This window comes from Mesorhizobium sp. WSM4845 (assembly GCF_055811455.1).
Window position 1 is genome coordinate 313,411 of sequence record NZ_JBVVQA010000003.1, and the last position, 42,018, is coordinate 355,428.

Here is a 42,018-nt window from a genome sequence, read left to right on the forward strand (position 1 = left end):
CCAAAGGTTCGCGCCGGGTCAAGACAATGCGCATTCGATCAAACTGTCACAATAGGTGCCTGCGGGCGGCCTCAGCCTCCCGTTGCACCGTGTTTCGGCAATGGAAGCAAAAGAGGAACTCTCCGAAGTATGCGAGGCGGCAGGATCGATCCTCGGGGAAATCGATAAACGAAAAATGGGGAGTACCCCGGCCCGCACTGCGCTCGTTGACGCGTGAAGCTTGGTCTGCCCTATGGGCAGCCCTGGTCGGTTCCTGCCGGCGCATGTTCCGGCCCACCTCACGACACCGCCGCGAAGGCCCGGATCCGGCGCCTGACCAGGGGTTCATAGATGGCCATCAGCCGATTGAAGTTTGCTTCGGGCGTGTACTGCTCCTGATAGGCGGCATAGGCCCGGCCTGCCACTTCCTCCAAGGCAGATCGGTTTGAAAGCGCCCAGCGCACACGATCGGCCAACGCGCCGGCATTGCCGACAGGAACGACAAGGCCGGTGACGTCTGGCTCCACGACCCCTTTGATCCACGGCAGATCCGAGCAGATGACCGGCAGCCGGCTTGCGAAGGCCTCGATGACTGTCATGGGAAACAATTCATACCCTTTCGACGGAAAGAGCAGGAATGCTGCAGCATGCATCTCTTTCAGCACCGTCTCGCGCGACTGACGCCCGAGATATTCCACGCGCTCGCACGCAGATTGCTCGACAAGCGGGGCCAACGGCCCGTCGCCGATGATCCGCAGCGGATAGTCGATCTCCTTCCACGCCTCGAGCAGCGTGGCCACTCCCTTGTGGTGCTCATCCAGTCGTCCGACGAACAGCCCTCCATTGCGACGAAGGTCACCGAAGATCGGCGGCCTGGCAACAGCGTTGGGCTTGACGACGATGCGTTCGGCCGGCAGGCCGCCTTCCACAAGCTTGCGCCTGGCCCAGTCGGTGAGGGCAATGAATCGCTCGACCTTGCGGGACCAGGTGCCGACTCTCTTGTGAAACTCGACCATTGCGGCAAGGGCGAGCGTGCCCGCCAGGGAATTCCTGTAGACCTTCTTCGGAACAGTCCACCAGCAGGCGTGGCGGAGACTTCGCTCCCGAAGCCTCTCATCGGGATAAAGCAAGGAACTGGGACAGAGGATCCTGAAATTGTGCAAGGTCATTACTGATGGCACGCCGGCCTCGCGGCACGCATCCAGGATGGAGGGGCTCAGGAGAGGAAAGAAATTGTGGATATGGACGACATCCGGTGAAAATTCCGCCAATTTTCGGGACAGTGCCCGCCGTGAATGAGAGTTGTAGACAACCCCCAGGGCGGTAGAAATCTTCCGCGCGACCCGCACGATATCGTCATTCGTGGCGGAGAACAGCTCGACCTCGACCCCATTCTGCTTGAGGCACGCGAGCTCCTCCCGAACCACGCTGTCCTCTCCGGCCCTTATCTGGTAGAAATTATGAACCATTAAGACGCGCATCGCAGTCCGCCCCGTCCGAATCTCAATTCGGCATCCCGGACGCCCGTGGCGACGACGCGACGGCTCCGGAAAAGTCGACCTTTGGCAGAACGACCTCCACAACGTCGCCGGGCGCAAGCCCGAGATCTTCGCTGCCGGGGAGCGTCTCGGCGCCCTGCTCTCGCTTTCTATGGACCGTTATCTCGGGCCGACCCGCGGCTATCAGCAAGGTGGATTGCGCTTGACCTGTAAGCGCCAGCTTCTGCGCGGTACCCTCAAGACGCGCCGAGATCTGGGCCAGATTCATATAGGCCTCCTGTAGCTCTCCCAAGGCCGCGATTTGTCGTTCACTGTCGATCTTGTTCATCTGTCTGACATATTCGCCGCGCTGGCGCTCGATGTTCGATGCCTGGACGATCGTATCGAGCAGTTGGGTTGATGACATAAGCACCGCTCGACGGGCTTCAGATAGGCGCGTGGTCGGCGCCAGGCCCTTCTGAAACAGCGTCCTGACGCTCTCGTAATCGTCGGCGTCGGCCTGGCTTCCCTCTTCGTCCTTCTTCTTCTTTTCAGACAGGAGGCCCAGTTGCAGGTTAGTCTCCTCGACAGCACGTCGCAGAAGCTCCTTGTCCTTTTCACTGTCTGACAAACGAGCTTCGATATGCGCTGTTGCCGTTTGCTTCAATCGTTCGGCGAGCGCCTCAGGCACCGGCACGTTTTTGACATGTTCGACTTCTTCGCCGAGTTCTGTGCGAAGGCGCCAGATGCGAGCCTGTTCCGTTGCGAATTGCGCCCATAGGGCTTTGTACTCGGAACGGAAATCGGCCGCTTCCATGAGCGGATTGGCGATGCGAACCTGGGCAGCGCTGTAGCCCCCCGCAACCGCCACGGCCTGTCGGACGGTCATACCCGGCCGGAAGATGTACTCTCCCGGCTTGGCCACATCACCATTAACATAGATGGGCCGGTATTCGGCAAGCGAAACGAAGACCTGGTCGGTCTGGATCAGGTGCGTTACTTCACGGCCGTCCGCGGTCCCCCGCTGATACTGCTTGCTGGCGAGACTGCCAGCGATTATTTCCTGCGCTTGTTGAATGGAAAGGCCGCTGACTTGAACCGCTCCAACCAGCGCCAAGTTCACTTCGCCGTCCACTCCGATCAGCAATCGCTGCCTGAAATCCGGAATACCAGGGACCGATACTTCCAGCGTGTCTCCGGGCTGTAGCGTGTAGTCGGCAAGTGCCGCTGTCGGAATCAGAGCGATGGCGCCAGCGAACGAGGCGAGGCGGGTCGAAGCCATGGTCATCGACAGCGCCGACAACAAGGATCTCAACAGCTTCATGGGTTCCCCCAACGGGTTGCCCCCGTATCTCTACGGGCGACTTAGCACGGGTTTCTCCGGCGCGGGCGAACCTGCGCAGTGGATGGCTCTATGCTACCAGAGGAGCCATAGCCGAGGCCGAGGCAAAATGGCTGGCTCGCTGGCTCTTTCGAGGCACTCCTCATGGAAGCGGCACGGCGCCGCCGCAAGAGCGGGCACATCAGCGGACGGCTCTCCTGCTCCTGCCGCGCCAAAATCGGTACAAAGCGATCCCCTTCTACCGAGACCGATAGCCCGCCGATGTCGGGTGGGCCGCATCCATGTTCCGTCAGATGTATGAACAAGCGCAATGCTGAGTTCGACCCGGTTCAACTGGAGGGGGTTCGACAGCCAAGGCCGGAACGCTGGCGCGAAGTGCAATCAAATAGCCGTATGAGAAACCAACTCCCACAATCTGTACAGGGCTCTCCAGGACTGGATTGACGAACATGGCGAGGAAAATCGTGATGAAGACTGTGGACGCATGATTGCGAACACCGCGTGGCAGTCGATTTGGCGGGAAGGCCACCAAAATGGCAGACACGATTAAAATGAAACCAATGACCCCCGTCCGCAATATGGCTTGAAAGAACGAATTGTGAATTCCGGTCGAGAGTATCTCAAGCATTTTGGCGTGCGTAATATTCCTGGTGTCGGGAAGAAAGGTAATATCCTCGAACCCGGGAAACTCATATCGCCATCGGACCGATTCCTTCCCAAATCCGATGCCAAATCCGTATGTATCCGCAAGGGATGCGAGTGCGTCCGAAATGAACTCGAGTCGGATCCCGGAGTTCGGGTCCAGAGCAAAGGTTTGAGGTATAAAGTTCAGCCCGACGGCATAGGCCGAAGTCAGTGCGGTCGCCAGAGCTGCGGCCATCAACCGGCCGGGCACGCCAATTAGGATGACGATCATCGTGGCCGCGAGCACCTTGAACTGAGCCAAGGGGCTGGCGAGGGCTATTCCCAATAAGAGCAAAATGCCGCCGTATCGGCGCCAGTCGTTCGTCAGAAAAATACCGCCTGCAATGAAAAACATGGCAATGACCATGTTATTGATCAGCGAACCATAAAGAATCGGTATCGTGGCTTGCGGAGATGCGCCCTGATATTGCACGTCCTGCTGAAACATCACCGCCGGCGCGACAACGAGAGATAGGAACAGGAAAACGGGTGCACCAAAAAAAGCATTGCCGCTCATCAGCCTGCGGCGGAAATAAGCCTTGGATGCCCATGCGACGGCGAAGAATCCTACAATCGGGACGATTTGCCTTATGACTGCTTCTTGAAGGAAGTGAACCTGCCAGGAATCCGGCATCAGCCCGTATCTGGACAGCAGGGCAATGAAGAGGCAGAAGGCGGTGTAGACCGCCAGCAGACGAGGCGGCACCGTCTGCCGCAGCACGGCATAGGCCAGACAGACACCGACCGGGATCACTACGAAGAAAGGGCCAAGCAGGCGCAGGGATATTGCGAGGGCGCAGGCCAGCCAAATGCCGGAGAGAAAGAGGGTGTAGTCGAGCACGTCAGGGGAATGGCTGCAAACGAGGTCGACCGGCTCTGAACCCTTCCTGCGTGACAATGTCGCTGGCGAGGTCATGACCTGTGTCACCGGTTAGGACTGAAAGCCTTCACGAGCCAGATTGGTCCGCGTGGGTTCCCGCGATCAGTGCGGCGGCGCACGGCGAAGGATGGCGCACGGTTGATCCTGGTCAAAATTACTGCCGAGAGTTTCTCTCTAGGGATGATGCGCAGGATTCCTTCGAGATGGTCCGCGAAAGTGAGGCGTGCCTTTAGCACCAGGAGGACCTCGCTGAGGACGCCCATGGCCGCTTCCAGATCAGCGGTGCGGTCGGTGCTGTGAAAATCAACCACTATACAACTGTATTCTTGCTGCAGATGCTGGAGTGCAGCGGAGATCGAGAGCGAGGCATTCAAGTCGGAGATTGACCCCGTGGGCCTGAGAACCAGAACTTCCAGCCCTTCCTGATCCGCGGGAATGGTGGCAAACGCCCTGGCGAGCTTGCGACCTGGCTCCGCGTTCAGCATTGGCTGGTCCATTGATGGCTTTTGCCAATTGGCATCAACGAGCAGTGTCTTTTGCCCGGTCGCCGCAATGACCCTTGCGAGATGAACCGCCACCGTGGAGCTTCCGGACTTGCCGAGGGGTGAAGCAACGCCGATTACAAATCCGCCTTGGCGGCCCTGAACTCCGCGCATCCGGGTGGCAATCTTGCTCACTTGGCGGCCCTGAACTCCGCGCATCCGGGTGGCAATCTTGCTCAGCGAGCTGTGAAGCTCGGGAGCGTCCTTTGAGTAGACGGGCTGCAAAGACTGCTCGCATGGCCACACGACATTCCACCTGCGGCGGGGAATTCTGGGGATCCCTACAATCCGATCGAGGCCGGTCGACCTGTGCACATCCTCGACCGTCATCAGGCGGTGGTTCATTGCCTGCCTGATCAATGCATGACCAACGCCGGCAATCCCACCGGCCATAGCGGAGAGCGCTACCATCAGGACCGTTGGCGGCCAACTGCGTTGGCGAGGCGGTTCGGCCGCGGTGATGACCCTTGCGCTCGGGATCAGCGACGAGGCGCTAAAATCGGAGTGGGTCCGCTGCAGAAGGGCATTGTAAAGCGAGCGATAAACCTCGGCCGCGCTCTGCTGCTCGCGGAAAAGGACTCTTGCCCTCTCCGCAGATTCAGGGTCCGATGGGAGTTTCTTCGGTGATTCGGTCACAAAAGCCTTTTCCCGAAGTTCCGCCAGCCGCTTGTGCAGATCAGATGTTTCTTCCGCGCGAGCCGCCTGCCGGCGTTCGCGCTGACTTCCGATGTAACCGCCGGCGATCGCGTTCGCGAGCATGGCCGAGAACTGAGGATCGGAAGAGGTGACCCCGATCTCGACGGCGCGGGAGGAACCCAGCTGATGAACGGAAAACGCGCGCCTCACAAGGACCATCGCCTCATGCCGAATATTTGGCTCCGCCGTCGGCAGTTCGGTGCCGAAGAGAGACGCCAACTGGCTCCGCACATAGCTGGAGATCCGCGCGCGCAAGCTGTCATCCATCACAAACTCTTCGTCTTCCGCTAAGCCAGTGTGGTCAACAACGCGTCCGACGACCTCGTCCGACTGAATGACCTGTATCTGGCTCTCTACATAGACCCGCTCATCTGCCTCAGCTTCGCCCGGTTGCGAAGCGGGCGGAGATGAAAGGAGGATTGTCGCATAGGCGGTGTAATATCCAGGCGAAAGGACCGCATATGCGCCGCCGATACCAAGGCTCACAACTATCCAGAGGAGGCAAAGGCGCCAACTGCTTCGAACAAATCTCAAGATGTCTTTCGCGGTCAGCTCGTCGCGATCCTTGGGGGGGATCGGCTGATGAGGAGACCCCGACGGCTGAAGGACAAAGTGATCAGTGGCGAACATACTATGCTCTCCTACGACCGGAAACGATCGGCGTCGTGCTCCAACGGCGCGGATTGGGACGCCGGCGGACATCCTGGCACCCGGCCTGCGTCGCAAGCCGCCGCCGTGCGAAGGGCGGCCGCTCCGCCAATGAGGAAGAAGCCGGCTGAAACCACCAGCACGACGACTTCCTTCGCCACCAGCGCATAAACAATGGCTTGCTCCGCCATGACGAAAGACAAAAAATATGTGGCCACCAGGAATACTAGCAGACCGGATACGTTAAGGACGGCCCATTCATTTTCATAGCCGTAACTAAACATGAATATATTTGCTGTGAATGTATTTATGTTCATCAGCAATGGTATAATGGCCATTGCGCGCACGATAGGTATCGCCCCTAAAAATTCATCTCCGAAGAGGATCAATATTATATATGGGGCAACAAAGAACATTCCAATACTCATCGCCGTTCCGCCTGCTACGGTGAATAGTGATATCCTTATCAGTCGTATCCCGGCAGCCGGGTCGACATGAGCGTAGTATGAAACCCTCGGTATGAAGGTATCCATAAGCAACTTGAAAAATACCCGCGCGGCTAATAGGAATTTTTCGGCGACAGAATATTGTCCGGCTGCGACATAACCTTCGAAATGCCCGACAAGGGCGACGGGGAGGGTGAAGAGGGCAGTCTCCACGGCTAAGAAGAGGAATCCCCTCCAGCCGTTGCGTAGCTGCATTCCAATCGTCGAAAGCGTCACGGACCTGAAGCCGCCGAACCCGATCGGAAGGATGAAAGGTAAGCAGATGACGCCACTGACGACGGGAACTGCGCTCTGGATGGCAACGGCGAGCGCGACCTGGTCAGGTGATGCGACCATGGCGACGAAGCAGACGAGCGCCAGAACGCGAGCAACAACCACCGCGACGGCCGCCTGCCAGGCGCGTTCCAGGCCGACGAAGAGCCAGGCCGGAAAAATAATGCTGCCGGCGGCCGAGAGCATCGCGCACAGGAATGTCGGCCTACTGAGCGCCAGGACGTCGCCGGCCAGCACAAGGCCAACCAGGCATACGGCAACGAACAGCACTGCCTTGGTGGCCATGACCTGAGCAACGAGTGACGCGATCTCCGCCGGCTCGTAACGAAGGGAAGCAACCCTGCGCTGCGCGGTCCAATGAAATCCATAGGCTACGACGGAGGCAGCGAGTTGACCGATGGCGAGCGCATACGCGTACTGCCCGAAACTCATGGGTCCGAGGACGCGCCCGGCATAGGGCAAGATGATCAGCGGCTGCAGGACGTCGGTGACATGCAGGACAGCCAGACTGGCGGCCTGTTTGCTCAGAGTCATGGTAGCCTCCAGTCAGGTGCCTGTCGAGGCAATGCAAACCACACCGTCCAGATATGGGCAGCGCCGCCTCCCAGCAGCAGCGCCGAAGAACAGCCGCCCGTGAAGGAGTTGGCGCAGATCAGCAATACGGCGGTCCGAGCGTGTTCACTGGTTCGGCCTCCCTCTAACCGTCACGAAGTCTGTGCCTGGGAAGCAGCAACGCCTGCAGCAAAGCCAGGATGAACAGGCTGTTCGTCACGAGATACCTGCTCGCCAGGCGGCGGGGATCCTGGAGGAGCCGGTGCAGCCATTCCAGCCCGCTCTTCTGCATCCATTGCGGCGCCCGCTTGACGTCTCCGGCGTGGAAATCGAAAGCTGCTCCTACCCCCAACATGACCGCATTGATCCGGCCGCGATGCGCCTGCATCCAGCTTTCCTGCTTGGGACATCCGAGTCCCACCCACACGATCCTCGCACCGGACTGATTGATCATTCTGACCACTGCCTCATCTTCCTCGGCCGACAGAGGGCGGCGCGGAGGTGAGTAAGAGCCCACGATGTTTATGCCGGCAAACTCGGTTCGAATGCACCCTCCCAGACGCTGGAGGGTGCCCGGGCTGCCGCCGTACAGGAACATTGCCGTGCCGAGTTCCGATGCCCTCCGGCAACAAATCCACATCAGGTCCGGTCCGCTGATGCGCGGCTGATCCGCGTGTCCCTGCCGCCTCAGCATCCAGGCCACCGGCGCTCCATCCGGCGCGACAAGGTCGGCGCTATCCATCGCTTCGGCATGGGCGCGATTGCGGCGGGCGGTGACGACACTGTGGACATTGCACAGGAAAACCGTTCGGCTCTCCCGCCGTAGGGCCCAGTCGAAGACACTGTTGACTGCCTGCGCCAAACCCAGGGCGTGCACGGGTACCCCAAGCACTTGCTCGCGCAACTGTCCCTGATCGATCGCGTGTCCCTGATCAATCGCGAGACCTGTCATGCCACACCCTCGATTGCTGCTATAGGTGAGCCATCATCACAGCGTGCGAGCACTTCGAGTTCAATTGCTATTCCGAACGGGAAGCTGGCGGGCGGCGCGCTCACCGGAGGTAGCCAAAAGGAATATCCCTTGTTCTCTCCGTGGTGCCGAAAGAGCGCATGAAATGCGCAGCCCGTCGCGCCGTCGAGCAGGAGGTAAAGCCCCATCACCGCGGGTTTGCCTACGGCATTGTTGTCAGGCGACACTGTGACGATCTTGACGCCGATATGGCCGCCTGCCGGCCGCAACGGAGAGAACAAGGGATATTCCTTTTAGGTACGTCCGATGGGCGCCGCCCACCAGCTTCCCGTTCGGAATAGCAATTGAACTCGAAGTGCTCGCACGCTGTGATGATGGCTCACCTATTGCAGCAATCGAGGTGACAGAGCTCGCGATCGATCAGGGAGTGGTGGGATGTTGCAAATGTTCGCGGATGATGCCCTCTGGTTGCAGCCTAAGGATTTCACGCAGGATTATCTGGCATCGCTGTGCATCGCATTGGCGCAGATCGATACGGATGCCGTGCAGGAGGCGATACAGATGCTGCGCGCCGTACGCGATGCGGGCGGCACAGTCTTCGTCGCCGGCAACGGCGGCAGCGCAGCGACCGCCTCCCACTGGGTCAATGACCTCGGTAAGGCCACGAAGCGCTCGGGAAGGCAGCCAATCCGGGTCATGGGCCTGACAGACAACGTCTCCTGGATGACGGCGCTCGGCAATGACGAAGGCTACGAGCGTATCTTTGCCGGCCAGATGGAGAACTTCGCCAAGCCGGGTGACGTGCTCATAGTGATTTCAGCCAGCGGGAACTCGCTTAATCTCGTGCGGGCAGTCGAACTCGCTCGCGAAAGGAAGGTAGCCACGATCGGCATTGTCGGTTTTGACGGCGGCACGCTTAAAGAGCTCGTCGATCAGCCAGTATGGGTGCGGTCTGAAAAAGGCACCTACGAACTCGTCGAGGACGCCCACGCCGCGATCTGTCATGCCATCACGCGATACCTCGTCGCCGACCGACCGGAGCGCGGTCAATGAATATTGTCCTGCCGAGCTCTCCCTGCCTGCAAAACGCAGATGTCGAGGGCCGCACCTACAGCCGGCCGCGCCAAGCGGTCATCCTGGCCGGCGGGCGTGGCACGCGCATGCGGCCGATCACACTCGACCGCCCGAAACCAATGGTGCCGGTGCTCGGCCGCCCTTTTTTGGAATACCAGATCGAACAGCTGCGGCAGGAGGGGTTCGAAAGGGTTCTTCTTCTACTCGGGTATTTGCCCCATGTGGTGATGGACCACTTCGGCGACGGCAGCAGGTTGGGCCTCAGTATCGAATATGCCGTCACCCGTCCCGACGACCTCACCAGCAGCCGGGTATCAAATGCCCGTCACCTCATAGATCCCTGCTTCCTGCTGCTGTATTGTGACAATTACTGGCCGATGCGCATGGAGCGGCTGTGGCAACGCTTCTGTGCGGCCGGCAAGCCTGGAATGATCACCGTCTACAGCAACAAGGACGGCTATTCACGCGGCAGCGTGATCCTTGATGCGGACGACAATGTGACCGTCTTCGACCGGCTCCGCACCACGCCCGGGCTGCAGGGAGTCGAGATCAGCTATGCCATACTGACCGATCTCGCACTCGAACTCCTGCCCGACGAGGACACCCTCTTCGAGGAGGCCATCTACACCCCGCTCGCGACGCAGCATCGCCTCGCCGGCTTCGTGAGCGAGCACCGCTATTACAGCGTGGGCTCGATCGAGCGTCTACCCGCGACGGAGCGCTTTATGAGGCGCGAAAAAACCATGCTCGTAGATAGGGACGGCGTACTCAACTGCAGACCGCCACGGGCTCAATATGTGTGTTCATGGGACCAGTGGGAGTGGGTTCCGGGTGCAAAGCAGGCGTTGGCCCTTCTGAACGAGGCCGGCTACCGCATAGTCGTCATCTCGAACCAGGCAGGGATAGCGCGCGGAGCGATGACCGCCGCTGATCTCGAGGCGCTTCACCAGCGCATGTGCGCCGAGTCCGAAGCCGTCGGCGGCAAGATCGCGGAGATCTACCACTGCCCACACGGCTGGGACGACGGCTGCGACTGCCGCAAGCCCAAACCCGGCATGCTGTATCAGGCACAGCGCGACTTTGATCTCGACCTCACACGCACACTCTTTGTCGGCGATGACGATCGTGACCGTCAAGCGGCCGAAGCCGCGGACTGCCTATATGCGCAAGTAAGCGAGCAATGCTCGCTTCTGGACCTCACCCGTGAACTCCTTTCGAAAGCGGAGCAGGGCAGACATGAATGAACCAACACGCGTTCTCGTCACCGGACACAATGGATATCTCGGTTCTGTCATGGTGCCCGTGTTGCAGAGGGCGGGCTATGAGGTGGTCGGGCTGGACATGGGATATTTTCATGCGTGCACCCTGGGAGCCGACAATACCAGTGTGCCCGAGATCACAAAGGATCTGCGCGCCATCGAACCCCCGGATCTCCAGGGCTTTGACGCGGTGATCCATCTGGCGGCACTCTCGAACGACCCGATCGGAAATCTCAACGCGGATTGGACGAGGCAGATCAATGCGCAAGGGACAGTTCGTCTGGCCACGATGGCCAAGGCGGCCGGCATCCGGCGGTTCCTATTTTCCTCCTCCTGCATCATGTATGGCATGTCGAAAGCCGCCGTCGTCGACGAAACCGCCCCGCTGGCGCCGCAGACAGAGTACGCAAGATCGAAGGCTGCTGCCGAAGAAGCGCTGCGCGCGCTGGCGGACGACCGGTTCTCGCCCGTCTATTGCCGCAACGGCACCGTTTATGGTCTCTCGCCGCGAATGCGCTTCGACACCGTGCTGAACAATTTCATGGGCAGCGCCTTCACAACTGGACGTGTCGAAGTCCATAGCGATGGCACGCCATGGCGGCCCGTGGTTCATGTCCAGGATGTCGCGCGCTATTTCAAATTGATGCTGGAGGCGCCGCTACAGGACATCCACAATGAGGCGTTCAACATGGGTGTTGAAAGCCTCAATCTTCAGGTGCGCGAGATAGCAGAGATCGCCGTTGAGGCCGTCCCCGGCGCGCAGCTCACAATGACACCGAAGCCGGGCGCGGACCAAAGGACCTACAAGGCGGACTTCAGCAAGTTCTCACGGAGTTTCCCGGATTTCGAGTTTCAGTCGACGGCGCGAAAGGGAGCGCAGGAGCTTTATGAGGCGTTCCGCTCGATCGCACTTAGATTTGAAGACTTTACCGACAAGCGCTTCACGCGGCTGCGCTGGCTCGATCATTTGCTCAAGGCGGGGATGCTCGATGATCAGCTGCGCTGGCGAAACGCACAGCCGCGTGTTGCCTAATTTTCATTCCGTTGATTTTCGTGAGGGCAAAATATGGAACAGCTAGACGATACCAAAGCCGTGGGGCGCCGCTCAGGACTGGACCTTCCGACCATCATCGACCGCGCTGCACAGCGTCTACCGTCTCTCGTCCTGACGCGCACTCCTTTGCGCGTCAGTTTTGCTGGCGGCGGTACCGACCTGCCCGATTTCTACAATCTCGATTGCGGCGCGGTCTTCAGCGCGGCAGTGGACAAGTACATCTATGTCACCGTCAAGCGTCACAGCGAGATCTTTAATGAACCCATCCGCTTGAACTATTCACAGACAGAGCAGGTAAACACCATTGGGGAGATCAAGAACAACATCGCTCGCGAATGCCTGCATTTCCTGGAGATCGAACCGCCGATTTACATCTCGACGGTCGGAGACATGCCGGCCTCGACGGGCATGGGGGGGTCGAGCTCGTTCACGGTGGGACTGCTCAACGCCCTGCATGCATTCCGGGGAGAACGTGTCACCCCTGGCCAACTCGCCGAAGAGGCATGTCACATCGAGATGCACATCCTCAAGGAGCCGATTGGCAAGCAGGACCAGTATGCCGCCGCGTTCGGGGGCATGAACCTGTTCCGCTTCCAGCCTGGCGGCGCGGTAACGGTCGAGCCGCAGCGGGTGCGCAATGGCGCCGTCGAACATCTCTTCAGCAACCTGATGATGTTCTGGACATCGCATCAGCGACCGGCCAGTTCCGTGCTGGCAGAGCAGAAGGCGAACACGTCAAGCAATCTCGATACGCTCAGGCGGATGCGGGACGATGCCTTCATGCTTCAGGAGATCTTTTCGGAGCCCATCATCGACATAGAACGCTTCGGTGCCGTCCTTCACGCAGGGTGGGAGATGAAGCGGAGTTTGGCGTCCCGCGTGAGTAACGCGGCGATCAATGGCCACTACGACCTCGCCAGGGACGCAGGTGCGGAAGGCGGCAAGCTGTGCGGCGCCGGCGGCGGCGGGTTCCTTATGTTCGCGGTCAAGCCGGAACGCCGGGAAAGCGTAAGACGCGCACTTTCACACCTAGCCTATGTGCCTATCGGCTATGAAGTCCACGGCTCGCGGCTCTTGCATCCGGCGCAAGTCTAATGCCGTCCCGCGATCGCACAAGCGGATCGCCGGCGCGAGCAACCATCAGGAGAGCGTCGGAGATGCGACCCGACGTAACACTCATTTGATCAATGGATCTACGATGGTTTTCACAAAGACCGATATTCCCGGCGCCACCCTGGTGGAACTGCAGAAATTCGAAGATGAGCGGGGCTTTTTCGCTCGCGGCTGGTGTTCGCGGGAATTTGCCGAGCAGGGACTTCCGGATCATGTCGTGCAGATGAATATTTCATACAACAGGCACAAGCATACACTGCGCGGCTTCCACTACCAGCTGGCTCCCCATGGCGAGGACAAGATGCTTCGCTGCATCCGGGGCAGTCTGTACGACGTGCTGATCGACCTGCGGCCCGAGTCGCCCACCTATAAGCAGCACCTCACTGTGGAACTTTCCGCGGCGAACCAACGGATGCTGGTGATACCGAAGGGCTGCGCGAACGCCTTTCTCACCATTGAGGACCACACCGAGGCCACGTATCTCGTCTCCGAATTCTATGCACCGGCAGCCGAACGCGGTGTTCGTTGGAACGATTCTGCTTTCGCCGTGAAGTGGCCAGTGGGTGAGCCGGCGGTGATCTCAGATAAGGACCGAACTTGGCCGGACTACGCCGAATGACCTTTCTCGGCGACGAACTTGCGGGAGCGCTACAGAGGAGACGCAAATGTTCATCGTCGACCGGGCGTTGGAGTTGCTCCAGGCTGAGGGGCGTCCAATTCGCGTGGGTATGGTGGGGGCCGGTTTCATGGCCCGAGGCATCGCGATGCAGATGCTGCGATATGTTCCGGGCATGGAACTCGTAGCCATTTCCAACAGACACGTGGAAAAGGCGCGAGAGGCCTATGCCGCTGCAGGCGCGGACGATGTGACGGAGGTGACCAGCACCAAAGCGCTTGAGGATCTCGTGGCCCGCGGCCGCCGCGCGATCACGGCGGACCCGATGCACATTTGCGACGCCGAAGGCATCGACATCGTCGTCGAGGCGACGGGCGCGGTCGAGTTCGCTGCCCACGTCACAATGCAGGCGATCCGGCACGGCAAGCATGTCGCCCTGATGAATGCCGAACTCGACGGCACGATCGGCCCAATCCTGAAAGTGTATGCCGACCAGGCAGGCGTGGTCCTCACCAATGTGGAGGGGGATCAGCCGGGCGTCATCATGAACCTCTACCGTTGGGTCAGGGGCCTGGGCATACGTCCCGTGCTTTGCGGGAACATCAAGGGCCTGCACGATCCCTACCGAAATCCGACGACCCAGGAGGGATTTGCCAAGAAGTGGGGGATGAAGGCCCCGATGGTCACCTCCTTCGCGGACGGCACGAAGATCTCATTCGAGAACGCCATCGTCGCCAACGCCACAGGCATGCTGGTTGCCAAGCGCGGCATGTACGGGCCTGTGGTCGAGCCCGGGACCCCGATCCAGGAGGCGGTCGGCTGGTATCCGCTCAATCAGCTCCTCGAGGGGCCGGGGATAGTTGATTATTGTGTCGGCGCCATGCCCAACCCTGGCGTCTTCGTTCTTGGCACCACAGAGAATGCCGTCGAGAAACACTATCTGTCACTCTACAAGATGGGCCCCGGGCCGCTCTACTGCTTCTATTGGCCTTATCATCTATGTCATTTCGAGGTGCCCTTCACAGTGGCGAGGGCCGCGATCTTCCGCGATGCTGCGATTGCGCCCCTGGGCGCACCAACCGTTGACGTGGTGGCCGCCGCCAAGCGGGACCTTAGTGCCGGAGAGATCCTCGATGGCCTCGGACATTACATGACCTATGGCCTCTGCGAGAACGCGCGGACGGTGCACGCCGAGCGGCTGGTGCCGATCGGGCTCGCCGAGGGCTGCCGACTGCTGCGCGACGTCAAGCGCGACGAGGTGCTCGGCTATGACGACATCGAGCTTCCGATAGGGCGGCTGTGCGACGCGCTGCGCCGGGCGCAGGATCTTGTCTTCTTCCGCACCTCTGCCGCGTCACCGCAGCGCGAGGTTCTTACAACCTCTTAGTTAGCGGGATGTTCCGCAGACCGAGCCCGAGGAGGTTCGAGATGGCCGAACCGATGGCGCGAACGCTATCCGACTTTCATTACCTGAAGCATGCCGCCGCGCTCGCGGCGGGCGGCTACGTCCGACGAGGCTAGCCAAGCAGAAGGGGACGCACGGGAAGTAGCTGTGACGGGCATTGAGCGGTGGGATTACCTCCGTTTGGTGGCGTGCCTCCCACAATGACACTCTGGTCGAACAAAGCGCTTTCGCCTTTCATTTGAGGAGTGCGGGGGCGGACCGTAGGTCGACGGCGCCACCACAGCCCTCAACGATTGGATGGGACACGATGACAGATCGCATTGCGCTCATTACTGGTGTGACCGGTCAGGACGGTGCCTACCTTGCCAGACTGCTGCTGGAGAAAGGCTATACTGTCCACGGACTGAAACGCAGATCCTCCTCCTTCAATACCGAACGCATCGACGACATCTACGTCGATCCGCACGAACCGGACGCACGCTTCTTTCTCCACTACGCCGACCTGACCGATGCGACCAATCTCATTCGTATCATTCAGGAGACGCGCCCTACCGAAATCTACAATCTTGCGGCCCAAAGCCATGTCCAGGTAAGCTTCGAGACGCCGGAATATACCGGCAACGCCGATGCCCTTGGCACACTCAGGCTGCTTGAAGCCATACGCATCCTGAAGATGGAAGAGCGGGTGCGCTTTTATCAAGCGTCAACCTCCGAGCTGTTCGGCAAAGTCCAGGAGGTGCCCCAGACGGAGAAAACGCCGTTCTACCCGCGCTCTCCCTATGCGGCGGCCAAACTCTATGCCTATTGGATCACGATCAATTACCGTGAAGCGTACGGAATGTTCGCTTCCAATGGCATACTGTTTAATCATGAAGGCCCCACGCGCGGCGAGACGTTTGTGACCCGCAAGATCACACGTGCGGTTGCAGGTATCGAGCGAGGCTTTCAGTCCACCCTCTATCTTGGAAATCTGGACGCGAAACGCGACTGGGGGCATGCTCGCGACTATGTGGAGGGCATGTGGCGGATTCTTCTGCACGCCGAGCCTGACGACTTCGTCCTCGCCACGGGCGAAATCCATTCGGTGCGCGAGTTCGTGGAACGTGCCTTTCGGGCAATCGGCCGTGTCATCGTCTGGGAAGGTAAGGGGGTGGACGAGATCGGCCGGGATGGCAAGACAGGAGAGATCCTCGTCCGAGTCGACCCACGCCATTTCCGTCCGACGGACGTCGATCTCCTGATGGGAAATCCGGCGAAAGCCCGCTCAAAGCTCGGCTGGTCGCCTAAGACGACGTTCAGCGACCTCGTGGCGGAAATGGTGACCGCCGATCTGAAACGTCTGGAGCGAGAGAGCTGGCACATGGACAGTAGCGTCTAGAGAGGGCCAGCGGTCATGGACTACACTTATCGGCTCGACGCAAAACGGATATTCGTGGCTGGCCACCGCGGCATGGTCGGCTCGGCTGTGGCGCGGCGATGGGAGAAGAAAACTGCAAGGTCCTAATGGCTCCGCGCGACGTTCTCGACCTTCGAAATCAGGACGCCGTGCATCGCTGGATGACAGAAACCACGCCCGACGCCGTGGTCCTTGCAGCAGCAAAGGTCGGCGGGATTCTCGAAGCGAATGTCATCCGGCGCAGGCGCGGCCACAACCCCGCTCGCAGGAACGACGACTTGCCAGCTCCTGAAGCGCCGAGAACCACGAGCGCCCGCTCGGCGCCGGCATCGCGCACATAACATGCACGGCTGCGGCCGCTCTCGATGCGCGCGCCGGTGGCCTGGATAAAACCTTCAACTTGCTCGTCAATCTCGGCGGGCTCACCCTCAACGTGCTTTTGTCCTTTGCCCAGTTCGGGCGAGAGGTCACAGCCGAGCGCATTCGCGACAACGTCGCTGCGGCGAAGAAGAAGGGTATGTGGATGGGCGGCGTGGTGCCGCTGGGCTATCGCGTCGACAATCGCAAGCTGGTAAATTGACGAGACCGAAGCACAAACAGTCAGGCACCTGTTCGACCGCTATCTCACCCTGAAGTCGGTTCGGGATCTTGTCGATGAGGGTGCGAGTGAGGGGCTCTCGACACGGCTCCGACAACGCAAGGACGGATCAGTTACCGTCACCATGCCGTTTGGTCGCGGCAATCTCTACCACCTTCTTTCGAACCAGATCTACATCGGCAAGATCAGGCACCAGGATCAAGTTTACGATGGTGAGCGCGAGCCGATCGTCACGGCGGCAATGTTCCAAGAGGCCCAGGCACTGCTCGCCTCGCAAGCGCCACGGCGGCGATTCCAATGTCTCGCAACCTCATCTGCTGACAGGTTTGCTCTATCACGAAGCTGGCGAGAAATTGCGATCGGTTCATGCCAACAAGCAAGGTGTCCGCTACCGCTACTATGTCTCGAAGCAATTCGTCGACCGACGGCGAAACGAGTCCGAAGGCTGGCGCCTTCCTGCGCAGGCTGTGAATCGGCAGTTGAGCATCGCCTGAATCGAAACGCGGATCGTGCTTACAGACGGATCCCACAGCGACCGAGAACCCGATGGCGCTTTGATTGACCTTCTGCGTCGAGACCAATTGTACCTAAAACAACTTACGGACGGAGCTAACCGAAGCCTCACCGACGTTGCCATCCTCAACGGCACCGTTGCATCTGAGGTGAGCCGCCTCCTGCCCTTCGCGTTCCTCGCCCCGAAAATTGCTGCAAGCATCGTTGCGGGTGATCAACTGTCGAACTGACGGCGCACAAGCCCTCGCGGGTCTCTGACCTGCCGCACGCCTGGAGTACCCAGGCCACACTCCTCGGCTTCTGACACAATCCGGCGTGCATCTGGCTGATCAGCCAACCATCGCTTTGGCAAACACTTGGCTACGGAATTCGCCCGACAGAGACGGACGGCCAAAAGACAGGTGTTTTGGACGCTCACTGCGGAGTCTCAGCCAAGTGTTGGCTGCTACTCGGCGCTAACCCGGAAATGTCGTAGCTATTTTGAGACGGGCGAAAAACCCGGAAATCCGGCTGACTGAATGGTGGGCCCGGAGGGCGTCCTAGAAACGTTGATTTCATTGACTTTTTCGTGGGCCGAAATCAGAAGTCTTCCCGCATCGTTCCGTATGGTCCCTCACGCCGGCCATGACCTCGAATTCGTGCCCCTGCCGATGCGATTATGTGTCGGGCCGCTAGTTCCCGTAGCCCAACGGGATAGAGTAGCAGATTCCTAATCTGTAGGTCACAGGTTCGATTCCTGTCGGGATCACCAATAAAATCAACGGCTTAAATGCCACCGCTGCTCTTTTCATGTCGCATCATGTTGCAATTGGCTACCGTTTATTTTCAATGACTTACAGAAGCTGTCGGCAGGTCCATGCGACACGGGCGCGACATGAAACACTTGCAAAAGTCCGACTGCCCTTTCACGGCGGTGACAGGGAGATCTTCGGCCCCGATAAGGGACCGGAAATGCACTAAACTGGCGTACGGGGAACCGTACCGTGGGTTCGAATCCCACCTCTTCCGCCAATCGCTCACCGTGCAGAGCCTCTTTGAAGGCGTGAATCGTGGTTCGAGCCCATGAGCGGGAACCAGCAATTTGAAGCACTTAGCTACTTCCCCATCCTGCCACGTTGAATATAGGTCGAATAACTGTCGGCGAATGCTGGCGGACGCTGTCGGGGACCTGCGACATGCACGCGAGGCGGCGGGCGTCACAGCCCTTCTTTCGACAAGCGAGCGTTGGGTTAGCGGCAACCGGCGATGGTGTCGTGGAGTTTGCTGTCAGACAGGTCCATCTGGAATCCAAAGAAAATCTGCCCGCCCGGAATCATCATTCGGGCGCCTACGCTCCGGGCCGAAGCGAAGCGGGCGAGTTGGGTAGAGTCGAGCGAGAAAGCAGCACGACCAAAACGCGCTGTTGGCTTCGGGATCTCGCGCCAGACAGGTGTGAATTCCTCCCCGTCCGCGACCAATGTAAGCTGGTGCTCGTGCCTCGCTATCAGCGCCAAGTCTGGTGGCTGAAGAAAGGCCACGAATACCATCTGCCCGTCATTGCAGGCGGCTACAATCTTATTCTGGCCCCAGTAGCTTTGCTGCCAGAGCAGAAGGTAGTACGTGCCATCTGCATTCTTGTACTCGGCATTCTGGTCATAGACGTGCTCATTCACCACTCGTAGCACCTCGAGTTTGTCGTGGTCGATCCAGTGAATGTCTTCCGGAAAGGTCTGAGACATGACGAGAACAACGAGGGATCGACACGAACATCACTGAGATACGCGGTCACGTCGGCAGCGAGTAGCTGCGTGATCGAAGTTGCCTCTGCAGGGCTCAGGGTGCTTGCGTCGCGGAAGGAAAATTGGTGGACGCCGATGCGGCTCGCTGGATCAAGATAGCGATAGGTCGCACCTAAGTAAATGAGGATACAGGCGCTGGCACAGTCTCCCGGCGTCGCCGTCGGTTCCCCCTTGATCCCGACACTTGAGGTAGTCGTGATTGGGAACATCGTTGGCAATTTGTTAAGCAAGCGGCCAATATCCAGAGCTTCGGTGACTGAGCCGCCTGGAGAACTGATGGTCACGTGGAGAACAGCAGCCGCGTTTTCGAGGTTGAGGACACGGATCGCGTGCCAAACCTTCTCCGCGTCCCCGCTCTCGATAGGCCCAGACAGGTAGACGCTGTTGCTTACACCAAACGGGCCAAGGTCGTGGGTTTTGACCGAGACATCGAGAGCGTGGGCCGGCAACGCGAGCGTGATCCCGAAGGCAACGAGCAAGGGGATTGTAAATCGAGGCATACGAGCCTTCTCCCTGAATGTGTGTCTAGGTCGGGCTGGGGCGTTGTCCGGCCAATACTTGCTGACGAGAGCGGATTCAACGCTACCCGTCGCTAGTCTGCTGAACGACGGCTTTTGTCGTTTGTTGCTCCGATCTTTTGCGGACCCGGATTTCGATCCGCCGCCTGGCCTTCACGTCTCCTGACTGCGCACCGTCCGTAAGCTGGTCTCCGGGCAGGATCAACTGGCCGCCCGACATTGGCAGGATGGTCAGGCCTTTGAGTTCGTGCATGCCTCCGAGCAGTTCGGCGACCGAAATGGCGCGTGCGAGGCCGAGACCTGCGTTGTCGGCGGGATGCAGGGAGCCGATGGGCTTCTGGCCGTCCAGAACGGGTTTTAATCCCCTGTCCAAGTTCGACGCGTATCCCGACATGGCCTGCTCGTCGGTATGTCCGATCACCTCGATGATGTCGACGCCGTATTCCTTCGCCCGCCCTGCGATCTCCGAGGCCTTTTGGCGTAGCTTGATCTTGAACGTGTCCGACAACTCCGCGCTGCCGACCTTGAAGTTGTAGCCCTCCAGCTCGCTCATGCTGATGATGGGCGGCCATTTGTGCGGCCTTGAATTCCGTTCTTCGGCGGCCTTGTCCAAGGCAGCAGCGAGATCGGCCGCGGGATCGGCCTTCTCAGTGAAGCCCCTGTCGCGCAGCACCGCCATGGAAGACGCCAATTTCTCAGTCTGTTCGGCCGTTATCCCCTGCTCGGCCAGCGTTTTGACTGCAAGGACAAGCTCCTTTGCGATTTTCTCATCCACCGCGTGTTCCTTGATGACCTTGGTCACGGGGGCGTGCTTGATGGCTTCTTCGACTGTCAGGCCCGTTTCCTCGATCCTTTCGACATCCTGTTTCGCCTTGACCAGTTCGCGCCATTCCTCATCCGGTATCCTACCGCCAGTCGCCGATTCCATCATCTTGGCTACCCGTGAGAGAAGTGCTTCATTTTCCTTCTTGGCCTTGGCGGCCTGGGCTTCGGCAATCCGGGCTTTCTTCGTCGCCTCAATGGCCCAGCTCTCGGCCGCCGCGGCCTCCTTTTCCTTTTTTGCGATGATCGCCCCTGCCGCAAGCAGGAGGCAGAAGACCAGCAGCAGCATCGTCTCGGCCATGGTGAGGCCAAGGATCAGGCCGCGGCCGTAACCTTTGCGTTCGTAATTGACGGACGTGTCGCCCGGCGTGCTCATCGGCTAAACCACCCTTTGATCCGCGAGGCCTCTACGGGAGCGGACGGCAACACGTCATTCAGCGGCAACACGCCATCCAGCGGTTGGAAAACCGCCACCGGTTCGGGAGCGGGCCTGGGCAAGGCGACACCAGGCACGATACTTGGACCGGCTGTGGTTGGGGCAAATGCTGCTGCGGGCTGGGTAGTGGGCCGTGTTTCGTAAGCGTTGGGCTGCCTGCCCGCCAGAAGTTTGGCGACCAGGTCGTTCGTGTCTTGGCTTTGTTTCTGAACCACCCTTGCGAGCACTTCAATCAGCTGCTGCTGGCTGTTGACCGCTTCGGCAGTTTTTTCCGCTGCAGCTGCCGCCCTTTCCGAATGCTCTCCCACTACATGGAGTGCCTTTGCCGTGGTGTTTGCCACCCCCTGCAAAACGTTGCCGATTTCCGCCATCCGCGACTGTTGCTCGACGGAGGCAGTCTCGGTCTTGACGGCGTACTGGGCGACGGCATTCCCCAACGCCTTCACCATGGGAGCGAGGTCGTTTTTCAGGACCTCTTCGGGCACGACAACGCGTTCGAGCTTGGCCGCTACGACATCCGCTTGCGTCCCCAGCCTGTCAACCGAGGTAGACATCGAGGAATTCGCCTTCTCAAGCAGGTCTCCCGCGGTTTCCACCCTCTTGGCGACGGCGGTGAACTGGCCCTCGATCTGGTCGAAATTGCTCTGCATTGCGCCGCCCAGCTTTCCTGCGGCTTCCTGAATCGGCTTGATGGCTTCCATGGCGAGCTTGTCGAGGATCGTCCTGATATGCTCTCCGTTGCGCTCGGCCTGCTTTGCGATCTCGTCGAAGCCTTCCTCCAGCATCTGGTTGCTCACCCGACGGAAGTCGGAGAACTCCCTGGTGACGTTTTCCATCTCCGCCCGGACCCGCCTTGTCATATTCGCCAGTTCGTGGCGTGCGGACCGTTCGATGTCGGCGGGGTCGCGTCTCATCTGATTGTAGAGAATGCGAAGTGCGATGCCCGTAATAGTTGAAGTGATGGCGATGCCGAAATTCTTGACGACCGCGTCGGTGGAGGCGTCGGAGCTGAACTGGTAGAGCGCCATACCAAGACTCGAGAGGGTGTAAAGAAACCCCATGTAATAAAGGTTGTCGCCCGTCTGCTCGTCATGCAGCCGCAGCTTCCCTGTAATCGTTGACAGTCCCAGGTAGGTCAGCATCAGGAGGATCGGGACGGACATGGACAGGAAGGGGTCGACCCGGAACCATTTCGAAACCGCGATGAAGAAGCATCCGCCGATCGTGAAGGCGGCAAAAACCCCCATCGGAAAGTAGGGCTGGGACAAGAGACCTTGATGTTTCTTCGTCCTCATTGTTCGGCCCCCGCCATGTTGAGGCCCGCCAGCCTGATCACGTTTACGAAATTCCCGTCCTGCCGTTCGACCCACTGCTTCCAGAATTCGACATGGGCAAGGGACTCGAATTTCCGGTTGGGGCGCTCCACATAGAGGAGCGAGACATCCACCCCGCCGAGAGGCGTCCGGTACTCTTTCGCGGCAACGCTCCCGGCGTATTTTTCGTAGTCGGGACCTGCCTTGTATTGCGAATAGAGTTCCGTGTGCTCTATCATGTCGGAGGCAACGAACAGCCTGCTCGGCCGCCCTGCCCCGATCTCGCCGTCAAAGACTGTCAGCTTCACCTTCTGGATCGCCGCCATGATCGGCGACTGAATGGCCCCGGTTCCGTTCGCGATGACATCGGGCAGTTTGTCGAGCGGTTCGTCAAACGCCTTTTTCCATTTCTTGCGTGCCATTTCGGAGTTGCCTGTCCAATTGTCGATATCGGAACCGTCGCCGGGATTGCAGGCATCGAACATGAGCGGGATGTCGCCGGGTTTACCTGACAGGCTGACCACCCTCAGGTAGCCGCCTTTCTCGACGCTGCCGACGATGTCCCTGAACTGGTTCTTCAGGTCGCTCAAGGTCGTTGGCGAGAGCTGGTCGGTCGCGTCGAAGATCACGACCGTTGCGCTGGTTGCGCCTGCCGCGGGGCAGTTGGTGCCCTCCACGGTCACGGTGTGATCCGTCCGCAACCACATCCACACGAAGCCGATGCCCATGGCAAGGGACAGCAGGCCAAGGGCACCCGCCCCCAGAACCGTGCCGATGCTGGTTTTCTTCTTTTTCCTGCTGTAACGCCTAGCCATCGATCTTGTCCGGGTGAAGCCTGTCGAGTTCCTGATATGCCGCGATGCCGTTTTGGCACTCTTGCCCGATCAGGCGGACCTCCTCGTTGAGTTTCGCCTGCGCATCCCTGATCGAAGCGGACAATTCCTTGTCGCCCCATTCGCCGTCGGCCGTGACCTTCGGCTTCACTTTTTCGAGGTGGTACGGGTTCGAGAAGTATTTGGGAGGCGGTGTTCCCCTCGCCTGGACGTTTGCTTCGCGGTACTTGGAAAGAAGCTGGTTGCACGCGCGTTCGAGATGGTTCTGGTGCTCTGCGAAAAGGGAGAGGAGCTTACCCCTGTGTTCGACGATTGCGCGGTGTTCCCGCTGCAGCAGTCCGAGGCCTTTGATGATTTCCTTGACCTTGTCATTGTGCTCGTCGCGGACGTCCTGAAGCCGCTCGATGAGTTCGCCCTTCCCGTCCTTGTAGTTTTCCCTCGCCGAGTTGCGCCTCTTTTCGACGCCCGCGTACCCGACATACGGGTCGAGCACGAACCACCCGTCGATGAACGCGATGATCGAGAAAAGCATTCCGATCATGAAGAGCAGCCATGATTTGATGTCGGTTAGCCCGGCCGGGTTGGCCCACATGTTGCTGACCACGAGGTTTCCCGCCCCGTCCGCGAGCGATCCTGTGACTTCCCTGTAGTGCGCCAATGCCAGGTTGATGGCGAGCGCAAGGACCACGTAGCCGGCAATTGCCGCGGCTCCGATGGCTTTGACGGGAAAGGATTTGTGGGTGACGAGCCGGGCGCAATAGATCGATGCCAGCAGGGCAATGCCGATGTTTACGAAGGAGAATGCCGCCGCCTCGATGATGCCGCCGAAAAAGCCCTGCTCGTTTCCCTTGGCCAGAAAGCTGCCGTTCATCCCGGTTTCGACAAGGAACAGGAACACCAGCAACGACACCCTGAGCAGGTGTGCGCCCCCTTCGGGAATGCGTGCGGCGCGGATCAGTTTATGCTTGTCCTTGAACCAGGTATGCTCCCGTTCCGCGTCGTTGAGCGCCTTTCTCAGGCCGTGGAGCTCGTCGACGCCAACGGCCACTTCGGCTTTGAAGTCGGAGACGCTGGACGAGTTCGCCAGGCTGATCAGGCTGAACTGGTCCTCGAAGTCGAGGCTGGCAAGCCGGCCCGCAAACAGTTGGAGGTCGGATTCGACGGCCTGCTGGGAGGTTTTCTTTTCCTCCTCCACCCTCTCGATGACGGTGTACTCGATGTCGTCGTAAGGTTTTGCTGTTTTCGGAGGCTGGTTCAGCGCGCCGCGTCTTTTGCCTTCATTTACAAGGTCGAGGTCCTTTGCCATCTTGTCGACGTTGAGGCTGGGGAATACTTGCGTCCCTGATCTGAAATCATGGTTTTCCTCAAGGACTTTGTCCCTGAGCTTGTTCAGGCTCTCAAATCGTATTGCCAAACGCTCACCCCCGCGAGACTATGTTTTGGGTTTTCTAATTGTCGCCGCGTCGACGGCAATGCTGCTATCGGGCGGCTGGACGCCAGCCTGCATCGACGGCTTCGTCTACTCTGCAGAACCACCGTTCGCCTTCGTTTTCCGAAATCCTGGTCCGCTCATAATGCGCTTGCCCGGGAACATGGAAGATGCGTTCTCCCTTGGCACTGACGTTTCCCTTGATCTTGCAGCCTCCGCTGCCTTGGGTGAGCAATCCCGCGAGGGGTGCGGAAACCGCCGGGGCGCGATTATTGGCACGCCAGTCCCAAGGGTTCTCGAACGTGCCGGACCACAAGCCGAAATTCTGTTCGCGGGCCTTTAGCTGCAGCTTGGCATAGGCCCCGCCGCTGTAGCGTACCCAGTCCAGAGCAAGGCCGTTTGCCACAAGCCATTCCTGAACGCTGGAACCGTCCGCGCGGTAGCAGTTGCCCACGAAGCGGCCGTAACGGTCACGCGCGACGAACTCGCATGTCGTAGGTGCGGATTTGCTGAGGAAGTCATCGAGCGCCATCGCCGAGATGTATCCGCAGCGGTATTTCTGACCTTTGCCGTCCAGGCACAGCTGTGAAGATTCCGGGGCGTCGACACCGTTGAAGCGGATGCGTTCCCCGCGGATCTCGATCGTGTCTCCGTCGACGACGGATGCGCGGCCGGCAATCATTGCACCGTTATTCGCCAAGGCATCAGCAAATGCGTTGAGAGAGCCCGCTGCTGTCGCCAACAGCACAGCCAGAAAACAACATACAATTCGATTGCGAGCCGAAATTGATTCGGCGAATTCCATTAAAGCCCCCCGCAGGACCTGACCACCGTTCCTCTTAGACGAGCATCGATGGTCCTACAATGCAATTACGCCGTTGGACTTCACTAGTACAGTACTGAAGTCACCGTGAGAGCATTGGGTTTAAAAAAAACATCAGACCAGCCTGCCATTTTTTTTGCGCAGGTTTACAGCCGGCCGTGCGGATGGGGTTCAACCAATTCCGGGCCTCGGCCAACTTGGTTGGACTGGGGCAATGGACGTATTGCGGCAGGGATCTCCCGAAGCGCGGAGGGCTCTTCCACTCAATAATTGTCACGCCGAGCGATGGCATGCACAGCCGATTCGTTGCGCGCAAGATCGGACCCCAAATGCGGGTCACAGAAATCGATGAAGTGACGGGGCGCTTCAAAGCAGAGCGCGCTTAGTCTCCGCCAACAAAGGCTCGCCACCCTGAGGAGCGGGCTTTTTCAATACCGTCAAGCCCGTCGAGGGAGCGAGCGCGATGAGAACAACACCTCGATCTTTTTATGTGTGTGTCGGCGCTTGCAGTCCCGTGATTGCGTTTATGGGCTTTTTCCTGCTCAGCAGCCCAGCAAGTTCCGCGAATGGACCAGGAATCCGAGAGCAGTGCCGTGCGGCAGCATTCTTTGCTAACGGTGTCATGCGTGGAAGGCAGTCAGGCGCATCGTTTGAGGAAGTTCGAAGATACGCTGATAAGGCATTGGCTCGAAATAATGCGCCGTCAGCGGCCAAAGCATACTACCGAAGCATGGTCAGCGAGGTCTTTAGACATCCTCGCTATTCGGAGAAGGCGACACAGGCGCTGGCAATGAAAGAATTTCATGATTTGTCTTCGCCGATTGCATGAAACTGCTGGGTGGCCAACAAGGCAGCGGGCTTCAAAGGCCAAGTTGCCGGTTGATCAGTGACTCCAATTCGGTTGTGTGTGAGGCTCTAGCTAGCGCTTCCGCAAGAACGGGAATTCTGATATCAGAGTTTTTATGCCAAAGCAAGAAACCGTGATATCAAAGAAACGGCGCGGCCCGGCCCCAACTGGAAAGGGTGTGCCGATCATGGTCCGCCTTCAACCGGACATGCTGGCGGGCGTCGATCAATTTGTTGCCGAGCATGATGTTTCGCGACCTGAAGCCGTCCGATTGATCATCCGTGACTGGTTGATCAGACACCAGGTCCTGAAAGCCGAGTGAAACCCGGGCGACTTTTCGCGCAGCGCTCGAACCTGCCGGCGTCAAGTTAATCCCCGAGAACGGCGGCGGTGCCGGGATGAGGTTGCGAGAGCCGACGACCGAGGGTTGATCTATGTTCCGCCAGCTAAAGCACAAGGCGCGGGTTCGCAGAGCAATCGACTATCTGCGCGCCCATCCGGAAGACGAGCCAGCGGTGAAAGCCATTCTGTCGTCAACGTATGTGCTTGACGCAAAGAGTGCCCGAGATGCTGCTGAAATTACAGGCGGCAGACAGATGACCGACGAGGAGTGGCGCACTTACGGGACACGATGGGAGCGGGCCTGGTACGCAATTGTCCGGTAGGATTTGCCGTCAAGCGCTCTCCCATCGAGGTGCCCGCTTGCGCCGCGTCCATGTTCGCGCAAGTATTGGCGAAATGGCGGGGGAGCAAAAAGCCATGGGTAGGGTGAAGTTCGCGTTGATTCCACTGGCGATTGTCGCCGGTGCGGCAAATGCTCAATCTATTCGAAACATCGAGAACTGCCGACAACTGACCAACGGGGTGGATAGGCTGGCCTGCTACGATGCTCTCCAACCGATTTCAGCGCCAAGCGAAGATGATGTCGAATCTCCAGTGAGAGTGGCCAGTTCTCGCTTCGATATTCAACAAAAGGATTTGCGGCGCGACATCTATAATCCGAGGATCGAGCTTCACTTGTCCTTTGCAAATGCCTCTACGAAAAGAGTGAAGGCGGTCGCGCTTGTGATCACAATAAAGGATGCGTTTGGTGACATGATCCTCACGACCGAAGGAAAGCTAGACCTCAACATCAGACCCGGTGGAAGCGACGTCAGTCCCAGCTTCTTTTTTTGGGACGACAACGAATTCATCAACGACGACGAATTCAGCAAACTTATCGGCCCCGTATCAGCTGGCACAGCAAAGACGGACGTAACCGTGAGACGGGTTGTCTACCAGGACGGCAGTATCGAAAATTATTGATAGGTGGCGAGGGGCAAATGGACATAGCAACCGGACTTACCCTGCTTTCCCAACCGCCCGGGATCGTGAGAGACCTTCGCCAGATAGACAAGGGATTCGATGCAGCACGGCTAAAGGCCAGAATGGCGGATCTTTACGTCACATTGGCGGATGTAATGGTCGCTCTTTCGGACGCTCGCGAAGAAATTCATGAGCGAGACCAACAGATCAGACAGTTGGAAGACAAGATCGTCGCCCTCACATCCGGAGACATGTGCCCCATCTGCAATTCCGGCCGCCTGAAGGTGATCAGCGTGCATGCGCATCCGCGTCTTGGACCTGCTGGAGTTCAAGAGAAAACATTGCAATGCGAGAATTGCTCCCACAGAGAAATGCGTATTCACAACCCCGAGGGGCAGATTGAGAAAAAAATGAAGGGCGGGGTAGCATGGAAATTCTTCTATTCTGGCTCGGCCTTTCGGCCATCGTCAGCGTTGCCGCCGGCAAGCGGAACCGCAGCAGTTTTGGCTGGTTTATCCTTGCATTGGTGATCTCGCCGTTGCTCGCTGGACTTCTACTTCTCGCGCTTGGTGGAAGCCGACCAACAACAGTTTACTTGACCCGAGATCCAGTCGAGGTGCCAGCCAACACCTTCGTTCCAATTCTTGAAAAGCAATGCCCCGACTGTGCAGAGATGGTGAAGGCCGACGCGCGTATCTGTCGGTTCTGTCGCCATCAATTCTGACATGGTTAGCAGATTGCTCTTGCTCTGGTGGTATGTCGTGATCGCATTCGCTTCGATCGCAAATCCGCTCGTAGCGATTTTTCAGCTCTATCAGGGCGACTTGGTCGGGGGAGCGTTCTTCGGGGCTTTTACCGCCGTGTCATGGCTGGTGGTGCGCAATGTGCTTCGTGACGTACGATTCAAAAGGGGTAGCTAGCAGATGCTGATTCCGTACCTTTCAATTGCCACGAGCTTAGTTGCAGCTGGGCTAGGCATCAGAGCGGCCACCATTCCGATCAGGGACAGCATCGACGACATGATGCCCGATATCGGCCGGCAGGGAAAATGGGCGAGTTGGGCAGCAGTAGCGGCTGGCGTGTCTGTGGTGCTGCAGGCCCTAGACAGACGAGTTCAATAGCGAGGCGTGGCCGATATGAAAAAGGCCGCGACTCCAGTCTTATTAGCGTTAATGTCTGTCGGCGCCGCCAGTGCCGACGTCAAACCGAATGAAGCCAAAGAAGCTTACGAAAACTGCCTGATCGCCGGGATGGTGAAATTCAAAGTCCTTTGCGAACCGGCGGATCAAGTCGCGAAAGCTGTCGTCTTTCAGTGCAACCCGCAACTCGTCGATCTCATGCGGTCGCTGCCTTACATGAAGTCCTTCGACAAGGTCGAACTGGCCGCGAAGCACCGCCAAGACAAAACGGATGAGGTTATGAGCCTGCTGCTAGAGTACCGTTTGCAGCATCCATGTCGTTAGCGGTTCCCCTCTACATCGCGGCTATCGCCACCATGATGCTTCCGGCAGCGCGACATGGTCGGCATGTGCGCGTGCCTGCTGATGGTCCGGCATGGGGCGTCTATATACTGTTTCGCTAGCGGTTTTCGAAAGTCGGCTTCCAGGTGCGGTTCCGCGCCCGCTGCTGACCTTCGTAGTCAGGAATGCATGTGAAGAACACCTGCCGGCGGTCACGGCCGGCAGCCTTGCAATTTGAGCAGACAAAGAGCCCGACCAGGTCGTCATGCATCGAGCCGTGGTCACGGCCGAGCCTGTCAATCAGCGCCTGGATATCGAGCTTTGTCGATTTGCAGCACATCGGGTGTCCGCAATTGACATAGAGGGTTTCGCGGGCGGCCAGGGTGTCGGCGAGGGTCGTTTGGGGCATGGCGATCTCCGTTGAAGGGCTCGCCGCAACGGGGAGGAATGTAATCCTGAATGCTGATCCCTTGCACTGGTCGCTAACTCTCATCCCAAAAATCCTGCAGCGAGGCGTGCCGAAGGTCTTCCTCGCCCCTTAAATGCTTTACGCGGGCTTTGATTCCCGGTTTGACCCACTGCGTCGCCGGCCGCTTTGGCATGTCGTTAGGCGGTGGCCCGGCGTGTTCCTGGACGCGCTTCCACAGCCGCTCCCGCATCTCGCGATTGATGCTCACGAACGCGCTGCCGACATATTTCCGGGTGCCTGGGTCAGCCATCAGAGCAAACGCCGGCTTACCCCTCTCGCGCTCAACTCCGAGAAGTTCAAACTCGCTTTCGGTGAAGGATTTTGTCTTCAGCCAGTTGGTAGTCGGGCCGCTGCGATATTTGCTGTCTCGACGCTTCGATACCATCCCTTCCAGGCCAGCCGCGTCGATCAGATGATAGATCGCGTTGGCCTCGCCCGGCATCGTCTCACTGAACTGGATGCGGCTATCAGACCCTATAAGGCCGGCCAGGATTTCCCGCCGATCCTCAAGTACCATGTCGCGCAAGTCGTGACCGTTGAGATGCAGCAGATCGAACGCGACGAAATAGAGGTCGTGCTGGCGCCTGGTAATTGCCTTGCGCAGCGCGGCAAAATCCGAAAGGCCCTTCTCATTGAGGACTACGATTTCGCCATCGATAATGGCGCTTTCAACGTCCAGCGACTTGGCCACCGCTGCCAAGTCGCGGTACTTGGCCGTCCAGTCGAGACCGCGACGGGTGAAGATGCGCACACCCTCGGCGTCGATGACAATTTGCGAGCGGTAGCCGTCGAACTTAACTTCGTGAGCCCAGGTATCGCCTTGGGGCGGCTTGGCTACCAAGGTGGGTTCCATCGGACGAATAAACTGTAGCCGCCCCTTGCCGGCACTCGCTGGTTTACGCACGGAATCGAGTCTAGGCCCGTTCGGTCTGGCGGCTAGGGGAACGGATCATGATCATTTACTAAATTAGCAATGATGCATGAAACGGCTTATTATTCGTCCCAGCCGGCGGACACGCCCACACCCCGCCGGTTAGGCCCGGCGGTCGGTTGCCTACTCCGCAGCGGCTGTCGGGTCGACCATCTCAGCGACGATGCAGTGGAAGCGCCAGAGACGATCCAAAACGCCTGGGCCGGCCTTAAGCTGGTTCGCATGGCTATTGAACAGACCTGCCCCGCTGGCGTGTTACCTAGCGAGGAAGCCGTTTTGCTACTCTACGGTCCAGAGCCCGTACACGAGGGCGAAGCCCTTGCCAAAGCCATCGTTGAAACGGTCCCGGTTAACCCGATGAACGCCAACGGCGCGCCTAGAGCAGAAGCCACTGATATTAGGTTTTTGGCGCGCCGCATCGCCCTTTGAGAATTGCGATCTCGGTTTCGTGGTCGCCGCCCGACATCGAGGAAACCGGCACGCCTATGAGAAAAACGCCCAATGCGTCCCCGGTCACAGCCTTGTTTTGCTGATTTGATACGATGGCCAAACGCTCTCTGTCCGCCTGCGTGCAGGGGCCAGCGTTCGGAACGCCCGCGATCTTGTCGGGCGGCGTGGCGCACGCCACCAGTCCAGCTAGCATTGAAATCGTCAAAGCAAATCGCTTCACAGTCCCCACCCCTTTTACAGCCCGGCGGCAACATCGCGTAGTGGAAGACTGCACGCAAGCCCGTTCGTCGGCAGATTCGACAACAAAGTGCAAAAGGCGCATGATGCCATCTGGTGTCGGGGGATACCTTCATGCATTGGCGTTTGTATTTCGCCGCCCTATCAGCGGTTCTTATTTCGGTGACGATGCGTTCGGCCGACAGCCGCTCAGGCGGCGCGATGTGATGATGGGCTTGGACAGGTCTCGTTACGATAATCGGTCCGACCAGTGGCGGAAGCGCAGCGGGCCAAAGCGGCATCGTCGGCGCTGGTTGTCGGGCGTGCCTATGCGGCTGGTTTTCGTGACCGTGGCCGCGGCTTCGGCTTTGGCAACGCAATTCGTCATGCAACACACAGGCTCGCTGCCTGAGATCAATCTACAGAATTTGACCAAGCCGGCTCCGGCCCCGATCTCTGGGGTGGCTTCGGTCATCGATGGCGACACAATTGAAATCCATGGGCAGCGCATCCGCTTCAATGGTATCGACGCGCCCGAGAGCCACCAATACTGCAACGACGCCAAGGGTTTCGAATATCCGTGCGGGCGCCGCTCTGCCGAAGCACTGGATGGCTTCCTGTCGGCGTCAAAGCCGGTCCAATGCACTTTCGTCACGTGGGATCGCTATGACCGCTATGTCGGCGACTGCGGACGCGCGGACGGCTCCAGTGTCGCCGCCTGGATGGTCGAGCATGGCCAAGCGCTCGATTGGCCGACATACAGCAATGGTGCGTATGCAGGGCAGCAAGCTAAGGCGAAGGCGTCGAAGGCCGGTCTTTGGGTAGGGACGTTTCAATTTTCCGTGGGACTGGCGAGCACAGCATAGCGACGACCCGCTAGCGGCGCCGGTACCGCTTTTTGCGATCGGCAACGGCAACTCAGGCTGCAACATCAAAGGCAACATTTCAGCGGACGGCGAACACATCTATCACTTGCCTGGCCAGAAATTCTACGACGTCACGCGAATTTCTGAATCGAAAGGTGAGAGGTGGTTTTGCTCGGAAGCAGATGCTCGGTCTGCTGGTTGGAGACGATCGAAGCGATAATGAGATTTGAGGGTTGGGGCTGCGGTCAATGCGGCAGTCCGCGAAGGGGGAAATATGAAGCAATCAGCAATTGGGTTTATCGCAGCTCTATCCTTTTTGTCCGGCAGCAGCCCATCCCTGGTTTGGGAGAGCGTTCATTTGCTGGGAGCGACTTCAAGCAAAGGAAGTTCGTTCTCACGAATTGCCCAAAGCTGGTCCTGCCAACCGCGGCGGACCTGCCCTCAGATCAGCTCATGCGATGAAGCAAATTGGTATTTGAACAGCTGCTCTTGGGGCGGGAAGCTGGATCGGGACAGCGATGGCATTCCGTGTGAAAGCCTGTGTTGATGGGCAGTACGGGCAACACCGCCCAGCTTGGTGTAAATGCCGTAGAGAATATATTTCTCTCCATGCAATGGTATTTCCGACGGCAGTTGGAAAGCGATTCTGGCCATTAGTCGGCCCCGTCATCAAAAAACGGCTGAAGGTCAGTACGGCGCTTGATAAATGTCTCAGCCTCTTCGGCACCGGGCGATTTGAAGTAGTCGTGGACGATGTACCCTGCCGTAGCGAGGATTACGACGAATTGGTCTAGCGACGACAGAAGGGCTTCCTTGCCCATCTCAGCAAAGATTACGACCTCGACCTCACCTTCGGCGTCACCGACAAAATGTTGGTCGGCTAGAGCTTTGATGTTGTTATGGGTGTGGCTGCAAAGGTCCTTGTAGACCGAGCGATATTCGTTCCCCATCCCAGCTAAACGAAAGCGGTCGAAGATGCTCACGGTAGGCCCGAGCTTTTGCAGCTCCGCCAGTGCCGTTTTGTGGTCCTCCAATGTTTTGACTGCATCTGGGTCTCGCTGGAAGAAGTCGAGATAAGGGTTTCCGTCCAATCCGCGCTGCGTAAGCTCAAGCCAGTCCTTGTGGTAAAGCGCCAGCATCTGATTGTAATAGTCCGGGTTGCTGCACAGGTTGACGAGGTCCACGTAGGCCTCAAGGTTCGTCCGCAAGATGATGTCAATACCAGCCGACCTTTTGGCGCGGCGAAGAATCATCGCGCTGTCGGTGTTCTCGATGATTGACGCGTAAAGGGCCATAACGGCTCGATGGACGCGGTAGCCACGGTCGAATTTGACTTCGGGCAAAAGCCGCATGGTGCCTTTCATCATGTCGACAAGGAGGTCGAACATTACTTCGAGTTTGCTCATGTCATCCCACTACGCGGCGGCGGAAACAATTGACGAATCCGTGGCCTCTGGCGCCTACCACTCGCATGTAGCCTGCGGGAAAGACCGCCAATTCGTCCTCGGGATAGACCTCGGCACCAAGCCGGGCGTAGCGAGGCTTTCGTGAAGCATGAAAGCGAGCTGAAAGCTCGTGTGTGCGGCGTGGCGGGTATCATTAAGCTCAACGCTACCCGGATTGCCTCGGCGTTTGTGTCGCGGAGCCCTTCTCCGATCAGTTCTCCTCAGTCAAAGCGCTATTCCCTATGATTGGCGCGGTGGTGCTGGAATGCGAGGCACAAGGGCTGCCCTGGTCCTTCATCAACCTGCCCAAGCTCAAGATGCATGCTACCGGCACGGGAGCGCCAAAGAGCATGAACATGCAGGCTGCGGCGAGAGAGCGGTGGGGAAAAGACCTGGGTGAGGACGAGGCGGCCGCCGCCTGGGCCGCCGCCTATCCGATGGATGCCGACCTGTTCGGCTAAGCCGCCCGGCCCCTCTGGCGGAGCCGGGCGGTTAGGTCCTCAGATGGCTATGTAGCCAGCTTCTGTTAGCTTGTGCGCTGTGCCGTTTCAATCCTCAACCCAGCCTTGGTCATAGGCATAGGCAAGACCTTCCTGAAGCTCGCCATAGGTGGCCGTTATGCGGGCTGACCTCTGGTAAAAATGCTTGTCATTTAGGACGTCGCCGGCGCGGCACTTGAAGTGCTGGTATGTATCGAGAACAAGGCGGCCCTTGTCCTCCACGGTAAGTAAAGCAGGCATATTTATCACTTTTGCTTTTTACGTTGAATGACGCTGAGTCCTTTTATGAAGGAGCGCCATGCCTTCTCGGCACATCCTTTATGTATGACTAGGCATTCGAAGCGACAAGCGATTTTGAATTGACGGTACTCCCATCGCGCTAGCACCGAGAGTAAAGGCGTGTCTTTTCACGGGTGGATAGCTTCGGTATCCCGGCAACTTTTCTTGAACGACAAAGATGCGGCGCATTGCTGCTCGGCAGCCTAGGGCCGACGAACGAACCCGCTGCGCGGGATGGGCGCCTGCGGTTAAGGTAGAGATCAGGGACCGGTCGTCGCGCCCGCATTGAGCGTCGTTCGGCGGCGGCAGAGCATGACGGGCTTCTTCAACAAGGAGCCTGACCATGCCCTATCCTGTTCTTGATGCACCCATCAGCCCTTTGCGCCAGCGGTTGATCGACGACATGAACATGCGGCGTTTCTCACGGGAGACGCAGCGCAACTATCTCCGCGACATCGGACGCCTGGCGACGTTCCTCGGGCGTTCACCAGACACAGCGACCGCCGACGACCTGCGTCGGTTCCAGATCGAGCAGCAGGACGACGGTGTTCCCGTGCCGACGATGAACAGCATCGTGTCGGCGCTGCGCTTCTTCTTCACGCATACGGTCGATCGTCCCGATCTGGCGCGCAGGCTCGTTCGGCTGGCGCACCCGCGCACGCTGCCGGTGGTGCTGAGCCGCGACGAGGTCGCCCGGCTGCTCAACGCCACCACCTGCCTCAAGCACCAAGCCGCGCTGTCGGTCGCTTATGGCGCGGGCCTGCGCGTGGCGGAGGTGTCGACGCTGAAGATCGCCGACGTCGATAGTGAGCGCATGCTGCTACGTGTCGAACGCGGCAAGGGCGGGCGATACCGGAACGCCATGCTGTCGCAAGACCTGCTCTTGTTGCTGCGCCATGGTGGAAGGTCGGACGCCAGCAGGGCGTGATGCACCGCGACGGCTGGCTGTTTCCGGGGCAGCATGCGATGAAGCCGATCAGCACCCGCCAGCTCTATCGCGTGGTCGTCGAGGCAGCGCAGGCGGCCGACATCGCCAAGCGGGTCGGGCCGCACACGCTGCGCCACAGCTTCGCCACCCACCTGCTGGAGGACGGCACCGACATCCGCATCATCCAGGTCCTGCTCGGGCACGCCAAGCTAAATAGCACCGCCTTCTACACCAAGGTTGCAACCCGCACGGTGCGCACCGTCACGAGCCCGCTCGACAAGCTTGGCCTCTTCAAGCCGGAAGAGATCTCACCCGACGGCTGAGCGTGCGCGCCTCGATCGAGGTTGCCGACATCTTCCGCACTGCCGGGCCCGCCTACCGGGCCGCCCATGCAGGGCATCTGACACTGCAGCAGCTCAAGGTCATGTCGGCGATCGAGCACTGCCGCACCGCGGCCCTTGGCGGTCACGTGGAGGCCTGCGAGGACTGCGGCCACTGGCGCATCGCCTACAACTCCTGCCGCAACCGGCACTGTCCAAAGTGCCAGGGTGCCGCGGCGCGGACATGGCTGGCTGAGCGCGAGGCCGACCTGCTGCCGGTCGGCTACTTCCACGTCGTCTTCACGCTGCCAGCCGAGGTCGCCGACATCGCCTTCCACAACAAGGCGGCGGTCTACGACCTGCTGTTCAAGGCGGCGTCGGAGACGATGCTGACCATCGCGGCCGATCCGAAGCATCTGGGCGCACGCATCGGCATCACCGCCGTGCTCCACACATGGGGTTCGGCGATGCTGCACCATCCGCATGTCCACATGATCGTGCCGGGTGGCGGCATCGCGCCGGACGGGAGCCGCTGGGTCTCGTCGCGTCCCGCCTTCCTGCTGCCGGTGCGGGTGCTCGGCAAGCTGTTCCGCCGGCTGTTCCTCTCCCGGTTGGTCGCGCTGCACGACGCTGGCCGGCTCGCCTTCTTCGGCGCAATTGCTCATCTCGCGGAACGGCGGGCATTCCTGCGCCACCTGTCGCCGATCCGGAAGAAGCGCTGGGTGGTCTACGCCAAGGCGCCCTTCGCCGGCCCGGAAGCGGTGCTCGCCTACCTGTCGCGCTACACCCACCGGGTGGCGGTCTCGAACAGCCGCCTCATCCGCCTCGACGAGAGCGGCGTCACCTTCCGCTACAAGGACTATCGTCGCGAAGGCGCCGACCGGCAGCAGCTCATGACGCTCGCAACCGACGAGTTCATCCGCCGCTTCCTGCTGCATGTCCTGCCGCGTGGCTTCCATCGCATCCGGCATTGCGGCCTGCTTGCCGGTTCCGCTCGCAAGGCCAGCCTCGCGCTTGCTCGTGAACTCCTGAACGTCGCCACACCGTCCGACGATGACACCACGGACGAACCGGGCAACTTTCGCCCGCCATGCCCCTGCTGTGGCGGCCGCATGATCGTCATCGAGGTGTTCGAACGATGGAGGCAGCCGCGCGGACCGCCACACGCAACGGCGACGAACCGGGAGAAGTGTCCATGACCCGGCATGGAAAGGTTCAGCCTTCAGCTGCAGGCGCCCCGCCTCCGGCAACGGATCTACATGTGCCCATCGTGATCATCGAGGCCGACAGAGCCGCGCCCAGCCGCGCGCCGGGCCGGCAACATCGCGCGGAGGCGCAACGAAGCAGTCCGTCTGCATCAATCCCGCCGCTTCCCGGCGGCGGTCGCGCCATCGCCGACATCTGCCGAAATCCGAAATCCCCATAGCCATCGCCTGTGGCCCGCGGGTTCCTTCCTCGGGGACTTTCGTACGCCTGCCGGCGCCCGAAACTCTTCACGGAAGCGGACCGGCAGCTAACGGCTGGCCCACAGCGAATCGCTGCCGTTCGTTCACGCTCCTTTCCCTGCTAGCAGCCCGCTGGGGGATACTTCCACCCTCCCTGCTTTCCTGCCCCGAGCAAGCGACGCGCCTTCATGTCCTCGATATTGTCGATTTCGAAAAATGAGATCGTCGCCTGCGGCTGTCCATGGGTGTGAAACACCTGCCGCTCGTACGATTCACCCTTGGGAACGTGAGCATTACTTCCACCATAGGCGCCGTTGTTCGCTATGAGCACGAGCTGGAACATGTGGTAGTGTAGGGCTTGAGCCATCTGATCGAATGTTCCCACATCCTGATTCAGCGCAGGAATCGCGAAGACGTCGGAGCGATCGCGAAGATCGCTCGCCAGCTTCAGATCAGTCGCGTCATAACAGATGGACGCCGTTAACCAGAGCGGCTCGTTATCTGGGTTGGTCGACCATTCATATCCGACAAGCCATTGACACGGCCGGAAGCCGGTAACCTGCTGAATCGGCACGTTGAACGGAAGCTCGATTGGGGAGAGGTGCTGCTTACCCTGACGTCGAATGATGGTCTGAAGACCCTGTCCTGCCACCATCCGCGGTATGATCCACAAAGCGGAATTGACCAGAGGCTGGCCGGGAACTACGCGCTCATAGACCATGCCAGCCAGAATGGCCGTCTTGAACGCCCGGGCGAACGGCACGAGGTGGGTGTTGACATCGTCAGGGTGGACCGACAGTTCGGGCAGAATCAGCCAGTCGAGGCGCTTGTTCTCCGGCTTATGAGTCTCTCTGAGGTCCAGCATCTTCTCCACCGCCGCCAGCGCAGTGGACAGATGTTTGCGATGTTTCCGCCGGATATGAGGCGTCCGCATTTCCAGGTCGGTCGCCGAAAAGTCCGACTTTTCGGGCATGATTGACTGGACGACGCATGCTCTGAGCGGGCGGCCCTTTTTCCGGGTACCGGGTATTGGCGCATCCACCTTAAGCATCAATGCGCCAGTAGCAGAACCAACAGCCTCCTCAGCTGCCAAGACAGCGGTTTGGACCCTCGAAATGGTCTCATCTAGCGAGAGCTGATCGCCCGCCGTGCTGCTTGTACGGCATCCCGGCCAAACGAGCAGGGAAAACAGGAGATCCTGCGTGAACTGCGAGATCGGCAGCCAGTCGTCGCCGAATGCCTCATGCCCATTGTAGAAGCCATACTGACGCTGGAACCAATGGCCCCGAGTTGGCCGATAAATTGGCTCCGCTTCTTTCCAAGACGTAGGGCGTACAGGCAGGCTGAAATCCACTCGGGCTGTCAGAATGAACCTAAGCAGGTAACCGAGCTGGAATCTCCAGTGCTGCGTTTTCGGAGCCCATGATGGCGCCGTGTAAATCGATGTATATGCTCTCGTTGTCTGCGCGGATCTGAAGACGATCTGAGTGACGCGGGCATAGTTACCGACCGCATCGACCGCAATCTGGATTGTCGAGGGCGTGACGAGCTCCGGAATTCCGCCATGCTTGACCTGCTCAAGCAATTTCTCCGCGAAGCTGAGCACCCCAATCTCGTTGCGCAGCGGGTTCAATGGCCCCTTTTCGTGGACATAGGCCTGCAGCGATTGCATGCCCGGGGCGTTCGACCATTCTGCAATGCCCATGTCCTCCGCAATTCCAGGCCCCACTGTGAACTGGCTATCCACGGCGCGGAATAGGTCACGCGCGAATTCGATATCGCGCGAAGCCACCTCTGCAAATCTGCCAGGGGTCAGCGATCCTCCCACCAGCTGGACAGCACGATCTTTCGCCAAGAATGACCGCCGGCTGACAACCGCCAAAATCGCGAACTCACGGTCCGACAGTTTTTCGTGGCTTCCCTTCAGGAAAGAGAGCAGCCGCCAATAAGACCTATTGGTCTTGGGGAGCTTCGGCAGCCGAATGGAGATCGAATCGTGCACAGCTATGCAGAGGAGAGCCTGCTGCACGAGATACCAAGGCGCCATCGTGGCCTCGCCATTCGCCACACGATGCGCGATTTGTAGCAGGAGCCGCCGATACTCGGTAAGGTCGACACCAGCCGGAAAGCTCTCGGGGTCCTCGATGAAGCCAGTTTCCGTGGCGCCTGCTCGCAAGATCTCGGCCAAGCAATAATAGGCTATCCGTCGGCTACTGAAGGTCCGGACTTCTCCAGCCATATATGGCTCAATCAATTTCAGGACCTCGGCCAGCAATTGCGCGGACGGCCAGAGATCCAGGGCGACTCGAAGGAGTCTCACATTGGATGGATCGGCAATCCACCTCTCAACCAGAATCAATGCGAACGCATGCGCCTCGTCGTCCAGCTCGGACTGAGACAACCGCGCCCGCCGAAAGGTCTCTTCACCCAGATCGGCAAGTTCCATGAACGGACGATCGTCAAGGAGCGGTCTGAGTGAACGGAAGGTCGTTCTGAAACGCCCCGCTGCGAAACGGCCGATCGTCTCATCCTTGACGTCCGGAACAGCTTGCAGGGATGCTGGCCCCGCGGAACCGTCAATGCTGTTCATGTTCAACTGGGACCGGACCAGCGCTTCGATCGCCTGAATGACTTCCTCTCCGCCACTGGCGTCAAATCCGCCGGAGATGGCCGTCTGTATGCGCTCCATTTTCCGCGATTGTCGCACCAGCGGCGTCTGCTCGCCGCCCACCGAGGCCGTCGAAGTCTTCTCCGGGGAGATTTGCGAGCCGGGGCTTGTTTCGAAGAGCATTCGCTCCAGCCATGCGACAACACGCGGCTGTCCCTCGACCTGTGCAACGCCTGGTGCCATCGTAATCGTCAGGCGGATGTCGTCGACATATCGACACGCGTCCATGAGCCAGACGCCGGCAGCAATCTCCTGCCCGATATGCGCTAGCACGGCCTTATCAAAGTCCAGCAACACTGTGTTTGAAAAGAAGCCGGCAGCCACGAGCCCCTGAGGGAGGGCTACACCGTCAAACTCCGGAATGTCAGCGCGCCTCCTGTAGCGGTCAAACTGCAGCTGATCGCGCTCCGCCCACGACCAGGCGAGGACATCTCCAACCAAACTGAAAAAACCCTCATCGTCATCAGGAGTCTGCAATTTTCGGATCTTGGCGTGCAAAGCCTCGGGCGTCACTCGATCATAGAACTGTTTGAGATCCGTCTGGACGATCACGACATTTGCCTCGCCATCGAGCGCCGCCGCAACCGTCTCGGGTCTTCTCAGGAACGAGCGGTAGTCCTGAAAATAGGCCCGGTAGAGCTTTGAGGAGCCCCAGCGATGAACCAGTCTGTCGTTCTCCTCCAATGTGTCGCAGAACAGCCTGTTGCCATAGGACATCACGGATTGGCGAACATCGACCGAACGAAAGTCTCCCCGAGGGTCCCCCTGCGCGGTTTCCACGCGCTCACTCAGGCAAAGCAGCAGAGCCGTCGCAGCGACCTGATCGGCCAGTGAGACGTGAGCTAGAGGACGTATCTTCGCTTTTTCTGACTGGCGTGGCTGCCAACGACCATTTGCCTCGACCTGCCATCGTTGACTCTTCGGTGCAGGTACGAGCTTAAGGCTTGCGGTTTCGTAACGCCCTGATCTCAGCTGCTCCGACAACTGCGAAATGAACTCGGGAAGATTGGCCGCCGCGCGATCCAACTCCAGCGTGTCGGAGAACCAGTTATGATAGCGGATGTAGGAAGCCGACTTCTTCCACGCTTGTACGAGCACGTATTCTTGGGAAACTTGGTCCAGAGTAGGGAATAGCCGCTGCACTGTCCTATCTGCCCCCTTTTTCGAAGACGATGTAGTGCTATAGCTTTGCGAATTTGCCCAGCATTTTTTTCTTGAGGCATCCGAGGGCGCTTCTCGCTTCGGGAGTACCGCAGAGGCGCTTCAGTGCGAGCACATCGCAACGCTCACGCGATCGCACGTTTCACGTGCTGAACGAACGACCGCTTATTGGCCGGCGCCTTACCTGCGCGAATGACCTAGATTGGGGGCACTACTGTCATTCATCGCCTCGAGGACTCCATCATCGCGCAGGCTCTGATTTAAGTGGGTAGGAGGACCTATCTTATCAGATTGTTGCTAAAATTCAGCGAAGCCCAAAATCTTCTGTCGCGACATCATAGCGGCCTTTAGAGCTGATGATGAACTGGTTGAGGCGCGATCAACCCCCCTCATTGAATGCAAGACGGCCCGCAGGTGCTCTTGCAGGTCGAGTTCGCCCCGTGCCTCAGTGGTCAGCAGGTATTCGGCCTTGGCTCGGCGGTCGTCTCGGCTGATCGCAGGAAAACAGCAGATGGCCATGGCGCAGTTCTGCAAAAACGCGCGAGACGGAAACTCTGAGCGGCTCCCCATGCGCTCGGCAGGGCGCATCTGGCGAGCCAGCTCGATCTTGACCGGTCTCCCGCCGCGGCGCCCAACCTCAATCTCCTTTGGGATTGGGTGGCACTCACAAAGTGCGGCGTGATGGGCCCCAACAATCGACTCCTCCCCCGCCTTCGGGCAAACCAATCCGGGCGGCGCTCGAGCATAGGGGGTGGCTCTTCTGAGTGGCACTGGTCAAGTGGAGGCACAGCCTATTATAGCCCGTCCCCTTTTTGAGCGGGATGCAGTCAATTTGAACTGAGCATCGCGCTATATCTATTTGTTTTAGCTGCATTTCTGCGTCGCCAAGCGATTCCAGGCTGCGAAATGCTCTAGTGCCGGTGCCGGTGCCGTTGACGGGTCGGTTTGGGACCCTGGTTGAGCGGAGCACCGCGGTACTCTCCGGTGGCGTTCGTTGCGGTCCCGACGGTCGACTAGTTCGAGGATGTCGAATTCAGCACGACGGCTCATAGCCCCAAATGTGGCGGCATCAGCCGTCCCGACGCGTTGCATCGCGGCGAGGGTTTGAAATAGGGCTAGATTGACCTGCCATTGAATTTTCATCCGGCTGCAGTTAGAGCCTCGGCGGGTTTTACGCCGTATGGCGCGGGTTGAGCAA

The 42,018-nt window shown here is 59.1% G+C and carries 41 protein-coding genes, 1 tRNA gene and 3 pseudogenes (1 of these 45 only partly in view); 22 read left to right on the forward strand and 23 right to left on the reverse strand.

Going from position 1 to position 42,018, the window contains the following annotated elements:
* The 8 genes and pseudogenes from AC0L2C_RS05730 to AC0L2C_RS05765 form a co-directional block, all read right to left on the reverse strand.
* Positions 1-22 carry the 5' end (the start) of a glycosyltransferase family 4 protein gene (locus AC0L2C_RS05730; protein ID WP_473522929.1) on the reverse strand. 1,169 nt of this gene lie to the left of the window's left edge, so the window shows 22 of its 1,191 coding nt (coding positions 1-22); its start codon is at positions 20-22; its stop codon lies beyond the left edge, outside the window.
* A gap of 256 nt (positions 23-278) precedes the next feature.
* Positions 279-1,406: a glycosyltransferase family 4 protein gene (locus AC0L2C_RS05735; RefSeq protein ID WP_473522930.1), complete on the reverse strand. Its 1,128-nt coding sequence runs from the start codon at positions 1,404-1,406 to the stop codon at positions 279-281.
* Between the two features lie 76 nt (positions 1,407-1,482).
* Positions 1,483-2,781: a polysaccharide biosynthesis/export family protein gene (locus AC0L2C_RS05740; protein ID WP_128246346.1), complete on the reverse strand. Its 1,299-nt coding sequence runs from the start codon at positions 2,779-2,781 to the stop codon at positions 1,483-1,485.
* Positions 2,782-3,088: 307 nt separating this feature from the next.
* Complete coding sequence (locus tag AC0L2C_RS05745; RefSeq protein WP_128246347.1) at positions 3,089-4,399, reverse strand: O-antigen ligase family protein; 1,311 nt, start codon at positions 4,397-4,399, stop codon at positions 3,089-3,091.
* 8 nt (positions 4,400-4,407) lie between these two features.
* Positions 4,408-6,231 (reverse strand): Wzz/FepE/Etk N-terminal domain-containing protein, encoded by a 1,824-nt coding sequence (locus tag AC0L2C_RS05750; RefSeq protein WP_128246348.1) that lies wholly within the window; start codon positions 6,229-6,231, stop codon positions 4,408-4,410.
* Positions 6,232-6,242: 11 nt separating this feature from the next.
* Positions 6,243-7,562 (reverse strand): oligosaccharide flippase family protein, encoded by a 1,320-nt coding sequence (locus AC0L2C_RS05755; RefSeq protein ID WP_473522931.1) that lies wholly within the window; start codon positions 7,560-7,562, stop codon positions 6,243-6,245.
* 163 nt (positions 7,563-7,725) lie between these two features.
* Entirely contained in the window at positions 7,726-8,532 is an 807-nt protein-coding gene (locus tag AC0L2C_RS05760) for a WecB/TagA/CpsF family glycosyltransferase (protein ID WP_128246350.1), read from the reverse strand.
* A gap of 170 nt (positions 8,533-8,702) precedes the next feature.
* Positions 8,703-8,810, reverse strand: a pseudogene (locus AC0L2C_RS05765) (bifunctional Delta(1)-pyrroline-2-carboxylate/Delta(1)-piperideine-2-carboxylate reductase); the annotation flags it as partial.
* A 184-nt stretch (positions 8,811-8,994) separates the two neighbouring features.
* Here AC0L2C_RS05765 and AC0L2C_RS05770 point away from each other — a divergent pair.
* The 8 genes and pseudogenes from AC0L2C_RS05770 to AC0L2C_RS05805 all read left to right on the forward strand — a co-directional run.
* Positions 8,995-9,603, forward strand: a complete 609-nt coding sequence (locus tag AC0L2C_RS05770; RefSeq protein WP_287062397.1) for an SIS domain-containing protein — start codon at positions 8,995-8,997, stop codon at positions 9,601-9,603.
* Complete coding sequence (locus tag AC0L2C_RS05775; RefSeq protein ID WP_473522932.1) at positions 9,600-10,868, forward strand: HAD-IIIA family hydrolase; 1,269 nt, start codon at positions 9,600-9,602, stop codon at positions 10,866-10,868. Before AC0L2C_RS05770 ends, AC0L2C_RS05775 begins: the two co-directional genes overlap by 4 nt.
* A complete protein-coding gene (locus tag AC0L2C_RS05780) occupies positions 10,861-11,916 on the forward strand; it encodes an NAD-dependent epimerase/dehydratase family protein (protein WP_128246353.1) in 1,056 nt (351 codons plus the stop codon). Before AC0L2C_RS05775 ends, AC0L2C_RS05780 begins: the two co-directional genes overlap by 8 nt.
* 33 nt (positions 11,917-11,949) lie before the next feature.
* Entirely contained in the window at positions 11,950-13,032 is a 1,083-nt protein-coding gene (locus AC0L2C_RS05785; RefSeq protein WP_473522933.1) for a GHMP family kinase ATP-binding protein, read from the forward strand.
* Positions 13,033-13,135: 103 nt separating this feature from the next.
* Positions 13,136-13,669: a dTDP-4-dehydrorhamnose 3,5-epimerase gene (gene rfbC / locus AC0L2C_RS05790; protein ID WP_128246355.1), complete on the forward strand. Its 534-nt coding sequence runs from the start codon at positions 13,136-13,138 to the stop codon at positions 13,667-13,669.
* Positions 13,670-13,715: 46 nt separating this feature from the next.
* Positions 13,716-15,053: an NAD(P)H-dependent oxidoreductase gene (locus tag AC0L2C_RS05795; RefSeq protein WP_128246356.1), complete on the forward strand. Its 1,338-nt coding sequence runs from the start codon at positions 13,716-13,718 to the stop codon at positions 15,051-15,053.
* A gap of 325 nt (positions 15,054-15,378) precedes the next feature.
* Entirely contained in the window at positions 15,379-16,449 is a 1,071-nt protein-coding gene (gene gmd, locus AC0L2C_RS05800; RefSeq protein ID WP_128246357.1) for a GDP-mannose 4,6-dehydratase, read from the forward strand.
* A 15-nt stretch (positions 16,450-16,464) separates the two neighbouring features.
* Positions 16,465-16,688 (forward strand): annotated as a pseudogene (locus tag AC0L2C_RS05805) (NAD-dependent epimerase/dehydratase family protein); the annotation flags it as partial.
* Here AC0L2C_RS05805 and AC0L2C_RS05810 read toward each other — a convergent pair.
* The gene (locus AC0L2C_RS05810) at positions 16,607-16,804 is read right to left on the reverse strand and encodes an nSTAND1 domain-containing NTPase (protein ID WP_353685231.1); all 198 of its coding nucleotides are present in this window, start codon (positions 16,802-16,804) and stop codon (positions 16,607-16,609) included. The pseudogene AC0L2C_RS05805 and the gene AC0L2C_RS05810 sit on opposite strands and share 82 nt — an antisense overlap.
* 63 nt (positions 16,805-16,867) lie before the next feature.
* Here AC0L2C_RS05810 and AC0L2C_RS05815 point away from each other — a divergent pair, with 63 nt between their 5' ends.
* From AC0L2C_RS05815 to AC0L2C_RS05825, 3 genes are all read left to right on the forward strand, one after another.
* The gene (locus tag AC0L2C_RS05815) at positions 16,868-17,047 is read left to right on the forward strand and encodes a hypothetical protein (protein ID WP_287062408.1); all 180 of its coding nucleotides are present in this window, start codon (positions 16,868-16,870) and stop codon (positions 17,045-17,047) included.
* 49 nt (positions 17,048-17,096) lie between these two features.
* On the forward strand, positions 17,097-17,627 hold the full coding sequence (locus AC0L2C_RS05820) for a recombinase family protein (protein WP_473522963.1): 531 nt from the start codon (positions 17,097-17,099) through the stop codon (positions 17,625-17,627).
* Between the two features lie 625 nt (positions 17,628-18,252).
* Positions 18,253-18,329, forward strand: a tRNA-Arg gene (locus AC0L2C_RS05825).
* Positions 18,330-18,807: 478 nt separating this feature from the next.
* On the opposite strand, the gene AC0L2C_RS05830 is transcribed toward AC0L2C_RS05825, so the two are convergent.
* The 7 genes from AC0L2C_RS05830 to AC0L2C_RS05860 all read right to left on the reverse strand — a co-directional run bounded on the left by AC0L2C_RS05830 (position 18,808) and on the right by AC0L2C_RS05860 (position 25,512).
* Positions 18,808-19,296 (reverse strand): hypothetical protein, encoded by a 489-nt coding sequence (locus tag AC0L2C_RS05830; protein ID WP_473522965.1) that lies wholly within the window; start codon positions 19,294-19,296, stop codon positions 18,808-18,810.
* Positions 19,227-19,856, reverse strand: a complete 630-nt coding sequence (locus tag AC0L2C_RS05835; protein WP_473522934.1) for a COG3904 family protein — start codon at positions 19,854-19,856, stop codon at positions 19,227-19,229. The genes AC0L2C_RS05830 and AC0L2C_RS05835 overlap by 70 nt, the downstream gene beginning before the upstream one ends.
* An 82-nt stretch (positions 19,857-19,938) precedes the next feature.
* Positions 19,939-20,997: an OmpA family protein gene (locus AC0L2C_RS05840; RefSeq protein ID WP_473522935.1), complete on the reverse strand. Its 1,059-nt coding sequence runs from the start codon at positions 20,995-20,997 to the stop codon at positions 19,939-19,941.
* A gap of 71 nt (positions 20,998-21,068) precedes the next feature.
* Positions 21,069-22,427, reverse strand: coding sequence for a hypothetical protein (locus tag AC0L2C_RS05845; protein ID WP_473522936.1), 1,359 nt, complete (start codon positions 22,425-22,427; stop codon positions 21,069-21,071).
* Entirely contained in the window at positions 22,424-23,260 is an 837-nt protein-coding gene (locus AC0L2C_RS05850) for a hypothetical protein (RefSeq protein ID WP_473522937.1), read from the reverse strand. Before AC0L2C_RS05850 ends, AC0L2C_RS05845 begins: the two co-directional genes overlap by 4 nt.
* The gene (locus tag AC0L2C_RS05855; RefSeq protein ID WP_473522938.1) at positions 23,253-24,692 is read right to left on the reverse strand and encodes a hypothetical protein; all 1,440 of its coding nucleotides are present in this window, start codon (positions 24,690-24,692) and stop codon (positions 23,253-23,255) included. Before AC0L2C_RS05855 ends, AC0L2C_RS05850 begins: the two co-directional genes overlap by 8 nt.
* A 64-nt stretch (positions 24,693-24,756) precedes the next feature.
* Entirely contained in the window at positions 24,757-25,512 is a 756-nt protein-coding gene (locus tag AC0L2C_RS05860) for a thermonuclease family protein (RefSeq protein WP_473522939.1), read from the reverse strand.
* 481 nt (positions 25,513-25,993) lie between these two features.
* On the opposite strand from AC0L2C_RS05860, the gene AC0L2C_RS05865 reads away from it, so the two are divergent.
* The 5 genes from AC0L2C_RS05865 (at position 25,994) to AC0L2C_RS05885 (ending at position 29,145) form a co-directional block, all read left to right on the forward strand.
* A complete protein-coding gene (locus AC0L2C_RS05865; RefSeq protein WP_473522940.1) occupies positions 25,994-26,359 on the forward strand; it encodes a hypothetical protein in 366 nt (121 codons plus the stop codon).
* Positions 26,360-26,564: 205 nt separating this feature from the next.
* Complete coding sequence (locus AC0L2C_RS05870) at positions 26,565-26,699, forward strand: ribbon-helix-helix protein, CopG family (RefSeq protein ID WP_268931605.1); 135 nt, start codon at positions 26,565-26,567, stop codon at positions 26,697-26,699.
* A gap of 380 nt (positions 26,700-27,079) precedes the next feature.
* Complete coding sequence (locus tag AC0L2C_RS05875) at positions 27,080-27,682, forward strand: hypothetical protein (RefSeq protein ID WP_473522941.1); 603 nt, start codon at positions 27,080-27,082, stop codon at positions 27,680-27,682.
* A 17-nt stretch (positions 27,683-27,699) separates the two neighbouring features.
* A complete protein-coding gene (locus AC0L2C_RS05880; RefSeq protein ID WP_473522942.1) occupies positions 27,700-28,212 on the forward strand; it encodes a hypothetical protein in 513 nt (170 codons plus the stop codon).
* 606 nt (positions 28,213-28,818) lie between these two features.
* Complete coding sequence (locus tag AC0L2C_RS05885; RefSeq protein WP_473522943.1) at positions 28,819-29,145, forward strand: hypothetical protein; 327 nt, start codon at positions 28,819-28,821, stop codon at positions 29,143-29,145.
* A gap of 115 nt (positions 29,146-29,260) precedes the next feature.
* Here the strand turns inward: AC0L2C_RS05885 and AC0L2C_RS05890 are convergent, their stop codons facing one another.
* The 3 genes from AC0L2C_RS05890 to AC0L2C_RS05900 form a co-directional block, all read right to left on the reverse strand.
* Positions 29,261-29,551, reverse strand: a complete 291-nt coding sequence (locus AC0L2C_RS05890; protein WP_473522944.1) for a hypothetical protein — start codon at positions 29,549-29,551, stop codon at positions 29,261-29,263.
* A gap of 73 nt (positions 29,552-29,624) precedes the next feature.
* Positions 29,625-30,464, reverse strand: coding sequence for an ATP-dependent DNA ligase (locus AC0L2C_RS05895; protein ID WP_473522964.1), 840 nt, complete (start codon positions 30,462-30,464; stop codon positions 29,625-29,627).
* Between the two features lie 475 nt (positions 30,465-30,939).
* Positions 30,940-31,212 carry a hypothetical protein gene (locus tag AC0L2C_RS05900; protein WP_473487103.1) on the reverse strand — a complete coding sequence of 91 codons (273 nt, stop codon included), beginning with the start codon at positions 31,210-31,212 and terminating at the stop codon, positions 30,940-30,942.
* 325 nt (positions 31,213-31,537) lie between these two features.
* On the opposite strand from AC0L2C_RS05900, the gene AC0L2C_RS05905 reads away from it, so the two are divergent.
* The 3 genes from AC0L2C_RS05905 (at position 31,538) to AC0L2C_RS05915 (ending at position 32,621) form a co-directional block, all read left to right on the forward strand.
* Positions 31,538-32,074 (forward strand): thermonuclease family protein, encoded by a 537-nt coding sequence (locus AC0L2C_RS05905; protein WP_473522945.1) that lies wholly within the window; start codon positions 31,538-31,540, stop codon positions 32,072-32,074.
* Between the two features lie 106 nt (positions 32,075-32,180).
* Entirely contained in the window at positions 32,181-32,294 is a 114-nt protein-coding gene (locus AC0L2C_RS05910; RefSeq protein WP_473522946.1) for a sunset domain-containing protein, read from the forward strand.
* A 54-nt stretch (positions 32,295-32,348) separates the two neighbouring features.
* A complete protein-coding gene (locus AC0L2C_RS05915; protein ID WP_473522947.1) occupies positions 32,349-32,621 on the forward strand; it encodes an excalibur calcium-binding domain-containing protein in 273 nt (90 codons plus the stop codon).
* Here AC0L2C_RS05915 and AC0L2C_RS05920 read toward each other — a convergent pair.
* Both AC0L2C_RS05920 and AC0L2C_RS05925 read right to left on the reverse strand, forming a co-directional pair.
* The gene (locus tag AC0L2C_RS05920) at positions 32,516-32,728 is read right to left on the reverse strand and encodes a hypothetical protein (RefSeq protein WP_473522966.1); all 213 of its coding nucleotides are present in this window, start codon (positions 32,726-32,728) and stop codon (positions 32,516-32,518) included. The two genes, AC0L2C_RS05915 and AC0L2C_RS05920, sit on opposite strands and share 106 nt — an antisense overlap.
* On the reverse strand, positions 32,728-33,480 hold the full coding sequence (locus AC0L2C_RS05925) for a DUF5677 domain-containing protein (protein WP_473522948.1): 753 nt from the start codon (positions 33,478-33,480) through the stop codon (positions 32,728-32,730). Before AC0L2C_RS05925 ends, AC0L2C_RS05920 begins: the two co-directional genes overlap by 1 nt.
* Before the next feature lie 281 nt (positions 33,481-33,761).
* Between AC0L2C_RS05925 and AC0L2C_RS05930 the strand changes: the two genes are divergently transcribed.
* A complete protein-coding gene (locus AC0L2C_RS05930) occupies positions 33,762-33,980 on the forward strand; it encodes a hypothetical protein (protein WP_473522949.1) in 219 nt (72 codons plus the stop codon).
* 87 nt (positions 33,981-34,067) lie between these two features.
* Here the strand turns inward: AC0L2C_RS05930 and AC0L2C_RS05935 are convergent, their stop codons facing one another.
* Positions 34,068-34,259 carry a hypothetical protein gene (locus AC0L2C_RS05935; RefSeq protein ID WP_473522950.1) on the reverse strand — a complete coding sequence of 64 codons (192 nt, stop codon included), beginning with the start codon at positions 34,257-34,259 and terminating at the stop codon, positions 34,068-34,070.
* Between the two features lie 382 nt (positions 34,260-34,641).
* Here AC0L2C_RS05935 and AC0L2C_RS05940 point away from each other — a divergent pair.
* Both AC0L2C_RS05940 and AC0L2C_RS05945 read left to right on the forward strand, forming a co-directional pair.
* Positions 34,642-35,549 (forward strand): annotated as a pseudogene (locus AC0L2C_RS05940) (tyrosine-type recombinase/integrase).
* Between the two features lie 2 nt (positions 35,550-35,551).
* A complete protein-coding gene (locus AC0L2C_RS05945; protein WP_473522951.1) occupies positions 35,552-36,745 on the forward strand; it encodes an IS91 family transposase in 1,194 nt (397 codons plus the stop codon).
* 367 nt (positions 36,746-37,112) lie between these two features.
* Here AC0L2C_RS05945 and AC0L2C_RS05950 read toward each other — a convergent pair whose 3' ends face one another.
* Positions 37,113-40,802, reverse strand: coding sequence for an RNA-directed DNA polymerase (locus AC0L2C_RS05950; RefSeq protein WP_473522952.1), 3,690 nt, complete (start codon positions 40,800-40,802; stop codon positions 37,113-37,115).
* Positions 40,803-42,018 lie beyond the last annotated feature (1,216 nt).

Bases quoted from the DNA above. Each gene is read 5' to 3' on its own strand.
- AC0L2C_RS05740 (WP_128246346.1), bottom strand. From the start codon at position 2,781: ATGAAGCTGTTGAGATCCTTGTTGTCGGCGCTGTCGATGACCATGGCT.
- AC0L2C_RS05745 (WP_128246347.1), bottom strand. From the start codon at position 4,399: ATGACCTCGCCAGCGACATTGTCACGCAGGAAGGGTTCAGAGCCGGTC.
- AC0L2C_RS05750 (WP_128246348.1), bottom strand. From the start codon at position 6,231: ATGTTCGCCACTGATCACTTTGTCCTTCAGCCGTCGGGGTCTCCTCAT.
- AC0L2C_RS05755 (WP_473522931.1), bottom strand. From the start codon at position 7,562: ATGACTCTGAGCAAACAGGCCGCCAGTCTGGCTGTCCTGCATGTCACC.
- AC0L2C_RS05760 (WP_128246350.1), bottom strand. From the start codon at position 8,532: ATGACAGGTCTCGCGATTGATCAGGGACACGCGATCGATCAGGGACAG.
- AC0L2C_RS05770 (WP_287062397.1), top strand. From the start codon at position 8,995: ATGTTCGCGGATGATGCCCTCTGGTTGCAGCCTAAGGATTTCACGCAG.
- AC0L2C_RS05775 (WP_473522932.1), top strand. From the start codon at position 9,600: ATGAATATTGTCCTGCCGAGCTCTCCCTGCCTGCAAAACGCAGATGTC.
- AC0L2C_RS05780 (WP_128246353.1), top strand. From the start codon at position 10,861: ATGAATGAACCAACACGCGTTCTCGTCACCGGACACAATGGATATCTC.
- AC0L2C_RS05785 (WP_473522933.1), top strand. From the start codon at position 11,950: ATGGAACAGCTAGACGATACCAAAGCCGTGGGGCGCCGCTCAGGACTG.
- rfbC (WP_128246355.1), top strand. From the start codon at position 13,136: ATGGTTTTCACAAAGACCGATATTCCCGGCGCCACCCTGGTGGAACTG.
- AC0L2C_RS05795 (WP_128246356.1), top strand. From the start codon at position 13,716: ATGTTCATCGTCGACCGGGCGTTGGAGTTGCTCCAGGCTGAGGGGCGT.
- gmd (WP_128246357.1), top strand. From the start codon at position 15,379: ATGACAGATCGCATTGCGCTCATTACTGGTGTGACCGGTCAGGACGGT.
- AC0L2C_RS05830 (WP_473522965.1), bottom strand. From the start codon at position 19,296: ATGTCTCAGACCTTTCCGGAAGACATTCACTGGATCGACCACGACAAA.
- AC0L2C_RS05835 (WP_473522934.1), bottom strand. From the start codon at position 19,856: ATGCCTCGATTTACAATCCCCTTGCTCGTTGCCTTCGGGATCACGCTC.
- AC0L2C_RS05840 (WP_473522935.1), bottom strand. From the start codon at position 20,997: ATGGCCGAGACGATGCTGCTGCTGGTCTTCTGCCTCCTGCTTGCGGCA.
- AC0L2C_RS05845 (WP_473522936.1), bottom strand. From the start codon at position 22,427: ATGAGGACGAAGAAACATCAAGGTCTCTTGTCCCAGCCCTACTTTCCG.
- AC0L2C_RS05850 (WP_473522937.1), bottom strand. From the start codon at position 23,260: ATGGCTAGGCGTTACAGCAGGAAAAAGAAGAAAACCAGCATCGGCACG.
- AC0L2C_RS05860 (WP_473522939.1), bottom strand. From the start codon at position 25,512: ATGGAATTCGCCGAATCAATTTCGGCTCGCAATCGAATTGTATGTTGT.
- AC0L2C_RS05865 (WP_473522940.1), top strand. From the start codon at position 25,994: ATGAGAACAACACCTCGATCTTTTTATGTGTGTGTCGGCGCTTGCAGT.
- AC0L2C_RS05870 (WP_268931605.1), top strand. From the start codon at position 26,565: ATGGTCCGCCTTCAACCGGACATGCTGGCGGGCGTCGATCAATTTGTT.
- AC0L2C_RS05880 (WP_473522942.1), top strand. From the start codon at position 27,700: ATGGACATAGCAACCGGACTTACCCTGCTTTCCCAACCGCCCGGGATC.
- AC0L2C_RS05885 (WP_473522943.1), top strand. From the start codon at position 28,819: ATGAAAAAGGCCGCGACTCCAGTCTTATTAGCGTTAATGTCTGTCGGC.
- AC0L2C_RS05890 (WP_473522944.1), bottom strand. From the start codon at position 29,551: ATGCCCCAAACGACCCTCGCCGACACCCTGGCCGCCCGCGAAACCCTC.
- AC0L2C_RS05895 (WP_473522964.1), bottom strand. From the start codon at position 30,464: ATGGAACCCACCTTGGTAGCCAAGCCGCCCCAAGGCGATACCTGGGCT.
- AC0L2C_RS05905 (WP_473522945.1), top strand. From the start codon at position 31,538: ATGCGGCTGGTTTTCGTGACCGTGGCCGCGGCTTCGGCTTTGGCAACG.
- AC0L2C_RS05915 (WP_473522947.1), top strand. From the start codon at position 32,349: ATGAAGCAATCAGCAATTGGGTTTATCGCAGCTCTATCCTTTTTGTCC.
- AC0L2C_RS05920 (WP_473522966.1), bottom strand. From the start codon at position 32,728: ATGGCCAGAATCGCTTTCCAACTGCCGTCGGAAATACCATTGCATGGA.
- AC0L2C_RS05925 (WP_473522948.1), bottom strand. From the start codon at position 33,480: ATGAGCAAACTCGAAGTAATGTTCGACCTCCTTGTCGACATGATGAAA.
- AC0L2C_RS05930 (WP_473522949.1), top strand. From the start codon at position 33,762: ATGATTGGCGCGGTGGTGCTGGAATGCGAGGCACAAGGGCTGCCCTGG.
- AC0L2C_RS05935 (WP_473522950.1), bottom strand. From the start codon at position 34,259: ATGCCTGCTTTACTTACCGTGGAGGACAAGGGCCGCCTTGTTCTCGAT.